The organism is Streptomyces sp. NPDC051051 (genome assembly GCF_040682975.1).
In the GTDB taxonomy this organism is placed as follows: Bacteria; Actinomycetota; Actinomycetes; order Streptomycetales; family Streptomycetaceae; genus Streptomyces.
On the sequence record NZ_JBFBCB010000052.1, the window covers coordinates 1 to 53,372 of the forward strand.

Below are 53,372 nucleotides of genomic sequence, written 5' to 3' on the forward strand. Positions count from 1 at the left end.
AAGGGACAGATCTTCGTCAAGGGCGAGGTCATCAAGACCGTCCCCGAGTCCAAGATCGTGGAGACCCTCATCGAAGAGGCCATGAAACTGGCCGAGCAGATGGAATCCGACGGCGTGACGTCCGGCGAACCCCAGGTGTCGGTAGCGGGCTGACCCACCCGACCCCACGGCCACCACGCCCTGAGGCGCCTTGCCCCGCGGCGGCAAGGCGCCGGTGGACCGCCGCAGGCGTCCAGGGGCGCGGGAAACCGCGCGACCAGCCCCCACCCGCCCGCCCTCGGCAACCCCGCCCCCGGCAGAGCCCCTGCCGACCCCGCGTCAGCGGTGCCGCATCCACACGTTGGGCTCCTGGTACACCCCTTCGTCCGCCTCAAGGTCGACCCGCAGCACGCTCAGGCCGTCGGGGATGACGTAGTCGCCCGACTCGGGCAGCGCCAGGCCCGTCCAGCCCTCCCACTCGGCGACCGTCCCGGTCATCGTCTGGGAGGCCGGCGCCGCCGCGAGGATCTCCGCGCCGAGACGTTCGTGCGTGCGGATCCACGGGTCCAGCGCCGTACCGTCGGCGCGCCGCCACCGTATGAAGGAGTCGATCGGCGTCAGCGGATACCGCGCCTTCGTCGTCGGCCGCACCGGTGCGACGACCCGGCTCAGACCGGCCTCCCGTCCCGTTTCCCGCAGAGCGCCCAGCGCCCGCCCCGCCAGCCCCCGGCCCTTGAACGAGGGGCTGACGATCGCCCCGCAGATCACCAGGGTGTCCGGCGCGACACCCTGCTCCCGTCCCTCGACGGCCCTGGCCAGACTCCGGCTGTACCCGGAGGGGAGGTCGTCGACCCGCCCGTCCCAGCGGATCGGCACGCCCCATCCGCCGGCGACCGGCACCCCGTCCTCGTCGACGAGCAGGAGATCGAGGTCGGCGAACCACTCCCGGACCCGGCCGACGTACTCCCTGCTCACGGGGTCGGCGGTGATGAACGCCGGAAAGCCCTCGCTGAAAAGCTCCGCGAGTTGTTCCGGGGACCACGCGCGGGCGTCGCTTCGCTCGGTTCGCAAGATCATGGACCCGTTGGTGGCACAGGGCCCCCGCACGACGGGCGGCGCCGCCCAATCCCGACGGGTACAGTGCGGAGATCAGGCAGACCCCAGTGTGAGGCCCCGCACGTGTTGACGCAGACCACCTCCCGGGTCCTCGAACCGAGTGACCTGGACGCAGCCCTCGCCGTCCTCGACCGTGAACCGGTCACCAACGCCTTCGTGACCTCCCGGGTGCAGGTCGCGGGCCTGGACCCGTGGCGCCTCGGCGGCGAGATGTGGGGCTGGTACGAGGACGGCATGCTGACGTCCCTCTGCTACGCCGGCGCGAACCTGGTCCCCATCTGCGCCACCCCCCGCGCCATACGCGCCTTCGCCGACCGCGCCCGCCGGGCCGGCCGCCGCTGCTCCTCCATCGTGGGTCCCGCCGACGCCACCGCCCTGCTGTGGCGGCTCCTCGAACCGCACTGGGGCCCCGCCCGCGAGGTCCGCGCCCGCCAGCCCCTCATGGTCACCGACCGGATGCCGGGCGACATCGCCCCGGACCCGTACGTACGCCGCATCCGCAAGGACGAGATGGACACGATCATGCCGGCGTGCGTGGCGATGTTCACCGAGGAGGTCGGCGTCTCCCCGATGGCCGGCGACGGCGGCCTGCTCTACCAGGCGCGGGTCGCCGAACTCGTCGGCTCCGGCCGCTCGTTCGCCCGCCTCGACGACCGGGGCAAGGTCGTCTTCAAGGCGGAGATCGGCGCGGCCACGCCCCGGGCCTGCCAGGTCCAGGGCGTCTGGGTGGCCCCCGAGTACCGGGGGAGGGGCCTGGCCGCCCCCGGCATGGCGGCCGTACTGCGCTACGCGCTCGCGGACGTCGCCCCGGTGGTCAGTCTCTACGTCAACGACTTCAACACGACGGCGAGGCGGACGTACCGCAGGGTGGGCTTCGAGGAGGTCGGCGCGTTCATGAGCGTCCTGTTCTGAGGATCCAGGGACCGCTTCCCCCGCGCCGCCTCCGGCTCCGCCACAGGGCACGACCTGCCACATCCGCCCGGCACCCGCCGACCGGCACCCCCTGTAGGCTCCCGCCATGGACCTCGTCATCGGCCCCTTGGACCTTCCCGCCCACGTGGACGAGGCTCTCGCAGTGCAGGCCGTGGCCTTCGGGCTGGGCCCGGACGAGGTGGCCGTCCGCCGGCAGATCGTCCTGCGCCACATGACCAGCCCCGGCGCGCGGGCGTACGGGGCGACCGCGGGGGACAGACTCGTCGGCTTCGTCTACGGCATGCCCAACGACCGCGCCCACTGGTGGTCCACCGTCGTCGAGCCCTACCTGCGCGCCAACGGCACCGACTTCTGGCTCGACGACTCCTTCGTCATCACCGAACTCCACGTCCACCCCCACTACCAGAACCGCGGCGCGGGCCGCTCCCTGATCACCACGATCACCGACACCGCGACCGAGCCGCGCTCGATCCTCTCCGCGATCGACGTCGACAGTCCGGCCCGGGCGCTGTACCGCTCCCTGGGCTACCAGGACCTGGCCCGCCGCGTCCTCTTCCCCAGCGCCCCCCGCCCGTACGCCGTGATGGGCGCCCCCCTCCCGCTGCGCCGGGCGTAAACGGATTTCCGGCCGCACGGGGCTCCCGGCTAACCTCCTAGCCAGCACCCTCCCCACCCTCGGCCCGTTCCGAGCGGGGCGATTATCCCGATCGGCAGGAGTTCGTACACCATGGCCAACGCACCGGTCCAGCGCATGTCCCAGTTGATGGCGAAGACGCTGCGCGACGACCCGGCGGACGCCGAGGTCCTCAGCCACAAGCTCCTCGTCCGCGCCGGCTACGTCCGCCGCACCGCCGCCGGCGTCTGGAGCTGGCTGCCGCTGGGCAAGAAGGTCCTCGCCAACGTGGAGCGCATCGTCCGCGAGGAGATGGACGCGATCGGCGCCCAGGAGGTGCTGCTCCCCGCCCTGCTGCCGAAGGAGCCGTACGAGGCGACCGGCCGCTGGGAGGAGTACGGCCCCGAACTCTTCCGCCTGAACGACCGCAAGGGCGGCGACTACCTCCTCGGCCCCACTCACGAGGAGATCTTCACCCTGCTGGTCAAGGACCAGTGCACGTCCTACAAGGACCTGCCGGTCATCCTGTACCAGATCCAGACGAAGTTCCGTGACGAGGCCCGCCCCCGCGCCGGCATCCTGCGCGGCCGCGAGTTCCTGATGAAGGACTCCTACTCCTTCGACACCGAGGACGAGGGCCTGGCCGCGTCCTACGCCCTGCACCGCCAGGCGTACCAGAAGGTGTTCGAGCGTCTCGGTCTGGACTACCGCATCTGCGCGGCGACCGCGGGCGCCATGGGCGGCTCGAAGTCGGAGGAGTTCCTGGCCCCGGCCGAGGCCGGCGAGGACACCTTCGCGGACTGCCCGAACTGCGACTTCGCGGCCAACACCGAGGCGATCACCTACGCGTCGCAGCCGGTCGACTCCTCGGCCGTGCCCGCGGCCGAGGAGATCCCCACCCCGGACACCCCGACCATCGAGACCCTCGCCGCCTCCCTCGGCGTGCCGGCCTCCGCCACGCTGAAGAACCTCCTGGTCAAGGTGGACGGCGAGATCGTCGCCGTCGGCGTGCCCGGTGACCGCGAGGTCGACATGGACAAGGTCGAGGCGCACTTCGCGCCGGCCGCCGTCGAGCTGGTCACCGCCGAGGACTTCACCGGCCGCCCCGACCTGGTCCGCGGCTACGTCGGCCCGCAGGGCCTGGGGAAGGTGACCTACATTGCCGACCCGCGCGTGGCGCCGGGCACCGCGTGGATCACGGGCGCCAACAAGGAGCACACGCACGCGAAGAACGTCGTCGCGGGGCGTGACTTCGAGGTCGACGCCTACGTCGACGTCGTGGTCGTCCGGGAGGGCGACCCCTGCCCGAAGTGCGGCACCGGCCTCAAGCTGGACCGCGCCATCGAGATCGGCCACATCTTCCAGCTGGGCCGCAAGTACGCCGACGCCCTCAAGCTCGACGTCCTCGGCCAGAACGGCAAGCCGGTCCGCGTCACCATGGGCTCCTACGGCATCGGCGTCTCCCGCGCGGTCGCGGCCCTGGCCGAGCAGAGCGCCGACGACAAGGGCCTGTGCTGGCCCGCCGAGGTCGCCCCGGCCGATGTGCACGTGGTCGCGGCCGGCAAGGCCCTCCAGACCGAACTGGCCCTCGACGTCTCCGAGAAGCTGCGGGCGGCCGGTCTGCGCGTCCTGGTCGACGACCGGGCCGGGGTCTCGCCGGGCGTGAAGTTCACCGACTCCGAGCTGATCGGCGTACCGAAGATCCTGGTCGCGGGCCGCCGTTCCGCCGAGGGCGTCCTGGAGCTGAAGGACCGCAGGACCGGCGAGCGCGAGGAGCTGACGGTGGACGAGGCCGTCGCCCGCCTGACGACCGCGTAAGCGCGTCCCGGACCACTCGCGGACCGTTCCCCGGCCGCAGGACGTGACGGACGTCCGGCGGCGGGGGAACGGTCGTGACCACGGGGAGACGCACGCTCTCGAACGGACGGCCGTACGACGCGCCCCGAGGGGCGCGGGGAACCGCGCGGCCGGCCACCGCGCATCCGCGACGACGGACGACCCCGCCGTTCCCCCGGGGGTCCTAGACCCACCCGGCGAACTCCAGCAACAACTCCGCGTCCTTGGGCCGCCCCACGCGCAGTGCCCGCACGCCCGACTCCACCGCCCGGAACAGCGTCCACCCCCGCAACCGCTCCTGGTCCACCTCCAGCGACTCCGCGAGCCGCTTCACCCGCCGCCGGGTCGTCGCCGCCCCCGACGGGGAGGCGATCAGGTCCTCCACCCGGTCCCGGACCAGCCGCGCCAGGTCGAAGGAGCACTCGCCGACCACCGGGTCCGGCCCCACCGCCAGCCACGGCATCCGCTCACCCGCGAGCACCTTGCTCTGCCGGAACGTCCCGTGCAGCAGCCGGTGCTCGGGCGGAGCCGACAGCAGCTCCTCGCGGGCCGCGAGCGCCGCGTCGACGAGCCCGGCCACGTCCGCGCCGGCACGCGCGCGCATCACCGCGGCCTGCCGCCCGGTCCGCTCGGCCACCGTCTCGAAGGAGTGCCCGGCGGGCGGTTCCACCCACAGCCGCCGCAGCGTCCCCGCCGCCTCCAGCAGCGCCTTCGCCTCCGGCAGCGACCGCACCGACACGTCGGGGTGCAGCCGCTCCAGCAGGAGAACCCCCTCACTCGCCGGGCCCGCCACCAGCTGTACGGCGCCCAGGCCGTCCCAGTGGGCGAGCGCGGCCCGCTCCGCCTCCGGCCGGAACCGGGGCGGGGACAGTTTCAGCACGGCCGGCGTCCCGTCGGCACGCCGCACCAGCACCACGAGGCTGCTGCGGCCGCCGGGCACCTGCACCCGCTCGACGGTCAACTCGCGTAGCGCGACGGCCCGGCGGATCGTCTCCGGCAGCTTCTCCAACCAGTCGTCACCGTCCGGCGCGCTCTCGCCGAGCGCCCTGACCAGACGCTGCGGCGGTTCGAAAGCCATACGCGAGTCGTCCTCTCCTGCTGCTCCTGCTGCGGGCTACGCCGTCGGTGTGGGGGCCGGGGGCGAGGTGGGTGCCGGTGTCGCCGGGCCCGCCTCCGTCGCCGCGGGGCCGGCCCCGGTGGCGGCCGGGCCCGTCTCCGCACCGGCCCGCTCGGCGAGACCAGGGAAGGCTACGCTCCCGCCGCGCCAGCGCACCGCACGGACGGCGGCCTCCCGCAGTGCCCCGGCCGCCTCGCGGCGCCGGGCGCCGGTGGCCGCCCGGACCAGGTCCGAGTAGACCCCGGCGACGCGTTCCTCCAGCTCGACGGCGAGCCGGACCGCCGCGGCGGAGTCCGGCACCGCGAACGGCAGCGCGTACGCGGCGCTCGCGGCGATGGGCTCGGCGCCCAGGCCGCGCACCTCGCGCGCCAGCGCGTCCCGCCGCGCCCGATGCGCGTCGTACGCCGCCCGAGCCTCCGTGCGCCGCCCCTCGTCGATCCGGCCGCCGACCACCCCGTAGCCGTACACCGCCGCGTGCTCGGCGGCCAGCGCGGCCTGGAGCGCCGTGACCTCGCCGGTCTTCCGCCCGCTCATCGGTCCCCCTCCGTCAGCAGGTACGCGTGCGCCGCCCCGGCCGCCGCCACCGAGGCCAGCAGCCGGGCCAGCTCGCCCGGCACGTCCGCCAGGGCCGCGATCCTGCGGTCCGCGAGGGTCCGCTCCGCGCCGGCCAGGTCGGCGAGCGCGCCCTTCGCCGTCGCGGGGACGACGGTGGACGACGCGGACGGGACCGCCCCGGAAGCCGAGGCCGACGCCGATGCCGGTGCCGACGACACCGGGGCCGGTACAGACGCCGGGACGGATGCCGAGGCCGGCGCCGACGCGGGGGCCGAAGCCGACGGTGACGCCTTGGCGCCCCCCTCCGCGCCGCCGAACGCCGTCACATGCCGCACGACCTCCGCCCGCAGCGGTGCCAGCCGCGCCGCCAGCGCCGGATGGACGGCGAGGACGGCGTCGTAGCGCTCCACCAGTCCCGCGCTGTCCGCGGCGGCACGCGCGCGTGCAGGCTCCTGTGCGGAGACCGACGGGTCGTCGGAGGTCTTCCTCCCGGCGTCCCCCTCGCCGGAGGAGCACCCGGCCAGCAGGGCGGCCCCGGCGGCCGAGGCGAGCAGGGTTCTTCGGCGCGGCCCGGAGAGGGTGCGCACAGGCGGCGGGAACGGCACGGCAGACGTCCTCGGGGGATCTCGTACGAAAGGAACCGATCACGGGCCGCTCACGCGCGTGCAGGCCCGTGATCACCGTACCCGCGCGTCGGCCCGGCACCACTCATCGGCACCGCCCGTGCCCCGTCGGGCGCCCGAGGGGTGTCGTCGGGCGCCGGTGGGCCACTCGGTGGACGGCAACACACCCTGCGACCGGATACCCTTTGACCAGACACGCGCACCGTCCCACAACAGCACACGCGGCCGAGGAGTCACCCGGATGAGCACCACCCAGAGCGAGAGGCTGCGAGAACTGCTCGAACCGCTCGTCACCTCCCAGGGGCTGGACCTCGAAGAGATCACCGTGGACTCCGTCGGTCGCAAGAGAGTGCTGAGCGTGGTCGTCGACTCCGACACCGGAGCGGACCTGGACCAGATCGCCGATGTGAGCCGCGCGCTCTCGGCGAAGCTCGACGAGACGGACGCGATGGGCGAGGGCGAGTACACCCTCGAGGTCGGCACCCCGGGCGCGGAGCGCGCCCTCACCGAGCACCGCCACTACGTCCGTGCCACGGACCGCCTGGTGAAGTTCCAGCTCCACGAGGGCGGCGAGGTCGTCGCCCGCATCCTCGGCGTGGACGACGACGGCCTCGACGTCGAGGTGCCGGGCGTGAAGGGCCGCAGGGCCACCACGCGCAGGCTCGCCTTCGGCGACATCGACAAGGCCCGCGTCCAGGTCGAGTTCAACCGCAAGGACAAACAGGACGAGCGGGACGAGAAGGACATGAAGGAAGAGGAGGAGGCGTAGCCGTGGACATCGACATGAGCGCCCTGCGGGGCTTGGTGCGGGAGAAGGAGATCTCTTTCGACCTGCTGGTCGAGGCGATCGAGTCGGCCCTCCTCATCGCCTACCGTCGCACCGAGGGAAGCCACCGCCACGCGCGCGTGCGGCTCGACCGGGAATCCGGTCATGTGACCGTGTGGGCGAAGGAGGACCCCGAGGACCTCGAGGAGGGCCAGGAGCCCCGCGAGTTCGACGACACCCCGTCCGACTTCGGCCGTATCGCCGCCACCACGGCGAAGCAGGTGATCCTCCAGCGTCTGCGTGACGCCGAGGACGACGCGACGCTCGGCGAGTACGCGGGCCGTGAGGGCGACATCGTCACCGGCGTGGTCCAGCAGGGCCGCGACCCGAAGAACGTGCTCGTCGACATCGGCAAGCTCGAGGCCATCCTGCCGGTGCAGGAGCAGGTCCCGGGCGAGACGTACCCGCACGGCATGCGCCTGCGGTCGTACGTCGTCCGGGTGGCGAAGGGCGTGCGCGGTCCGTCCGTGACGCTCTCGCGGACCCACCCCAACCTGGTGAAGAAGCTGTTCGCGCTCGAGGTGCCGGAGATCGCCGACGGATCCGTCGAGATCTCCGCCATCGCCCGCGAGGCCGGCCACCGCACCAAGGTCGCCGTACGGTCCACCCGTTCGGGCCTGAACGCCAAGGGCGCCTGCATCGGCCCGATGGGCGGCCGGGTGCGCAACGTCATGGGCGAGCTGAACGGTGAGAAGATCGACATCGTCGACTGGTCGGACGACCCGGCCGAGATGGTGGCGAACGCCCTGTCGCCCGCCCGGGTGTCCAAGGTGGAGGTCGTCGACATGGCGGCCCGCTCCGCGCGCGTGACGGTGCCGGACTACCAGCTCTCGCTGGCGATCGGCAAGGAGGGCCAGAACGCCCGCCTCGCCGCCCGTCTGACCGGCTGGCGGATCGACATCCGGCCGGACACCGAGCAGCCCGGCGAGTGAGCCGGGGGATCACCCTCGCGGACGAACCGGGAGACCGGTCCGATGACGCGCTCGGGGAATAGATCCAAGCCGTAGCACGCTCAGATCACGTCAGTTATACGCGCGGCAACCGTTCGACCGCTGCCCCGAAGGGGTGAGGTCGCCGCGGGGAGGTAGACTTAACTGTGTCTGGCCGGACGCACACCCGAGCACGCCCCGAGCGCACCTGTCTGGGGTGCCGGGAGCGGGCGGCCAAGACCGAACTGCTGCGCATCGTGGCGATCGAGGACGCATGCGTCCCCGATCCTCGCGGTACGCTGCCCGGCCGGGGTGCGTATCTGCATCCCGCCCAGGTCTGTCTCGACCAGGCGGTACGCCGCCGGGCGTTCACGAGGGCCTTGCGAGCCCCGGGAGCGCTCGACACAAAGGTGTTGCGCCAGTACGTCGAGCAGACGACCGTTGCCGAGCAGGCAACACCGTAAGAAGGCGTCGCGCGGAACCCCCGTGCGGCTCTGGTACCCCGCGAGTTGGAAGTAGGTCGAGATTGCGATGAGCACTCGATGAGCACGCGATGAGTACGCCCATGAAGTAGCGACGGTCCGGACACACCCGGACCTAAAAGGAGCGAAGTGGCTAAGGTCCGGGTATACGAACTCGCCAAGGAGTTCGGGGTGGAGAGCAAGGCCGTCATGGCCAAGCTCCAGGAACTCGGTGAATTCGTCCGTTCGGCGTCTTCGACCATCGAAGCGCCCGTTGTCCGCAAACTGACTGACGCCTTCCAGGGCGGTGGCAGCGGCAAGTCCGCCAAGCCCGCCCCGCGCAAGGCGGCCCCCAGGCCCGCGGCGCCCTCGCCGGCGCAGGCGGCCCGTCCGGGCCCGGCCGCACCGCGGCCGGCCGCCCCCAAGCCGCCGACGGCGGCGCAGCCCGCGGCGCCCGCCGCGCCCGCGGCTCCGGCCGCCCCGTCGACCCCCTCACCGGCGGCCTCCGGCCCGCGTCCGGGCCCGCGGCCCGCGCCGCGTCCGGCCCCGGCCGCCCCGGAGTTCACCGCTCCGCCGGCGCCTCCGGCGGCTCCGGCCGCCCAGAAGCCGGCCTCCCAGGGCCCGCGTCCCGGCGCACCCCGTCCCGCCGGCCGTCCGGCCGCCGGTCAGGGTCAGCAGGGCGGTCAGGGCCAGCGCCCGGCCGCCGCGCAGGGTCAGCGCCCCGGTGGCGGCGCTCCGCGTCCGGGCGGTGCCCGTCCGGCCGGTCCGCGTCCCGGCAACAACCCCTTCACCTCCGGCGGCAACGCCGGTATGGCCCGTCCGCAGGCCCCGCGCCCGCAGGGCGGCCCCGGCGGTCCGCGTCCCGGCGGTCCCGGTGCCCCCGGCGCCGGTCCCCGTCCCCAGGCGCCCGGCGCCCAGGGCGGCGGTCCGCGTCCGCAGGCTCCGGGCGGCGCGCGTCCGTCCCCGTCCGGCATGCCCCGCCCGCAGGGCGGCGCTCCGCGTCCGGGCGGCCCGCGTCCCAACCCGGGCATGATGCCGCAGCGTCCGGCTGCCGGCCCCCGTCCCGGTGGCGGTCCCGGCGGTCGCGGTCCGGGCGGCGGCGGTCGTCCCGGCGGCGGCGGCGGTCGTCCCGGTGGTGGCGGCGGCTTCGCCGGTCGTCCCGGTGGCGGCGGCGGCTTCGCCGGTCGTCCCGGTGCTCCCGGTGCCGGTGGCGGCGGCTTCGCCGGTCGTCCCGGCGGTCCGGGCGGTGGCGGCGGTGGCCGTCCCGGCTTCGGTGGCCGTCCCGGCGGTCCCGGTGGCCGCGGTGGCACGCAGGGCGCCTTCGGCCGTCCCGGCGGTCCCGCGCGTCGCGGTCGCAAGTCGAAGCGGCAGAGGCGCCAGGAGTACGAGGCCATGCAGGCCCCGTCGGTCGGCGGCGTGATGCTGCCTCGCGGCAACGGCGAAGCCATTCGCCTGTCGCGCGGTGCGTCGCTCACCGACTTCGCGGAGAAGATCAACGCCAACCCGGCGTCGCTCGTCGCGGTCATGATGAACCTCGGCGAGATGGTCACGGCCACGCAGTCCGTCTCCGACGAGACGCTCCAGCTCCTCGCCGACGAGATGAACTACACGGTTCAGATCGTCAGCCCCGAGGAGGAGGACCGCGAGCTGCTCGAGTCCTTCGACATCGAGTTCGGCGAGGACGAGGGCGACGAGGACGACCTGGTGGTCCGTCCCCCGGTCGTCACCGTCATGGGTCACGTCGACCACGGCAAGACCCGACTGCTCGACGCCATCCGCAAGACGAACGTCATCGCGGGCGAGGCCGGCGGCATCACGCAGCACATCGGTGCCTACCAGGTGTCGACCGAGGTCAACGACGAAGAGCGCAAGATCACCTTCATCGACACCCCGGGTCACGAGGCGTTCACCGCCATGCGTGCCCGTGGTGCCCGGTCGACCGACATCGCGATCCTGGTCGTCGCGGCCAACGACGGCGTCATGCCGCAGACGATCGAGGCGCTCAACCACGCGAAGGCGGCCGAGGTCCCGATCGTCGTCGCGGTCAACAAGATCGACGTCGAGGGCGCCGACCCGACCAAGGTGCGCGGTCAGCTCACCGAGTTCGGTCTGGTGGCCGAGGAGTACGGCGGCGACACGATGTTCGTCGACATCTCCGCCAAGCAGGGTCTGCACATCGACTCGCTGCTGGAGGCCGTGATCCTCACGGCCGACGCCTCGCTCGACCTGCGGGCCAACCCGAGCCAGGACGCGCAGGGCATCTCGATCGAGTCCCGTCTCGACCGCGGCCGCGGTGCCGTGTCGACGGTCCTCGTCCAGCGAGGCACCCTGCGGGTCGGCGACACGATGGTCGTGGGCGACGCCTACGGCCGCGTGCGCGCCATGCTCGACGACAACGGCAACAACGTCGCCGAGGCGGGTCCGTCGACTCCGGTCCAGGTGTTGGGTCTCACCAACGTCCCGGGCGCCGGCGACAACTTCCTGGTGGTCGACGAGGACCGTACGGCCCGTCAGATCGCCGAGAAGCGTGCGGCCCGCGAGCGCAACGCCGCCTTCGCCAAGCGCACGCGCAGGTTCTCCCTGGAGAACCTGGACGCGGCCCTGAAGGCCGGCGAGGTCCAGCAGCTGAACCTGATCATCAAGGGTGACGCGTCCGGATCGGTCGAGGCCCTCGAGTCCTCGCTGGTCCAGCTGGACGTCGGCGAAGAGGTCGACATCCGCGTCCTGCACCGCGGCGTCGGTGCGGTCACGGAGTCCGACGTGGACCTCGCGATGGGCTCGGACGCCATCGTCATCGGCTTCAACGTCCGTGCGGCCGGCCGCGCGGCGCAGATGGCCGAGCGCGAGGGCGTGGATGTCCGGTACTACTCGGTCATCTACCAGGCGATCGAGGAGATCGAGGCGGCCCTGAAGGGCATGCTGAAGCCGGAGTACGAGGAGTTCGAGCTGGGCACGGCGGAGATCCGCGAGGTCTTCAAGTCGTCCAAGCTCGGCAACATCGCCGGTGTCCTGGTCCGCTCGGGCGAGGTCAAGCGCAACACCAAGGCGCGCCTCATCCGCGACGGCAAGGTCATCGCGGAGAACCTCAACATCGAGGGCCTGCGTCGCTTCAAGGACGACGTCACCGAGATCCGCGAAGGCTACGAGGGCGGTATCAACCTCGGAAACTTCAACGACATCAAGATCGACGACGTCATCGCGACGTACGAGATGCGGGAGAAGCCGCGGGTGTGACACCCCCGGTTCGTGCCGGCCGGCGGGGCGTCGTCCCCGCCGGCCGGTGCGGCGTTGCGGCGGCGGTGAGCGGGGAAAACCCCGTCGAGCCGCGGCCGCGATCGTTGTACCGTTCTTGATGCCCCTGTCCGTTCAGGGCAGGGTCGTCGATCCCGTACCGGCGGGTGAACCGGTTGCACATGTACGTGGGGACTCTGTCCTTCGACCTCCTCCTCGGCGACATACGTTCGCTGAAGGAGAAGCGCTCCGTCGTCCGCCCGATCGTCGCCGAGCTCCAGCGCAAGTACGCGGTGAGCGCGGCCGAGGTGGACCACCAGGACCTGCACCGCCGGGCGGTCATCGGCCTGGCCATGGTGTCCGGGGACACGGAGCACCTGACCGATGTACTGGACCGGTGCGAACGGCTCGTCGCCGCCCGCCCCGAGGTGGAGCTGCTGTCGGTCCGACGCCGTCTCCACGGCGAAGACGACGACTGACCGCACCAGAGAACGCAAGAGAAGAAAGAACGGGAGACGGACCAGTGGCCGACAACGCGCGCGCCAAGAGGCTGGCGGACCTCATCCGAGAGGTGGTGGCGCAGAAGCTGCAGCGCGGGATCAAGGACCCGCGGCTCGGCTCCCACGTCACCATCACGGACACCCGCGTCACGGGTGACCTCAGGGAGGCGACCGTCTTCTACACCGTGTACGGGGACGACGAGGAGCGGGCGGCCGCGGCCGCGGGCCTGGAGAGCGCCAAGGGCGTCCTGCGTTCCGAGGTCGGCCGTGCGGCGGGCGTGAAGTTCACGCCCACGCTGAGCTTCATCGCCGACGCCCTCCCGGACAACGCCCGCACCATCGAGGACCTCCTCGACCGGGCGCGGCAGGCCGACGAGAAGGTGCGCGAGGCGTCCGCGGGCGCCGGGTACGCCGCCGGCGCCGACCCCTACAAGAAGCCCGGTGACGACGAGACGGACGACGCCGCCGAATGAACCGGAAGCAGACCCCGCCCGACGGCCTTGTCATCGTCGACAAGCCGTCGGGCTTCACTTCGCACGACGTCGTGGCCAAGATGCGCGGGATCGCCAGGACCCGCCGCGTCGGCCACGCCGGCACCCTCGACCCGATGGCGACGGGCGTCCTCGTCCTCGGCGTCGAGAAGGCCACCAAGCTCCTCGGGCACCTCGCGCTCACCGAGAAGGAGTACCTGGGGACGATCCGGCTGGGCCAGAACACCCTGACGGACGACGCCGAGGGCGAGATCACCTCCGCCACCGACGCCTCCGGGGTCGGCCGGGACGCCATCGACGCCGGGATCGCCAAGCTGACCGGCCGGATCATGCAGGTCCCGTCCAAGGTCAGCGCCATCAAGATCGACGGAGTGCGCTCCTACAAGCGGGCCCGCGACGGCGAGGACTTCGAGATCCCCGCCCGACCGGTGACCATCTCCTCGTTCACCGTGTATGACGTCCGGGACGCCGTCGCCGAGGACGGCACCCCCGTCCTGGACCTGATCGTCTCGGTGGTCTGCTCCTCCGGCACCTACATCCGCGCCCTCGCCCGCGACCTGGGCGCCGACCTGGGCGTCGGCGGTCACCTCACGGTCCTGCGCCGCACCCGCGTCGGCCCGTACAAGCTGGACTCCGCCCGCACCCTCGACCAGCTCCAGGAGGAGCTGACGGTGATGCCGATCGCGGAGGCCGCCGCGGCCGCGTTCCCCCGCTGGGACGTGGACGAAAGGCGGGCCCGGCTGCTCCTCAACGGTGTGCGGCTGGAGATGCCCGAGGAGTACGCGGGCGCCGGCGCGGTCGGCGTCTTCGACCCCGAAGGCCGCTTCCTGGCGCTGGTGGAGGAGCAGAAGGGCAAGGCCAAGAGCCTGGCCGTCTTCGGCTGAGGCCCCCGGGGCCGGTCCGGCGGATCACACCGCGGACGCCGCGCTCTGCCCGTGGAGCGGCGGACACGGGGTCCCGCTCCGCCGCCGCTCCACGGTCCCCCCTCGGTTCCCCCACCTTCAGGATGTGCCGGACGAGCCCCGTTCATTCACCCGTCCGGGCGGGCGCTCGGAGTGAACCGAGGGAGTGCACGGGGGCGCGTTCGTGTCGCGGCCTGTCCTGCCGATCACCGCGCGCCTACCGTCGACCAGAGGGCACGCGGGCGGGGCGGGGAGGTACGGCGATGGCGGGACGGGGCCCGCGCACCGGCGACGGCCGCGACACACCGCGGTACGGCTTTCGGGCGGCGCACGAGGACGCCCCGCGCGCCTTCCCCGAACCCTCGCCGGTCCGCGTCCAGGACCTCGCCGGCCGCCTCCGCGGCACCGGCTTCCTGGCCGACCACCACGGCACCGTCGTCACCAGCCACGAGGCCGTCGACGGCCTGACCCGTCTCGTCCTGTTCGGCGCCGGCGACCGCGGCTGCGTCGTCACCGCCGACGAGGTCACCCCGCTGCCGGAACTGGACCTGGCCCTCGTCCGCACCCGGGGCCTCGACGCGGCCCCCCTGCCGGTCACCGTGCGCGAGGGTGTCGACAGCGGCACCTACGTCCGGCTGGCCGCCGGCTGCTGGCGCGAGGCGCGGGTGCTGACGGCGACCTCCGTGACGTACACGGCCACGGACCGCTTCCACCGCCTCGCGCACTGCCTGGAGCTGGCCATCGGCACGGCGGGGCGGGACGCGCTGCGGCTCGGCGGGGGCGCGGCCGGCGGGCCCGTGCTCGACGCGGCGACCGGCGCCGTCGTCGCCGTCCTGGGCACCGCCCTGCGCTCCGACCACCACGACACCGGTTTCGCCGTCCCCCTGCGCCCCGGCCCGCCGGACGGCCCCCTCGCCGACCTCCTCGCCCGCAACGCCGCCACCGTCCCCGCCTACGGCGCCGACCTCAACCTGGCGGGCGTCCTCGAGCTCGCGGCCACCTCCGTCGGCTCCGACGGACCGCCCGCCCGCCCCCACGCCGCCGTCGAACGCGCCCTGCCCGCCCAGGAGTTCGCCGCCTTCGACGAGAGCGGGGCCGCCGTCCTCGCCCTCGTCGGCGCCCCCGGCAGCGGCCGTACTACCGAACTCGCGGCCCTCGTCGGCCGGCGCGCCCGGGGCCCGGAACCGGCGCCCACGCTGTGGCTGCGCGGCGCCGACCTGCGGGAGACGGACCGCTCCGTCGCCGACGCGGCCCGTCGCGCGCTGACCCGCGCCGCCCGGATCCTCGCCGCGTCCCGCCCGGTCCCCGCCCTCGACGACCTGACCCCGGAGCGGCTCGCCCACCTCGCCCGCGCCGCCGGCCGCCCGATGCTGCTCCTCCTCGACGGCCCCGAGGAGATGCCGCCCCTCCTCGCCCACCGCCTCTCCGAGTGGACCGGGGGCACCGTCGGCTGGCTGCGGGAGACCGGAGCCCGGCTGGTGATGGCGTGCCGGGCGGAGTACTGGGAGCAGGCGGGCCCGCACTTCCCGGCGGGCGTGCTGCACGGCCGCGCGGACCGGGACCTGCCGCCGCGCGTCCCGCTCGAAGACCTCACCGGGGCCGAGGCCGAGGAGGCCCGTGCCCTGCTCGGCGTCCCGGACACCGCCCTCGCGGGCCTCGACGCCCGGCATCCCCTCACCCTCCGCCTGTACGCGGAGGTCCGCGCCGCCCTCCCCGACACCGGCCCCACCACGCCCGTCGGACGCGACGACGTCTTCGCCGCCCACCTCGACCTGCTGTGCCTGCGGATCGCGGTCCGGCTGGCCGCGGAGAACGGCGTGCGCGGTACCGCCGTACGCCTGCTCGCCGCGAAGGTGGCCGGACAGGTCCACGAGGCGGCCCGGCGCAGTCTCGGGCCGGGCCAGGGCGAACTGGACCGGGCCTCGTTCGAGGCGGTGTTCCCGTGGGGGCCCGCGCCCGCCCGGCTCGGCGGCGGAACCGGCTGGGCGTCCGCCGTTCTCGCCGAAGGGCTCCTGGTGCCCGCCGGCGGCGGCTACCGCTTCGCCCACGAGGAACTCGCCGACTGGCTCCAGGGCCTCCACCTCGACCTGGACGAGGCCCTGCGCGTCCTCGTCCACCGCCCGCGCACTGCCGACGGCACCCACCCGCTGCCCGTCCCGCACCACCGCATCGGCCCCGTCGTCCAGGCGCTGCTGCACCTCGGCCGGCAACAGGGCGCCCGGCAACTCGGCTTCCGCCTGACGGAGTTGACCCACGTGCTGGAGGCCGACCCGGAGTCCTGGTGGGCCGCCCGGCTGCTCGCCGAGACCCTGCCGCGCGTCCCGGACGCGACCCCGTACGCCGGCGTCCTGCGGCTCCTGGCCGACCTCGTCGTCAGCCGGTGCGACCGGCCGGACCGGCCGGCCAGGTTCGACCCGGCCTTCTGGGCAGCCCTGCCGCTCCCGGCCGGCCTCCGCCTCGACCTCCTGCGCCGGCTGGTCCTCACGGACCCGGCCCCGGACGCCGAGGACGTACCCCGCCACCTCGACGTCGTCGCCCGGCTGCTCGCCGACGACGCCACCGCCGTACAGCCGCTGCTCGCGCTCTGGTTCGACGACGAGCGGCCGCTTCCCGCGACACCGCACGCCACCGTGGCGACGGCCGCGCAGGCCCTGCTGCACACCCACCGGCACCGCGGCCTGGACGGCCTCACCGAGGTCCTCGTGGACCGCGCGCACCCGCGCGCCGACGAACTCCTCGCCGTGCTCGCCGAGGAGGAACCCTCCGCGCTGTGCCGGGCCGTGGACCGGTGGGCGCACGACGAGCGACCGCAGCGGAGGGCCGCGGCGATGGCGCACGGGCAGCGCGCGGCGGCACGCGCGCGTACCCGCCCCGACCGCGACCTGCTGCGGTACGCCGCCCTCGCCGTCCTCTCCCGCCCCACCGACCGGGACCTCCACGGCGCCGCGCTCGCCCTCCTCGTACGCGACCCCGAGGCCCGCGGCCGGCATCTGCCGCGCGCCCTGGAGCGGTTCGCGCGGGACGATCCGACACTGCCCCCGAGCGCCCTGCTCACCGCCCTCGCCACCCATCCGGAACCGGTCCTCGACGCCTGCCGCGCCCGGCTGGACGGGCCCGGCACGGACACCGGGCCCCTGTTGCGTGCCCTGGTCGACGCCACCACGCCCGCCCTGGCCCGCCGGGTGGCCCCGCTCCTGCGCGAGGTGCTGAAGCGGCGCCCGGAGGCCGTCGGCCACCTCGCCGCGTGTCTCGACGAGCGCCTCGACCTCGGACAGCCCGCCCCGGCCGTGCTGTTTCCCCTGGTCACCGGGTTGCTGGACGGCGGCTCCGAGACCGTGCGGGCCGCCTTGGGCGGTGTCCTGGCCGGACCCGGCGCCCTCCGCCGGGAACTGCTGGACCTCCTGCTCGCCCACGAACACGACATCACCGTCCTGGACGCCGTACTGCACGCGGCAGGCCGGCTCAGCGGTCCGGACCTGCGCGTCCTCGTCCACCGCACCGGCCTCCTGCTCGGCCGCACTCCGGAGGGCGCCGCCCGCTTCGACCGCGGCCTGGTCGACCTGGCCCGCCACACCCCCGGCTTCGCCGCACAGCTCGCGGGCTGGCTCGCCGGACAGCCGGCGCAGTGGGCGACGCTGGTCGGCCCGGCCGCCCGCCGCACGATCGAGCACCTGGCGGGTGGGCGGGTCCCCGTCTGATCAGGGGCCGCGCCGGACGGTCCGAGGCAGTGGGGCGAGTCACAGCGCCCAAGCCCGATGCGGGCCGGAGACGCCCGGCATGGCACCCTTAGAGCTGCGTACGCGGTCAACGGAACACACGAACACACCACCACACGACAAACACGGACACAGGTTCGAGGAGCGGTCACAGTGCAGCGCTGGCGTGGCTTGGAGGACATCCCCCAGGACTGGGGGCGCAGCGTCGTCACCATCGGCTCTTACGACGGCGTCCACCGCGGACACCAGCTGATCATCCGGCACGCGGTGGACCGTGCCCGCGAGCTGGACGTGCCCTGCGTCGTCGTCACCTTCGACCCGCACCCCAGCGAGGTCGTGCGCCCCGGCAGCCACCCGCCGCTGCTCGCCCCGCACCACCGCCGCGCCGAGCTGATGGCGGACCTGGGCGTGGACGCGGTCCTCGTCCTCCCCTTCACCACGGAGTTCTCGAAGCTGTCCCCCGCCGACTTCGTCGTCAAGGTCCTGGTCGACAAGCTGCACGCCAAGGCGGTCGTCGAGGGTCCCAACTTCCGCTTCGGCCACAAGGCCGCGGGTGACGTCGAGTTCCTCACCGAGCAGGGCAAGGTCTACGACTTCGAGGTCGAGGTCGTCGACCTGTTCGTCTGCGGCGACGCGGGCGGCGGCGAGCCGTTCTCCTCGACGCTGACCCGGCGCCTGGTCGCCGAGGGCGACGTGGAGGGCGCCGCGGAGATCCTGGGCCGGCCGCACCGCGTCGAGGGCGTGGTCGTGCGGGGCGCGCAGCGCGGCCGGGAACTCGGCTTCCCCACGGCGAACGTCGAGACCCTCCCGCACACCGCGATCCCGGCCGACGGCGTCTACGCCGGCTGGCTGCACGTGGGCGACGAGGCGATGCCGGCCGCCATCTCCGTCGGGACCAACCCGCAGTTCGACGGCACCGAGCGCACGGTGGAGGCGTACGCCATCGACCGCGTCGGCCTCGACCTGTACGGCCTTCACGTGGCCGTCGACTTCCTGGCCTTCGTCCGCGGCCAGGCGAAGTTCGAGTCCCTGGAAGGGCTGCTCGAGCAGATGGCGGTGGACGTGAAGCGCTGCCGGGAGCTGGTGGCGGAGGCGGGCCGGTAGCAGCCCGCCTGCTCCTACGACGGCGAAGGGCGGCCGGTGTCATCGGACACCGGCCGCCCTTCTTCCGTCGCCGCTACCGCTGCGGGGGCGGCGGGGGCGGGGGAGGGGTCTGGCCGTCCGGGCCCTGGGGGTGGGGCGGGTAGGCAGGCTGCTGGTGCTGCTGGTCGTGGTGCGGATAGGACTGACCGGGCTGCGGCGGCTGCTGCTGGTACGGCTGTTGCGGCTGGCCGTACGGCGGCGGGCTCTGCGGCGGCTGGCTCTGCGGGGGATGGGGCGCGGCGGGATACGGCTGGCCGGGCTGCGGCTGCGGCTGCGGCTGCTGCTGGGCCTGGTACTGGTACTGGTAGGGCTGGGGCTGACCCGGCAGGGGCGGGGCGGCGACCGGCGGCGGGTTGCCGTCGTTGGTCCACAGGCCGTGCATCTGCTGGTGCCGGACGAAGTCCTCCGCGACCAGCGCCGCGAGGTTGAAGTACGACTCCCGCACCTTCGGCCGCATCATGTCGAGGTCGACCTCGGCACCGGCGGCGAGGTGCTCGTCGAACGGCACCACGACGACACCCCGGCACCGCGTCTCGAAGTGACTGACGATGTCCTCCACCTTGATCATCTTGCCGGTCTCGCGGACGCCGGAGATGACGGTGAGGGACCGCGAGACCAGCTCGGCGTACCCGTGCGCGGACAGCCAGTCCAGCGTCGTGCTGGCGCTGCTCGCGCCGTCCACCGACGGCGTCGAGATGATGATGAGCTGGTCCGCGAGGTCGAGCACCCCGCGCATGGCGCTGTAGAGCAGACCGGTGCCCGAGTCGGTGAGGATGATCGGGTACTGCTTGCCCAGGACGTCGATCGCGCGCCGGTAGTCCTCGTCGTTGAACGTCGTGGAGACGGCCGGGTCGACGTCGTTGGCGATGATCTCCAGACCGGAGGCGGCCTGCGAGGTGAACCGCCGGATGTCCATGTAGGAGTTGAGGTACGGGATCGCCTGGACGAGGTCACGGATCGTGGCCCCGGTCTCGCGCCGCACCCGGCGGCCGAGCGTGCCGGCGTCGGGGTTGGCGTCGATCGCGAGGATCTTGTCCTGCCGCTCGGTGGCGAGGGTCGATCCGAGCGCGGTGGTCGTCGTCGTCTTGCCGACGCCGCCCTTGAGGCTGATGACCGCGATGCGGTAGCAGGACAGCACCGGGGTCCGGATCAGCTCCAGCTTCCGCTGCCGCTCGGCCTCCTCCTTCTTGCCACCGATCCTGAAACGGCCGCCGCCGGCCGTCGGACGGCTGCTCTTCGCCTTCTGCTTCTTGTTGTTGAGCAGTCGGTCGGAGGACAGCTCGACGGCCGCGGTGTAACCCAGCGGCGCGGCACCGGGGTTGACCGGCTGCCGCTGATCGTGCTGGATCGGCTGCGGCCAGGCGGCCCCGGCACGGGGGTCCACGGGGGCCTGGGGAGGCTGGGGCGCGGGAGCCCCCTGCGGCGGCTGGGCCGCCTGTGCCGCGTGCGGCGGCTGCCCGGGGAAACCCTGGGGAGAGCCCGGCGGGAACCCCTGGGGCGGGGTGGCCTGGGGGTGGCCGTCCGCCTGGTGGGGGATACCGGACTGGGCCTGAGGGGGCTGGGGCGCCTGCGGCGCTTGCGGTGTCTGCGGTGCGGCGGGGGCTGGCGCAGCCGGAGCCGGGGCCGGGGGCTGTGGGAAGCCGTAGCCGACGGGGGCGGCCGGCGCCTGCGGGGCGGTCTGTGCCTGCGGGGCAGGAGGGGCCGGGACCTGGTGGGGGCCGGGCGCGGGCGGTTCCGTGGCGGCCTGGACCTGCTGGGGGAAGCCGTAACCACCGGGAGCGGCGGGGGGCGTGGGAGCCGGAGGCTGCGGGAAGCCGTAGCCCGGCTGTGAGCTGGGTGCCGGAGGCTGCGGGAAGCCGTACCCGGCCTGCGCGTCGGGTGCGGGCGGGGTGCCCGGCTGCTGCTGGGCGGCAGGGGCGGGCGGCTGGGGGAAGCCGTACCCGGCCGGGGGGTTGGGCGCGGGGGCCGGAGACTGCGGGAAGCCGTGACCGCCCTGCGCGTCGGGCATGGGCTGGGGGCTCGGCTGCTGCGCGGCGGTGGGCTGCGGGAAGCCGTACGCCGGCTGGGGCGCGGGCTCCGCCGTCGGTGCGGCGGGCGGCGCGGGCGGTCGAGCCTGAGGCTGGGCGGGCGGCTGCGGAGCCGCCGGGACCGGTGCGGGGGCGGGCGGCTGTGGTTGCGGCTGAGCCGGCCACTCGGCCGCCGGGGCGGGCGCGGCGGGCTGGTACGACGGCGGCAGCGGCGGCAGCCCGCTCTGCGGGGCCGGCGGGGGAGTCCAGGCGGGCGGAGCGACCGGCTGGGCGTCCTGCGGAGCGGCCGCGTCCGCGGCGGTCGGCGGCTCGGCCCCCGCCGGGGCGTCCGACTCGGCGGCGGGCACGTCGTCCGCCGACTCCGCGTCGGCGGAATCCCCGGTCACGGCGGACCCGTCCGCGGAGGCCGCATCGTCCCCGGCGGTCGGTCCGGCGTCCTGCCGGACCCCGTCCGCCGCGTCGGAGACAGCGCCCTCGGACGCCGCTTCGCCGGACCCGGCCTCGGCGTCCGTCCCCTCGGCCTCCGCCCCGGAGGGAGAAGTCTCGCGGACCTCGTCGCGCGCGGCCCCGGCGTCACCCGCGGCGTCCGCCCCGGCCGTGCTGCCGACCGTCGGGTGCGCCGTCTCGGCCCGCTCCGCGAGCTGCCGCTTCAGGGCGACCGCCGAGAAGCGCATGGTCGCGCCGCTCTCGAGATCGCCGTTCCCGGAACCGTCCTCTTCCCCGGCGGCGGGTGCCTCGGGCGGCGGCTGCTGCGGCTCGAACCCGGCCTCCGCCGGCAGTCGGGGCACGGCGACCGGCTCACCGACGGGAGCCGAGGAGGCCACGGGCGGCGCGTACGGCGCCCCGGCCCCGGCCGCCGGTTCGGACGCGGGCGCGGTCGCAGACGGTGTGACCGGTGCGGGCGCAGGCGGTGTGACCGGTGCGGGCGCAGGCGGCGCGTACGGCGCCCCGGACGTCACGTTCGGGTGGGCCGGCGGAGCCGACCCACCGGCACCCGCGGCCGATCCGGTGCCCGACTCGGTGTCCGACCCCGAGTCGCCCGCAGCGTTCTGCGTGTACCAAGCGGGCGGCGCGTAGTCGATGGTGAACTCGCCCGTCGTCTCGATGGCGGACTCCGCGTCGGTCTGGTCATCGCCGGGTGTGGCCCAGCCCCCGCGCATCCCGTCCCGATCGCTGCTCACAGTTCCTCCTGGTGTGGTCGAGCACCCTCAAGCCGTGCCGGGGCGACCGTTTCTCGTCGTACGCGGTGGTCCGAGGCCGTCTGGGGTCGTCCTGAGTGCCGGCTTCCCCCGGGACGCCGACGCCCACCCCACGATTTCCGGCATCGCGCCCGGCACCAGCCTAATCATCGGATGCCCCGCCCAGGCAGGCCCGCCCACCCTCGGCACCAGTCCATCACGTCACCGGCCTCCCGACGAGTGACCTCGCGTGCGTCATGCCCCAACAAAACGGCCATAACGCCGCAACTGCCGTACGTGACAGCCGGAAAGAGGGAAACCGGGGAAGCCGCGGACCGGCTCAGTCCATACGCCGGGGTGTGCCCAGCAGCCCGATCTCCGCGTCCGTGGGCTGCGTCATCACGTACTGCCGGTCGCGGTCGGCGCACCACAGGGTGAAGCCGTCGGCGAGCGTCGGCAGGGCCTCCACGTCCGCGCGCGGCAGCGCCAACGCGCGGCCCAGCTCCGCCGACTCGTCCGGCGAGATCCGCTGCACGCCGACGAGCCTGGCCTGCCGCAGCAGCCGGGGGGCGACCGGGGAGAGGTACGGCAGCAGGGTGAGCACGGCCTGCCAGGGCCCGGAGGCGACGCGTCCGCGCGGCGGGCGCATCCCGCAGTCCCGCACCACCAGCACCGGGGTGCCTGCCGACGCGCCCTGCGGGGGCACCCGGCCGACCTCGTACACCGCCAGGCCGTTCTGCCCGCCGCCCATGGCGTGCACCATCTGCGCCCACGCCTGCGGCCGGCCCGTCTCCACGGCCACCCGCGCTCCGGTGGCCGCCGCCCTGAGCGCGAGCACCTGCGCGGTCCACAGGCCTCCGATCAGGACGACGTCGTACGGCGTGGGCCGGTTGATGCCCAGGACGGCGGGCCGGCCCTCGGCGTCCACCCCGATGACGACGCCGTCGTCCCCGATCGGCAGCGCCAGCGCGCCCAGTTGATCCATGGACACCGAGTGCCGCCCGTGCCGCGGACCGATCAGCCCGAAGCCGGCGCGCGGCAACCGGTGTCCCGGGGCGCCGGGAGAAGGCTCGGGTGCGCCGCTGCGTGCCGTCGTCGCCGTCATCGAACACCTCCGAGGGGCAGCGTGGCCAGGATGCCGGGCACCTGTTCGCGGTCGAGGCGGGCGAGCCCCGCGCCGGTGTGCCGGGCCGCGCCCTCCACCGCACGCCTGGCCGCCACGAGTTCGTCGTCACTGCGTCCCGTCACCCGGACGTGCCCGCTCAGGGACACCTCCTGCCGCTCGCCGCGCGCGAGGGTGAGGCTGAAGGTCGTCGCCAGCGCCGGAACGGCGGTGACCAGGGCGACGAACTGGGGCAGCGACGGACCGCCGCCACCGCCCAGCGCGGGCCACCGGCGCACCCAGTACGTCGTGTGCCGCCGGTTGTCGCACCGCCAGCTCCGGCCGGACTCCTCGGTGCGCCGGTCCACCGCCCCGGTCCGCCCGGCCTCCGCCGTCACCAGCGGGTTGGCGCACACCGAGGTGGCGAGGGCGGCCGTCAGCCCCTCCTCGTCGAGCACGGTTGCCCGGAACCCGGCGCCGGTCAGCCGGCTCGCCAGATGGTCGGCCGCCCGTACGACACACTTCTGCGCGCCGACGAGACCGCCGCCGCGCGCGGCGACGGCCTCCGGGCACAGCTCCGGATCCAGCTTCAACGCGATCCACGTGATGCGCACCGCCGGTGCGCCGGTCTGCTCCTGCAGCGGCGCGTAGTTGGCGACGGCCACGGACTGGCGCGGCAGGTGCAGCGCGGGCGCGGGCTGGGTGTGCAGCACGATCTGCGCGGACTCCAGACGGATGCCGTCCACGTCGAGCGCGTCGTGCACCAGGGCGAGCGGCAGCGGCTGCCGGCTGCGCTCGGCCCGCAGCGCGGTCGCGTCCGCCTCGACCTGGAGCACGGCGGTGACGAACGTGCCGTCGCCGACGATCCCGACGGGCCGCCGGTCACGGCTGCCGTACTCGTAGGTGCGCAGGCTCGGGTCGCACTCCAGGGCCGGGGCGAACCCCGGCTCGGTCCCGGGCGGTATCTCCAGCTTGGCGGCCTGCCGGCGGCGCACCTTCAGCGCCCGCGCGGTGGCCAGCCACTCCGGGAGGGAACGGCCCCGCCGGCGCGCCACCGAGAGCACCACCAGCACCGCCGCGACGACACCGGCCACGCCCAGGGCCACCGGGCCGATCGCCCAGCCGACCAACAGGACGGCGGCCGCTGTCTCCCACAGAACGAGGCGTTGCAGCCGGAATGCCCCGGCGGCCCCCGAACGCACCTTGAGATGGAGCGCTCCCGAGGCCCCCGACGCCGCCGACCGCTGCGACGCCTGCGGCGGCTGCGGTCCGGACGCCGAGGAGCCCCGCGTCCGCGACCGGCCACCGGAGCGCACGCGCGTTCCCGAAGCCATCACTCCATCTCCCCGTTCTGCTCACGACTCGCCCGTAAATCAGCACCCCACAGGGCACTTGACGGCCCGGGAACCCTACCCGCTCCCCAAGTCCCCGCGGATACCAGGCATAGTAGGGGGCCGCTCCGACATCGGGGGCGGGGGACCGCGTCACCCGCGCGTGCGGCCCGGACGGAAAACGGGGAGAGACACAGACAGATGGCATCCCGGCGCGATCAGCTCAATGCCTACACCTTCGCGAAGCGCCGCATGCTCGCGGCCTTCCTGCAGTCTTCGCCCGACGGTTCGGAGGAGGGAGCGCCGCGACCCCTGCGGTCCGTCCTGCCGGGCATCGTCGTCGGAGTGATCGTCATGGCGGTCTTCGGGGCGTGGGGCATGTTCAAGCCGACCGCGCCCAAGGGCTGGGACGAACCCAACGCCAAGGTGATCGTCGCCAGCAAGTCCACGACGCGGTACGTCGTCCTGAAGACCGACGGCCAGGTCCAGCTCCACCCCGTCCTCAACATGGCCTCCGCCAAACTGCTCCTCGCCGACGGCCGGGGCGACGTCGTGACCGTCGCCGAGTCCGTCCTCGACAACGGCAAGATCCCGCACGGCGTCACCATCGGCATCCCGTACGCGCCCGACCGGCTGCCCCCGGCGTCCGAGGCGGGCACCGGCAAGCGCTGGGTGGTCTGCGAGCGTCCGGGCGCGGGCGGCGACGGCTCCGTCCAGAAGGCCGCGCTGGTGCTCTCCTCGCGCGACATGAAGCTCACCGACGGCAAGGGCCGCCTGCACGGTGGCCAACTGCTCTACGTGGCCGACCCGGACGGCAAGCGGTACGTCGTGGACGCGAGCGGCGCCGTCTACCCCGTCGACAAGAGCGACGAACTGCTGCTGCGCGCCGTGGTCGGCTCCGGCCGGGAGCCCCAGCGGGTCTCCGCGGAGTGGCTGGCCACCCTCCACCCGGGCGACGCGATCACCTTCCCGGCGGTCACCGGGCAGCCGGGCGCGGCGGCTGGGGCGCCGGGGCAGCTGGACGCGTCGGTCAACAAGGTCGGCATGGTCCTCAAGGCGTTCGACAACAACACGGAGCAGTACTACGTGGTGCTGCCCGGCCGGGTCGCCCCGGTCTCCGCCTTCATCGCCCAACTGCTGCTGTTCAGCGAGGAACTGGCCCCCCTCGGCCAGGCCGGGCAGGCTCACGAGGTCAGCCCCGGCGCGATCGTGCCGGGCCAGGCGTTCGGCACCGAGCACGACTGGCCCACCGGGGACCCGGTGCCCGTCAACGAGGCGTCGGCCGCCTCCGGCAGCCGCAGCACGATCTGCAACGTCCTGCGCGACGTGGACGCCGGCTCGGGCGCCACCACCCTCAGCACCTGGGTGGGCACGGACTACCCGGCCAAGCTGCCCACCGGAGCCTCCAGCGCCTACGTCACCCCCGGTTCCGGCCAGCTCTACCGCCAGTTCCAGGGCGAGCAGACCAAGACCGGCCCGGTGTTCCTCGTCACCGACACGGGCCTGCGCTACGTCCTCCAGTCCAACGCCGACAGCGCCACGGACGACGCCGGGATCGGCACCACGGCCAAGGAACGCGAGCAGCTCCAGCGCGAGGCGCAGCAGGCCCAGAACCGGCTCGGCTACAAGGACGTGGACCCGGCGCCGATCCCCGCCGCCTGGTCGGAGTTCCTGCCGACGGGCCCGCGCCTGTCGACGGCCGCGGCACGCCAGCCGCAGGGCTCGTGAGGAGGCGGACGACAGTGCTTCGTACGACGCTGGCGGCGGCCGCGACGCTGCTGACGACGGCCACGGTCCTCGCACCCCCCGCCGGGGCGGCCGGCGAACTGCCCTACTCCGACCAGTGCAGCTTCCCCAACGGCCTGTATCCGGGCCGCCCCTGGTCCCTCCAGCGCGTCCTCCTGGACGAACTGTGGAGCCAGTCCAAGGGCGAAGGCGTGCGGGTGGCGGTCGTCGACACCGGCGTGGACGTGAAGAACCCGCAGCTCACCGGCGCGGTCGACGCCAAGAGCGGCCGCAACCTCCTGCCGAAGAACCTCAAGGACGAGAACGGCGACCCGATCGAGCGGGGCGCCGAGAACGGCACGACCGACACCGTCGGGCACGGCACCAAGGTCGCCGGCATCATCGCGGCCCGCCCCGTCGGCGGCACCGGCTTCGTGGGCCTCGCACCCGAGGCCACGATCATCCCGATCCAGCAGAACGACGCGGAGGGCCACGGCGACACGGGCACCCTGGCCGACGCGATCCGCTACGCCGTCCAGGCCAAGGCCCAGGTCATCAACATCTCCCAGGACACCTCCCAGGCGGCCCGGCCCGACTCCGACCTCGAGAAGGCGATCGACGAGGCGCTGGCCCAGAAGATCGTGGTCGTGGCCTCGGCCGGCAACGACGGCGTCGGCGGCAACACCAAGAAGACCTACCCGGCGTCCTACGAGGGCGTCCTCGCGGTCGCCGCCTCGGACCGCAACAACGAACGCGCCTCGTTCTCGCAGTCCGGCGACTTCGTCGGCGTGGCGGCCCCCGGCGTCGACATGATCTCCACGGTCCCGCAGGGCGGCCACTGCTCCGACAACGGCACGAGCTTCTCGGCGCCGTACGTCGCGGGCGTGGCGGCCCTGATCAAGGCCAAGCACCCCGACTGGACCGCCGGCCAGGTCGTCGCCCAGATCGAGCAGACCGCCGAGCGCACGATCGCCGGCCACGACCGCCTGGTCGGCTGGGGCGTCGTCGACCCGGTCCGCGCCCTGACGGAGGACGACCACCCGATCGAGTCCCCCAGCCCCCAGGACGGCCTCACCCGGGCCAAGGCCCCGACGGCCGCGAAGTTCCAGGTGGGCGAGACCCCCGACGAACGCAACGCCCGCCTCGCCACGTACGTGGCCGTGGCCGCGGCGGTCCTCGTCGCGGGCCTCGGAGGCACGGCGGTGGCGATCCGCGACGCACGGCGCCGGGCACGGAGGGTCGCGGGGGCGGAGTAGAGGCAATGCCGGTCGCCGACTGCCTTGTGCGGACCGCCGGTTGCCGCCTGTGGAGGATCGGTGAAGCCCCGGCGGGTAGTAGCAGAGCTGTTTCATATGACAGTTGGGGCTGTCGGTGGAAGTCATTACAGTGGACATGTTGCGGTCATGAACACCTGGGGAGCGAGGGCTGCTCAGGGCAGCCGCTGACAACGGGGAACGGGGAGGGAAGGCTTCATGCTTCCTGCAGACATGGGCGGTGGTGCCGCCGACGTACGGCGTGGCCTGATGGCGCTTTCGACGTTCAAGAAGCGCGTGGACGACCTGCTGACCGCCTTCGAGGACTCGGCGGGCGGCTCGTCCAAGGTCGCGGCGCACAGCCTGTCGGAGACCGCTTTCGGGACGGGCAACTTCCCGGAAGCGAAGACACTTCACCTGGAGTACGAGCGCGTCCACGAGCGCATCACGACGCTCTCCAAGTCGCTCGGCCTCCAGCTCGAGGCGATGCAGATCGCCGTCCACGGCGTGGACGTCACCTTCGACAACCTCGAGGACGACCTGCGCTACCGGTTCCACCAGATCCGGACCGAGGTCAACCGGGACCGCACCGAGATGCTCGACGAGCACCTCAAGCGCGACAACAAGGCCGACCACACGGACGCGGGGTACTGATGAGCGGCGGCGACAAGAAGCCCGACCACTACCAGGCCGAACGCCAGGACGCGGCCCAGCAGAACTCCACCGTGGACACCGTCCGGAACGTGGCCGCCGCGGTCAGCCCGTTCTACAGCGGCGGCCACGTGAACTTCGGCAAGACCAGCTTCGAGGGCTACGACCTCAACGAGATGATCGACATCGTGGAGTCGGCGAGCCCGGAGACGCTGGAGAGCGCGGCCAAGGCCCTCGTCGACGCCCGGGACGCCATCAACGAGGCCGCCGACGAACTCAGCCGCAACCTCGGCGCCGTCGACTGGGAGGGCGAGGCCCACACCGCGTTCTACACCTGGGGCACCGACCTGACCACTACGGCTCAGGCACTCGCCGATTACGCCGACCAGGTGGGCACCCAGATCCTGGCGGCAGGTTCCGGCCTCGCCTCCGTACGCAAGTCCATGCCACCGCGCGACACCCGCACCGACCGCAAGACGGTCGACGACTTCCCGACGCCCGCGCAGGTCGACTCCAACAAGGACTACGCGGCAGCGGTCAAGGCCGAGAAGGACCGCCAAGAGGCGATCAACCAGATGTACCGACTGGCGTCGTTCTACACGGTGTCGAGCGGGATGATGCAGCTGGCGGAGGAGCCGGTGTTTCCTAAGATGCCGGATGTGGGGGTGCCTCCTCCGCCGCCGGGTTATGAGAAGCCGGACGACCCGAAGAAGCGTCCCTATTCCCTTTCCACTGCAATTGACCCTGGAGCTACCAAGAGTCATCACTCGGAGACCATTGGGGTAGAGCGACCGCGTACAGAGGAATTGCCGTCGTCCCACAAGAGCGTAGAGCGCTCTGTCGAGTCTCCCGAACGGCACGTGGGTACGGAGATTGACAGTGTCGGTACGTTGTTGCCTCAGGACACGACAAAGCCAACAGTTGTCACGCCGCCCTCGACGGCAGGTCCTAACGGAACTCCGACTGGAACGCATCCTTCCTTTGTCCCTGCTGGCATTCCTCCAACCCTCCGCGGGCAAGCCGGGCGTACGTCGGGTTTTGGAGGCGTGCCAGTAAGCAAGCTTCCCAACTCGGCCCAAGGGCGTGTCGGTGGTGTGCCGGGTGCTATCGGTGCAGGGCGTACAGGAACCGGCCCGATGGGACCGGCCGGACGTGCGTCCGGCCCAGGCCAGGCAGGCGGTCGTGGCGGGGTTCCTATGGGACGCGGCGTTGTCGGCGGGGTACCGAAAGCCGTGGGGCAGGAAGCCGGACGTACCGGGGGCGTTCCCCGGGGCCCGGTCAACGGCATGGGGGCCATGAACCCCGGGCGCCCCAGCTCCGGACGCTCCGGTGCCGGACGTACCGGTGACGGGGTCGTCGGCGGAAGGCCTGTCACGGGCGGTGCCTTCGGCACCAACCGTTCCAGATTGCCGCGTGGCACTGTCGTCGGTGGTGAGGGTGCGCCGGCCTCGCGCGCCACGGGCGAGAGGCCCGGTCAGCGTGGGGTGATCGGTAAGCCAGGCCCGACGGGTGCGGGCTCGGGGCAGGCCGCGCGCCGCCCTGCCGCCAGCACTGAGGGTGTAGTCGGAACACCCAAGGGCCGAACTCCCGCAAACAGGAACAGTGGAAACGAGTCCGGTGGTCCGGGCGTGGCACGTGGTGCTGTGCGCAACCAGAGTTCCAGTAAGAAACGTTCGCGCCGAGACGAGCGACGCGATGACGCGTCGTCGACCGACTGACCGACAAGAGCGAGGACAGGCAGAGGCATGATGGCAGGGATCAGCTGGCGCGGCGGCCGGAGCGCGTCTTTCGCGGGGCGGAACAGGAGACGGGTGTCCACCGTCTGTTCCGCACTCGGGGCTTTGGCAGTCCTCTCGGCTGGTCTGGCTCCGAGTGCATTGGCCGCTGACGTTCAGTCACAGCAGTGGTACCTGTCGGCGATGAAGACCGAGGAAATGTGGAAGGTGAGTACCGGCAAGGGCGTCAAGGTTGCCGTTGTTGATTCGGGGGTCAACCCGAACACGCCTTCACTGAAGGGACAGGTACTTACTGACGAGGTGCCGAAAGCTGTCGGCTACAAGGCGACTGAAGACTACCTGGGCCACGGGACGAGCATGGCGGAACTGATCGCCGGAACAGGTGCTCGTGGTGGCCTGAAGGGCCTTGCTCCAGGAGCGAAGATTGTTCCTTACCGAATTGCGCTCAGAGGTCTAAATGATGAAGAAGAGAAGAAGAAATCGCCTGATCCTGCGGTAGTGGTCCGGGCTATTGCCGACAGTGACGCCAAGATTATCAGTATGTCCTTCGGTATTGACGTCGATAACCCTGTTATGAAAGCGGCGATCGGGTACGCTCACTCCAAAGGGAAGTTGATGATCGCCAGCACGGGAAATGATGCGGAAGGGAAAAATTTCATTGGGTACCCGGCTGCCTACCCCTATGTAGTCGGCGTCGCCGCTTCGGATGAGTCTGGAAAAGTCGGGAAGTTCTCGGAACACGGCAACTACGTCGACCTGGCGGCCCCAGGTCTCGACGTACCCACCTGGTGCGACGAGACCTTCCGCTCCTACTGCGACGACAGCATCGGAACGAGTTTGGCCACCGCCATCACCTCCGCCTCCGCCGCCCTCATCTGGTCCGCCCATCCCGACTGGACGGCCAACCAGGTCCTCGCCAGCCTGATCGACACCGCCGGCCGTGACTGGGCGAAGGACGATCCGAGTACGTACCTCGGATACGGACTGATCCGTCCCCGCAAGGTGCTGGAGAACAAGAACTTCGATCCCGGCGCGGCCGACACCGATCCGCTGGCCAAGGAGAACGCTGCGGGCGTAACCGGAGACGCACCGGCCCCCCCCTCCGCATCAACCTCGTCACAGCCCTCGAAAAACCCTTCAGGCGGCCGGACTTCGGCGGCAGGATCAAGCGCGGACTCCTCCGACGACAACACCACGATGTGGGTCACCCTCGGAGCCGCGGCGGCCGTGCTGGTGATCGGCGGTGGCGCCTTCGCGGTGGTGCGTTCACGGCGCGGCGCATGACGAGCGACGTACCACGACCAGCCACACACAACCGTTCTGGTGCGGAAACGCACGCAGAAACGAACCACAACTCATACGAAAAGGGGTGCCGAAATGGTCGACCGCAAGCTTAATGACGGCGACGTACAGAAGCTCCAGACGGAAGTCATCGACCGGTACGACAACATCCGGGCCTCGCTGGCGAAGCTGCAGGGCACGATCGACATGATCGAGAAGGCCTGGACGGGTCAGGGCGCCAACGCGTTCAACACCAAGCAGACGGAGATCAACGGCCACATGGTCGCGATCGGCAAGATGCTCGACGACTTCCTCGAGGGCATCCACATGAACAAGACCGACAAGCGCAACCTCGAGGACCAGATCGAGGCCGACCTCAAGCAGATCTCGGTCGAGGACCTGGGCGGGAAGACGTCGGCGCTGAACAGCTACTGACGGGTCGATGGCGGTACTGAGCCACACCGTTGTCCGGGCTGAGCAGTCCGGCGGGAACCTTCAAGGAGACGAGGAAACATGACCGGAGCCCACTACGACGACCTTGCCGTCACGTACGGCACCATGGACGCGCTCGCCACCGAACTCGGCGACCAGGCCAAGAAGCTCGAGGAGGACCTCGAAGCCCTGCGGCAGGCCGTGCTCAACGTGTCCGCGGGCTGGGGCGGCGAGGCGTTCCAGACGTTCCAGGGCAAGAGCGAGGAGTGGAACAAGCACGCGCGTGGCATTCACACCGCGCTGGTCCAGATCTCGCAGAAGGTTCACACCGCCGGCGGCGACTACCGCGGCGGCGACCTGAAGGGCGCGAGCTACTTCCAGTAGGCGAGCGCGTAGACACGGCACCAGGGTGGGCACGCACGGGAGGTGCCCACCCTTTCGTGTGTCAGAGGTAGGAGCTTCAGCGCGTGGCACCTGTTCTGCACTCGTCCGACTCCTCGACCTCCTTGGTGAAGGAGACGATGAGGTGCTTCATCGCCTCCGGGTCGCGGTGCTTGGAGCCCGAAGCTTGGATCACCGCGTAAAGTTCCTGCTTGTACTTCGTGTCGAGGCAACCGCGGGTCTTACCGAATGCTTCATGTCCCGAGTATTGAAAGCGCCCCGAGTCCGCCGATCGGTCGGGAGTGTCGAACGACTGACGGGCTGCAACGAAGGCCGTTGTCTTGCCCTCTTCGACCCACATCTGCACCGTGGTCACGATCAGCACGCCGTCAACGATGACCTGGCAACCCTTGGTGCCCGGGTAGGATCGGTCTTTGACGGTGATTTTTTGCCCTGCTGGAAGAAAGGGAGCGAGGGCCTCACTGTCGACAGCCGTGCCGCACAGGGTATGCGGGATCGCATAGTCGCGATTCTTTTCTTCGCCACCACACCCCGTGAGCAGAAGGGTGAGCGCTGTCAGGACGGCTGCGGAGAAAGAGATCGGTCTTCCCGGAGTCACTCGGCGACAATTCATCAGCTTCATTCTCTCGATGCTCTACGGGATCAGAAATCCGTCATGCTGCCCGGAGCTGCTCCTTCGACAATGCTCCGGGAATTAATATAACCTTGCTCCGCGGCCTTGCGTGCAATCATTCCTGCGTCGCCGACGTCTGCCGATTTGTACTTCTCTGCTGCTGCGCGTGCTCCGTCCTCCGCAATTGCTCCATTTCTCACCTGGCCCTCCTGCCAGAACTGTCCACCGTCCTTTCGCGCGTTCTCCAGGGCGTGGCCCTCGGCGTCCTGGAATACCGATTCAAGGACGACGCTGGTGACCGTTCCCGCTGTTCCGCCGGCCAACGCTCCGACCCACGGCGTCGCGACGAATGATGTGCCTACACCGACAGCGGTTCCGATCCCGCCAGAGATCCAGTTCTTTCGCTGGGCCACCGATTGTTCATAGGATTTGTCCTTGTCCGAGGCCTCTGAACCGATAGCCTCTCGAACGCCCAAATTGAGAGTGCCGGACACCTCGCCCGAGTTCGATGCGATCTGTTCGATGACGAGCTCGTTGTTGTCGGAGACTCGCTGACTTTCGTTGAGGTTGGGATCCAAGTGGTAGTCCATCAGTTTCCCCATGTACGCCTTCTGGCCAACCTCGACGGCAGCGTACCCCTCTTCGTTCTGGCCGACCGCGAAAAGGAGCTTGGTCACGTCTGTGTGCTGGAGTTTTGCTTCCGAACCAGCGACAGGGAACAGTTTTTCAATGTTGTGCCACTTGCCCTCCGGGTCGGAGTCCCTGGGCACGTTGCTCATGGCCCGGTTCATATCCGGCAAATATTCGGAGGTGATCTGACCGATGCTGTCGGACATGTATCCATACTTGGTCAGCCGCTCGGGATCGTCACCGATTGACGCTACGAGGCTCTCCATGAGTTTCGCCTGCCCCGCATTGTGCGCAGGCGTATCCACGGTAGGCGCTTCCCCGGCCGGATGCCCCGTAGTGGCCGCCTCCAGCGCCGCGGCCAGGTAGTTCCGCCCGGCGATGCTCTCCTCGCCCTTGTCGTCCTGGTCCTGGGGCCAGTCCCGCTCCTCGAAGAGGTAGTCGAAATTGCTCAGGGTCCGCCGGCCCTGCTTGCCGTCGCCGTCGGTGTCGTGGGTGAAGTCGTGGTCCTCGTCCTTGGTGACGAAAGTGCCGTTGAAGAACTCCGTGGCCGCGTCGGGGCTGTTGGAGAGAGCCTTGAGGTAGCCCGTCATCGGGTCCCAGCCGGAGTCGGTGCCCGTGCGGTTGAGTATGGGATCACCGCCGGTGCGGCCCCAGGCGCCGTGACGGCCGTTGCCCGTGAACTTCTTCTCCGTCTCGATCAGCTTGTCGCCGTAGTCGACGAGGAACCGGTCGTCGTAGTCACCCCACCGCATGAGGTTGGACATGACCTGGCCGCCGAGCGGGAAACCGCCGCTGCGGCCGACCGGCTTGTCGACGAGGTCGATCATGTTCGACTTCCACGTCGTCATGGCGGCGTTGTCGCTCTGCGTGGCCGTGGCGAGCGTGAGGCTCAGGTTCTTCTGAAGGTCGTCGTACTGGTCGAGCCGCGCCTGCCCGACCTTCCAGGCACTGTGCGGGTCGCTGAGGCCGGTCCAGAGGTCCAGGGTCCCCCGCGCACCCAGGCGGTCGGCGAAGCGTTCCGCGAACAGCTCGTCGCCGGCGTGGTTCTTCAGGCCCTTGTTGAGCCGGTCGAACTCCTCGGGCGACAGGTCCTCGGGTTTCTGCTTCGCCAGGGCCGCCAGTTCCTCGGCGTCCTTGAGCGCCTTGGCCGCGGAGTCCCGGTCGGAGTAGTCGACGTCCGAGAAACCCAGCTTGCTCCGGTCGGCGATGGCCGTCAGGACGCTGCCGGCCGTGGTGTCGCTCTCGGTGGCCTTGTCCAGGATTCCCTGGATCTCGTCGCGCAGCGCGGTGATGTCGCCCTTGTTGTCCTGGTCCTCCTGGGAGCGGCCCTCCGGCGGGACGTTCGTGGTGACCGTGAAGCCGCCCTCGTAGCCGATCACCGTGAGGTTCTTCCGCCGGCCACGTTCGATGGCGTCGGTCAGCTGCCCCTTGTAGAGCTTCAGCTCGTCCCGGGTGTCCGCGAGGATCTTGTGGATGGACGAGGCCTGGCTGTGCGCGTCGGTGAACTCACCGGCGGTCTTGCCGATGAACTCCCTGGACACGGTGGCGTTGTACCCCGCCCAGTCGGCCTTGTTCGCGGCGGCGTGGAGGCCCTTCTCGGCGGAGTCCATCAGCGTTTCCAGGTCACCGACCATCGTCGACCAGTCGTCGACGGCGTCGTCGAGCAGGGTGAAGTCGGCCGTGCGCAGGGCGTCGAGGTCCATCAGTCCTTCTTGCCCTTCTTGTCGTCCTTCTCGCCGTACACCGGGTTCGGTTCGCCCGGGGCACCGACGCGTTCGTCGAACCCCGCGTCCAACAGGTCGATGCTGCTCATCTGACGGCGGATGTAGTGGTCGTCCTCGGCGTGCAGTTTCTTCGTGAAGGTCATGTGGTTCGAGATGTGCGCGCACGCGTCCCGGAGGGACCCCAGCTGCTCGTCCCAGCGGAGCGCGACGTGCTGGAGCGCACTGCCCAGGGCGAACCCGTCACCGGTGAGCCTGGCGGCGGCGCTCTCACTGGTGGGAACCGCTCGACGCCCCTTGTCCCAGAGGTCGTTGTACAGATCGAACGCATGGCTGCCGATGTTCGCCAGGTCGGTCTGGCCCGCCCTCAGCTCGCCGTACTGACCGGGATCCGGCGCGGGACGCACCGGGCCGCTGCCCGGGTCCAGCTGGTTCAGCTGCATGTGGGGCGTGCCACCCGCGGCAGCCTCCGCCTTCAGCTGTTCCCATTCCTCCCACGCCATGCGTGAACACCTTTCGTCACGGTGGTTCCTGAGGGGACACGTGCGGCCCGTGGTCGTACCGGCCTCGTCTCACATCTCGGCGGCCAGTGAGAACGTCCAGATGGCCATGCCCATCATGAGCGCCGCACACAGGAAGGCCACGACCCGCTGCGACCGGTAGGCCGAGTCCGACGGCTCGTTCGCCGCCGGGTCCCGGAACCGCTTGGCCTGGAGGCGCCACCACAGCGCCCGCTGGTCGGCCGAGCCGAGCCCGGCCAGCACCACAGCCGGCAGGAGCAGGAAAATCCCCACACCGACCATCAGATACGTCCCTCCCGATGCTCAACACGACACCCCGGTCGTGTCCGGCACGTCAACCCGGCTCTCCGGCAGGGCACTTCATTCGGTCCCGTCCGGCATCAACCCCACCTGAACCAACGGCTTCCCCCGCCGCCGGGACACGAAGATCCCCCGCCCCGCGGGCATCGGACGCGGCCGTACCCCGCCGAGGAGGTCGCCCTCTCCGGGGTCGCCGGCCAGCACCACGCCCTGGGCGCCGAGTTCCTTGATGCGCTGCATGAACGCCTCGTACGAGGCACGGCCGGCGCCGGCCGTCGAGCGGGCCACGATGAAGCGGACGCCGACGTCCCGGGCGAAGGGGAGCAGCTCCGTCAGCCCCGCCAGCGGGTTGCCGCTGGACGTGGCGACGAGGTCGTAGTCGTCGATGACGACGAACACGGTCGGTCCGCGCCACCAGCTGCGGTCCCGGAGCTGCTGTGCCGTCACGTCCGCGGTCGGGGAGCGGCGCTTCATCAGGTCGGCCAGCGCGGACATGTGGTGGTCCATGGCGTTGGACATGGGGATGTACTCGGCCAGGTGCGAGGACGGCGTCGCGTCCAGCAGGGAGCGCCGGTTGTCGACCACGAAGAACTTGCACTCGTCGCCCGCGTACCGCTGCGAGAGCTGCTTGATCAGCAGGCGCAGCAGGTTCGACTTGCCCGACTCGCTCTCGCCGAAGACGAGGAAGAAGGGGTCCTGCTCGAAGTCGAGGTACACCGGTTCGAGGTTGTCCTCGTCGAGGGCGAAGGCGACCCCGCGCCGCGGGAACCGGTCGCCCGCGGGCAGCTGCCCGGCCGGGAACTCGCGCGGCAGCAGCCGTACCTCGGGAGCGCCGGGCGCCTCCCAGTGGCGGGAGACCTCGGCGGACAGCGCCTGGGTCGCGTCGGCGAGGTCGGTGTCGGAGGCGAGGCCGTCGATGCGCGGCACCGCCGCCATGAAGTGCAGCTTCTGCGGGGACAGACCCCGGCCGGGAACGCCCGTCGGGACGTTCGCGGCGGCCTTGCGGTCCAGTTCGGAGTCCATCGTGTCGCCGAGCCGCAGCTCCAGGCGGTTCATCAGGTGGTCCTTGAGGGCGGCCCTGACCTCCATCGAGCGGGAGGCGGTCAGCACCAGGTGGATGCCGTAGCCGAGACCGCGCGCGGCGATCTCGTGGATCACCTGGTCGAGCGCCTCGTAGTCGGAGCGGAAGTTGCCCCAGCCGTCGATGACGAGGAAGACGTCGCCCCACGGCTGGTCGGTGACCGAGATCTCGCCCCGGGCCCGACGGTTGCGGAAGTCGGCGATCGAGGGGATGCCCGCGGAGCGGAAGTACTCCTCACGGCGGATCAGCACGCCGTACACCTCGGCCACCGTGCGCCGCACCCGCTCCGGGTCCAGCCGCGAGGCCACCCCGCCGACGTGCGGCAGTCCGGCCAGCGAGGCCATGCCACCGCCGCCGAAGTCGAGGCCGTAGAACTGGACCTCGTGCGGTGTGTGGGTGAGGGCGAAGGAACAGATCAGCGAGCGCAGCAGCGTCGACTTGCCGGACTGCGGGCCGCCGAGGATCTGCATGTGTCCCGCGGCACCGGAGAAGTCCACCCAGAGGGCGTCACGGCGCTGCTCGAACGGCTTGTCCACCAGACCGACCGGGACGACCAGGCGGCCCGCGCCCTCGTAGCCGGGCTGGGTGAGCCCGCGGCCCGGCACGGCCGTGAGGCCCGGCAGCAGCGCGTCGAGCGAGGGCGGGCTGTCCAGCGGCGGCAGCCACACCTGGTGGGCCGCCGGGCCCTGTGCCTCCAGCCGGCGCACGATGACGTCCAGGACGGTGTCGGCGAGGGCCTCGTCCACCTCGGGACCGTCCCCGGAGGGGCGCTGCTGGGGCACGGACGCGTACCGCACCGGCACCTCGGCCGCGGTGAACAGCACCGGCTGCCGGTCCACCGGCAGCTGACCACCGCCCAGCGCCGCCCGCTGCGGGCCGGAGCGGTAGACGCCGGAGACGTACGCCGCCTTGAACCGCAGCATCTCGTCCGTGCCGAACTTCAGGAAGCCGGAACCCGGCACGTTGGGCAGCGAGTACGCGTCGGGCACGCCCAGCGCCGCCCTCGACTCGGCCGCCGAGAAGGTGCGCAGACCGATGCGGTACGACAGATACGTCTCCAGGCCGCGCAGCCGGCCCTCCTCCAGGCGCTGCGAGGCCAGCAGCAGGTGCACGCCGAGCGATCGGCCGATGCGGCCGATCTGCACGAACATCTCGATGAAGTCCGGCTTGGCGGTGAGCAGTTCGCTGAACTCGTCGATCACCAGGACGAGGGAGGGGATCGGCTGGAGCGGGGCGCCGGCCGCGCGCGCCTTCTCGTAGTCGTGGATGTTGGCGTAGTTGCCCGCGTCGCGCAGCATCTCCTGGCGGCGGTTCAGCTCGCCGCGGATGGAGTCGCCCATGCGGTCGACCAGCGTCAGGTCGTCCGCCAGGTTGGTGATCACGGCCGCGACGTGCGGCATCTGCGCCATGCCCGCGAAGGTCGCGCCGCCCTTGAAGTCGGCGAGGACGAAGTTCAGGGTCTCCGAGGAGTGGGTGACGGCGAGGCCCAGCACCAGGGTGCGCAGCAGTTCGGACTTGCCGGAGCCGGTGGCGCCGACGCACAGACCGTGCGGGCCCATGCCCTCCTGCGCCGCCTCCTTGAGGTCCAGCATCACCGGACGCCCGTCCTCGCCGACGCCGATCGGCACCCGCAGCCGCTCGGCCAGCGAACGCGGCCGCCAGGTGCGCTTCGGGTCCACGGACGCCGCGTCACCGAGGTTCAGCAGGTCGGTGAACTCCAGGTTGGCCAGCAGCGGTTCGTCGTCGTCGCCGCCGGAGGCCATCCGCAGCGGCGCCAACTGCCGGGCGAGCACCTCGGCGGACTCGTACGACAGGGCGTCGGGCGTTCCCTCGTAGACGGTCCCGTGCCCCGACTCCAGGTGCAGCACTCCGGGCTCCACCACGATGGACAACTCGCCGCCGGGGCCCGTCAGTTCACCGGGGACGACCTCGAGGACCGTCACGCCCTGGAGCCCCTCGGGGTTGGCCAGGAACGAGTCGGGCGGCAGCGAGACGCCGTCGAGGACGACGACGATGTGCGGCTCCTCCGGCAGCGGGGCCGCGTCCGGGTGGAACCGCGGCCGGCCGCTGAGCCGGGAGGCGATCAGGTTCTCCAGTTCGCGCGTGTCACCGCCGATCAGCCTGCGGCTGCCCGCGCCGTCCACCGTGCCCGGCGCCTGCACGTGCGGCAGCCACTTGGCCCACTCCCAGTGCGCGAGTTCGTCCCGGCCCGCCGCGACCACGAGGACGAGGTCCTCGGGCGAGTGCAGCGCGGCCAGCGAACCGGCCATGGCGCGGGTGGAGGACCGTACCGACTGCGGATCGCCGCTGACCGTGACGTGGTAGAAGGCGCGCAGCGACACCGCCATCGGCAGGGCGTCCAGGGTGCCGTGGACGGCGAGGAAGCGCTGGAACGCGCCCGCGGTCAGCGGCTCCAACTGCTCCACGGGGCCGGTCTCGGGACTGACCAGCGGGGTGGCCAGCGACTGGGCGCCGAGACCGACGCGGACCTGGGCGAAGTCCTCGTCGCCGGGCCGCCGTTCCCACACCCGGCTGCCCTCGGCGACCAGGGCCCACAGCTGCTCGGGGGAGGGGTGCAGGTAGTACTGGGCGTCGCGCTGCGCCTTCGCGGTGGCGATCGTCGTCAGCCGGGTCTGCGCCAGGTAGCTCAGGTAGTCGCGGCGCAGGTCCGCCAACTGCCCCTGCGTGCCGCGGCGGAAGCGGACCACCATCGCGATGGACATCGCCACCGTCGAGGCGATCATGACCATGCCCATGATGCGCATGAACGGCTGGCCGCTCGTGAAGAAGAAGACGACCGAACCGCCCATGCCCAGCGTGGGCAGCAGTTGCATCAGCACGCTCTCCTGATGCCCCCGCGGCAGCTCGGGCGGGGGCTGCACGGCGATCTCGCCCGTGGGCACCTCGGACGGCAGTGCCCGGGGAGGGCGCTTCACGACGATGTGGCTCACTGCTCACCAATTCCCTTGCCGGCCCCGGGTAAGTACCGTCCGCCACCCCGTGTCAGGCGGACGCAGGCCGCCGCGTGATCCTACTGACTTCTCGTGCGACGAGGGGGCGGTAGGGTGCCGGATGTTCGCGTGAGCACATGCGAGTTGGTCCGGGTGAGCCGGGACATTCCGTGAGAACGGGAACGCTTCGGCGCTCTCCGGCCGCCCGACGGCGTCCGTTTCGCCGCCCGGTCGGACCCACCGGTCCCACGCGGCACGGCACGGTCCAGAAATTTTCACACCGCCGACGCGGAACCATCACTGAGGGGGAGCAGCAGGTGAGCATCACGGCCTCCGCGGCAGCCACTGGAGGAGGGCAGGGATCGGGCGCCGCCTCCGGGACGGGCCTCGGCTTCTGCCGGGTCACGATCGTCGCGCCCGACAGCCGGATCGACGTGGCGCTGCCCGACGACATCCCGGTCGTCGACCTCTACCCGGAGATCCTCCGGCTCTCCCGGCAGAGCCCCGCCGAGGGCGCCCCCGTCGGCTACCACCTCGTACGCCGGGACGGCACCGTCCTCGACGGCTCCCGCTCGTTCGCCGCGCAGCACATCCTCGACGGCGAACTCCTCACGCTGCGCCCCTTCTCGGAGTCGCTGCCGCCCGCCGTCTTCGACGACGTCTCCGAGGCGGTCGCCGCGGCCGTGACCCGCGAGCACGCCCTGTGGGGCGGCGACCTGACCCGGGCCGCGGGCCTGGTCGGGGGAGGCGTCCTGCCGGTCCTGCTCGCCTTCGTGGCCTGGACGGGCGACCCGCGCCACGACATGCACTCCCTGCCCGGCGTCCTCGCCGCGGTCGTCGGCGTCCTGCTGGTCGCCCTCGCCTGCGTCCGCGCCCGCGTCTACGACGACCGGCCCTCGGCCGTCGCCCTCGGACTCGGCGCGCTGCCCAACGTCGGCGTGGCCGGCTCGGGTCTCCTCCCGCTCGCCGACGGCCAGGGCATCGGCAAGCTCCAGTTCCTCCTGGCCTGCGCGGCGGTCCTGCTGGCCGCGGTGCTCCTCACCCTGTGCTCGCCGGGCGGGGACGGCCCGTTCGTCGCCTTCGTCGTGGCGTCCGGCGCCGGCCTCGCGGCGGTGTTCGCGGCGATCCTCGCGCACTGGACGCCGTCCGAGACCGCAGCCCTGTGCGCGCCCGTCGCCGTGGGCGCCCTCGCCTTCCTGCCCGGCCTCTCCATGCGCTTCGCCCGGCTGCCGATCGGCTTCGACACCCCCGACACCACCCGTCGCAGCGCGTACGGCGCCGGTCCCGCCCCCCAGGAGCCGGTCGACGTCGAGCGGATCACCGCCCAGGCCCGCCGCGGCCACGAACTGCTCGTCGGACTGGTCGGCGGCTGCGCCCTGATCGCGGTCGGCGCCTGCTCGGTCCTCGGCTTCTCCGACGGCCTCTGGGCCCAGCTGCTCGCCCTGGCCGTGGGCATCGCCCTGCTGATGCGCGCCCACCTCTTCCGCTACACCGCGCAGGTCGCCCCCGTTCTCGCCGCCGGCCTCGCCTCCCTCGTGCTGCTCGGCCTCGGGCTGGCGCTCAACCCGCCCGTGTCGGTGTTCCGCGACGCCCTCACGGGCGACCGCACCGACCTGGACGTGCGGACCATCTGGCTGGTCGCCGCGATCGCGGCGGCGTCCGCGCTCGTCACCGCGGTCGGCCTGATCGGCTCGCGCGGCGGTCTCACGCCGTTCTGGGGACGGTTCACGGAGATCGCCGAAGGCTTCGTCCTGCTCACCCTGGTGCCCCTGGCGCTGGCCGTCTTCGACGTCTACGCGGCCGCCCGGGCGATGACGAGCTGACCGGCCGGCAGCCGACCGGTCGCCGCCCCGGCGCCCCACCGCCCCGGCGGGGCGCCGGAGGACGTCACAGCCGTCAGGCCGTGACAGCGATCAGGCCGTGACAGCGATCAGACCGTCACGGGCAAGGACCGCCGGGGGCGGCCGGCTGCTCGCCGTACGTGCGAGCGACGACCGCGTCACGCCCGACGCACGGGTCGCCCCGGCCCCGGAGACCGGCGACGAGACGCCGTACTGCTGCTTCGACCTGCCGGTCGAGGCCGGGCCGATGACGACGACCGACCACAACGACGTCGTCCGGAACGCCCGCCTCGTCTTCGACGTCAGGAAGGCCGAGGGCCCCGCCGCCGGCCGGCCGAAGCGGACCCACCCGGCCCTCGGCCTGCAGAGCACGGCGGCGGGAAGGTGACGGCGCGGCCGTGAGCCGCCTAACCCGCCGCCGGCCCGCCGTTGTGCGGCGCCGGCTCCAGGTCGAACTCGCCGTCCCGCGCGCCCAGGACGAAGGCCCGCCACTCCGCCTCCGTGTAGCGCAGCACGGTGCCGGGGTCGAGCGACGACCGCATGGCCACCGCGCCGGCGGGGAGGTAGGCGATCTCCACCCGCTCCTCGTGCTCCTCCGTGCCCGGCGCGCTGTGCCACTCGACGCCGGAGATGTCGAGGGCGTACAGCTCGTCCCTCTCCCGCTCCTTGCGCGCCTTGGTCTCCTCTGCCGTCTCCGCCATGTCGCAGCGACCCCTTCCCGACGTACGGACGAACAACGTTGCTTCCATGAAAGAACGATCCGGGCGCCACCCTAGTGGCCGCCCCCAGGCCTCCTCAGGGGTTCGCGGACCGCGGCGAAGGCGCCCCCCACCTCCTGGTACCCTGATGGACGGACGTTTGTGTACGCACCCCCGGATCGCCCTCAGCAGACCTTGCCGGTCCCTGAAGGTCCTGGAGGCCGCGCCCAGCGGATCCCCGCCTCCCGAGTAACGGAAGCTCCCCCGAGACACAGACCGGGGGCACTCGGTGGCCCACCACGGACTACGAGGAGTACGCGTGTCGCTCGACGCCGCTACGAAGAAGCAGATCATCGCCGAGTTCGGCCAGAAGGAGGGCGACACCGGCTCCCCCGAGGTCCAGGTCGCCATGCTCTCCCGTCGGATCTCCGACCTGACCGAGCACCTCAAGACCCACAAGCACGACCACCACTCCCGCCGGGGTCTGCTCATCCTGGTCGGTCAGCGCCGCCGGCTGCTGCAGTACCTGGCCAAGAAGGACATCCAGCGCTTCCGCGCCCTGGTCGACCGCCTCGGCATCCGCCGCGGTGCGGCCGGCGCCAAGTAAGACGCCGTGAAGGGAGCGGTTCCCGTCGTCATCGGGGACCGCTCCCTTTGCCGTACGTACGCAAACGTGCGGAGTGTCACCCACGCTTTGTAGTGTGGTAGCAGAACGCAAGAGGCACGAGACAGACGAGGAGGGGCGCACGTAGCCGCCGCCGGTCCTCGGTAGTGGCCCCCGGGGGAAAGCGAGCCCCGGGTGCTTCGATCGAAGACCGGCCCGCACCGCACGGAGCGCCTCTCCACCACCGTCCCCCTGCCACACGGGCAGCCCAGGGGACGAAGACGAGGAGAAAACGCTAGTGGAGAACGAGACCCACTACGCCGAAGCCGTCATCGACAACGGCACTTTCGGCACCCGCACCATCCGCTTCGAGACGGGCCGCCTGGCCCGCCAGGCCGCCGGCTCGGCCGTGGCCTACCTGGACGACGACACCATGGTGCTGTCGGCCACCACCGCCTCCAAGAACCCCAAGGACCAGCTCGACTTCTTCCCCCTCACGGTGGACGTCGAGGAGCGGATGTACGCCGCCGGCAAGATCCCCGGCAGCTTCTTCCGCCGTGAGGGCCGCCCCTCCGAGGACGCCGTCCTCACCTGCCGCCTGATCGACCGCCCGCTGCGCCCGTCCTTCAAGAAGGGCCTTCGCAACGAGATCCAGGTCGTCGCCACGATCATGGCCCTCAACCCCGACCACCTGTACGACGTCGTGGCGATCAACGCCGCGTCCGCGTCCACGCAGCTGGCCGGCCTGCCCTTCTCCGGCCCGATCGGCGGCGTCCGCGTCGCGCTGATCCGCGGCCAGTGGGTCGCCTTCCCGACGCACACCGAGCTGGAGGACGCCGTCTTCGACATGGTCGTCGCCGGTCGCGTCCTGGAGGACGGCGACGTCGCGATCATGATGGTCGAGGCCGAGGCCACCGAGAAGACCATCAAGCTCGTCGAGGACGGCGCCGAGGCGCCGACCGAGGAGGTCGTCGCCGCCGGTCTGGACGCCGCGAAGCCCTTCATCAAGGTGCTCTGCAGGGCGCAGGCCGACCTCGCCGCCAAGGCCGCCAAGCCGACCGGCGAGTTCCCGATCTTCCTCGACTACCAGGACGACGTCCTGGAGGCGCTGTCCGCCGCCGTCCGCCCGGAGCTCTCCGCCGCGCTGACCATCGCGGGCAAGCAGGAGCGCGAGGCCGAGCTGGACCGCGTCAAGGCACTCGCCGCCGAGAAGCTCCTGCCGGAGTTCGAGGGGCGCGAGAAGGAGATCTCCGCCGCGTACCGCTCGCTCACCAAGCAGCTGGTCCGCGAGCGCGTGATCAAGGAGAAGAAGCGCATCGACGGCCGCGGCGTCACGGACATCCGTACGCTCGCCGCCGAGGTCGAGGCCATCCCGCGCGTGCACGGCTCCGCGCTGTTCGAGCGTGGCGAGACCCAGATCCTGGGCGTCACCACCCTCAACATGCTCCGCATGGAGCAGCAGCTGGACACCCTCTCCCCGGTGACCCGCAAGCGCTACATGCACAACTACAACTTCCCGCCGTACTCCGTCGGCGAGACCGGCCGCGTCGGCTCCCCGAAGCGCCGCGAGATCGGCCACGGCGCCCTCGCCGAGCGCGCCATCGTGCCGGTGCTGCCGACGCGCGAGGAGTTCCCCTACGCGATCCGCCAGGTGTCCGAGGCCCTCGGCTCCAACGGCTCGACGTCCATGGGCTCCGTCTGCGCCTCCACCATGTCGCTGCTGAACGCCGGTGTGCCCCTGAAGGCCCCCGTCGCCGGTATCGCCATGGGCCTGATCTCCCAGGAGATCAACGGCGAGACGCACTACGTCGCCCTCACCGACATCCTCGGTGCGGAGGACGCCTTCGGCGACATGGACTTCAAGGTCGCCGGCACCAAGGAGTTCGTCACCGCCCTCCAGCTCGACACCAAGCTGGACGGCATCCCCGCCTCCGTCCTGGCCGCCGCCCTCAAGCAGGCCCGTGACGCCCGCCTCCACATCCTCGACGTGATGATGGAAGCGATCGACACGCCGGACGAGATGTCCCCCAACGCCCCGCGGATCATCACCGTCAAGATCCCCGTGGACAAGATCGGCGAGGTCATCGGCCCCAAGGGCAAGATGATCAACCAGATCCAGGAGGACACCGGCGCCGACATCACGATCGAGGACGACGGCACGATCTACATCGGCGCCGTCGACGGCCCGTCCGCCGAGGCCGCCCGTGCCACGATCAACGGCATCGCCAACCCGACGATGCCCGAGGTCGGCGAGCGCTACCTGGGCACGGTCGTGAAGACGACCACCTTCGGTGCGTTCGTGTCGCTGATGCCGGGCAAGGACGGTCTGCTGCACATCTCGCAGATCCGCAAGCTCGCCGGCGGCAAGCGCGTGGAGAACGTCGAGGACGTCCTCGGCGTGGGCGCCAAGGTCCAGGTCGAGATCGCCGAGATCGACTCCCGCGGCAAGCTCTCCCTCATCCCCGTGATCGAGGGCGAATCGTCCGACGACGACAAGAAGGACGACGCCGAGCAGTGACGTCCCGTAGCTCCAAGGTGACGGCCCGCCCCTCTTCGGAGGCGCGGGCCGTCGCCCGTACCCAAACCCTCATCAAGGGCGAGAACGGCATCGGCACGGTCCGCAAGACCACCCTCCCGGGCGGCCTGCGCATCGTCACCGAGACCCTCCCCTCGGTCCGCTCCGCGACCTTCGGCATCTGGGCACACGTCGGCTCCCGCGACGAGACCCCGGCGCTGAACGGTGCCACCCACTACCTCGAGCACCTGCTCTTCAAGGGCACCCGGCGCAGGTCCGCGCTGGACATCTCCTCCGCCCTCGACGCGGTCGGCGGCGAGATGAACGCCTTCACGGCGAAGGAGTACACGTGCTACTACGCGCGCGTGCTCGACGCCGACCTGCCGCTCGCCATCGACGTCGTCAGCGACATGTTGACCGGCTCCCTGATCCGGGAGGAGGACGTCAACGTCGAGCGCGGCGCGATCCTCGAGGAGATCGCGATGACGGAGGACGACCCGGGCGACTGCGTGCACGACCTGTTCGCGCACACGATGTTCGGCGACAACGCCCTCGGCCGCCCCGTCCTCGGCACGGTCGACACCGTCAACGCCCTCACCGCGGACCGCATCCGCCGCTTCTACAAGAAGCACTACGACCCCACCCACCTGGTGGTCGCCGCCGCGGGCAACATCGACCACAACAAGGTCGTACGGCAGGTCCGCGCCGCCTTCGAGAAGGCCGGCGCGCTCGGGGAGACCGACGCCACCCCCATCGCCCCGCGCGACGGCCGGCGCACCATCCGCACCGCGGGCCGCGTCGAACTCCTCGGCCGCAAGACCGAACAGGCGCACGTCGTCCTCGGCATGCCCGGCCTGCCCCGCACCGACGAGCGCCGCTGGGCCCTCGGCGTGCTCAACACCGCCCTCGGTGGCGGCATGTCCTCCCGGCTGTTCCAGGAGGTCCGCGAGAAGCGCGGCCTGGCCTACAGCGTCTACTCCTACACCTCCGGCTTCGCCGACTGCGGACTGTTCGGCGTGTACGCCGGCTGCCGGCCCAGCCAGGTGCACGACGTGCTGAAGATCTGCCGCGACGAACTCGACACCGTCGCCGAACACGGCCTCTCCGACGAGGAGATCGGCCGCGCCATCGGCCAGCTGCGCGGCTCCACGGTCCTCGGCCTGGAGGACACCGGCGCGCTCATGAACCGCATCGGCAAGAGCGAGCTGTGCTGGGGCGAGCAGATGTCCGTCGACGACATGCTGACCCGGATCGAGGCCGTGACCCCGGACGAGGTCCGCGAGGTGGCCCGCGACATCCTGGGACAGCGCCCGTCGCTGTCGGTCATCGGCCCGCTCAAGGACAAGCAGGCGTCCCGGCTGCACGAGGCCGTCGCCTAGGGTCTGTCCGGCGGGTCAGGTCGGACCCCGCGTCTCCGACCGCACCCGCCGGGCAGGCCCCAACCCCCTCCCGTAAGGAAGCAACAGATGAGCAAGCTGCGCGTGGCGGTCCTCGGCGCCAAGGGCCGCATCGGCGCCGAAGCGGTCCGGGCGGTCGAGGCCGCCGAGGACATGGAGCTGGTGGCCGCCCTCGGCCGGGGCGACGAGCTGGAGACGCTGGCCGGGACCGGCGCCCAGGTCGCGGTGGAACTGACCACCCCGGCCTCGGTCATGGACAACCTCGACTACTGCGTACGGCACGGCATCCACGCCGTCGTCGGCACCACCGGCTGGACCGAGGAACGCCTCGCGCAGCTGACCGGCTGGCTGGAGCGGTCCCCGGAGACGGGCGTGCTCATCGCGCCGAACTTCTCCATCGGGGCCGTGTTGACCATGAAGTTCGCGCAGATCGCGGCGCCGTACTTCGAGTCGGTCGAGGTCGTCGAGCTGCACCACCCGAACAAGGTGGACGCCCCCTCCGGCACCGCCACGCGCACCGCCCAGCTCATCGCCGAGGCCCGCCGCGCCGCCGGCTGCGCCCCCGCCCCGGACGCCACGGCGACGGCCCTGGACGGGGCCCGCGGCGCGGACGTCGACGGCGTCCCCGTCCACGCCGTCCGCCTGCGCGGCCTGCTGGCCCACCAGGAGGTCCTGCTGGGCGGCGAGGGGGAGACCCTGACCATCCGCCACGACTCCCTGCACCACAGCAGCTTCATGCCGGGCATCCTGCTGGGCGCCCGCCGCGTGGTGACGACTCCGGGCCTGACCTTCGGCCTGGAACACTTCCTGGACCTGAACTGAGCCCCTGACTGCCATGCGCGCGAAGCTCTCCTACGCCCTCACGGCCGCCGTCCTGGTCTTCTACTTCGTCCTGGTCGGCAGCCGCGGCGTCATGCTCATCCAGTCCGGCACGCTCCTCACCGTCACCTTCGGCGTGGCGGTGCTGATCCTGCCGGTCATCGGCGTCTGGTTCCTGTGGAAGAACACCCAGTTCGTCCGCCGGGCCAACCAGCTCGCCGCCGAACTCGACGCCGAGGGCGGCCTGCCCGTCGACGAGCTGAAGCGCACCCCCAGCGGCCGCGTCGACCGCGACTCGGCCGACGCCGTGTTCGCCCGGCGCAAGGCCGAGACGGAAGCGGCTCCCGACGACTGGCGCACCTGGTTCCGCCTCGCCGTCGCCTACCACGACGCCCGGGACACCCCGCGCGCCCGCAAGGCCATGCAGCGCGCCATCAGCCTGCACGGCACCACACGGCACCCGGCCTCCTCCTGATGAGGCCGCGCACTCGTCCTGAGGCCGCGCACGAGGAGGCCCGGTCCACACATCCGGACCGGGCCGCCTCAGGCGTGTCCCCTCAGGCGTGTCCTCAGGGCCGCCGGTACTCGTCGGCCCACGCCTCCACGGAGTCCGCGGCCCGGTCGAACGCCTCCGGCCGCGCCAGGAAGTCGGCCCCGTGCGAGGTGAGCAGCGGCACCGCGCCCTCCGCGGCCCGGTCCCGCCGCACGAGGGTCAGCGCCTGGCCCTGCACGGTGCGCGGCAGACCCATCCAGCGCACGGGCTGCTGCACGGTCCGCACGGCCACGACGCGGTTCCAGGTCACCGTCCGCGTGACGAGGAAGTCCACCTGGCGCACCCCGCGCGCACTCACCCACACCCCCATCCGCAGCAGCCGCAGCGCGCCGCCGATCACCAGCAGTGACACACCGAAGACGATCCCGGCCTCGGACACCGAGCCGGTCAACGCGATGATCACCGCCGCGAACAACACGTACGACGCGAGCAGCAGGCACAGCGCGGCCGCCGCGACCCGCCACGGGCCGGGCCGGTAGGGCCGCCGCCAGTGCTCGCGGTCGTCGAAGGGCAGCGCGACCTCGTCCGCCGCCTCGAATGCGCGGTCGGCCGTCAGGAAGGGCAGGGGCACGGCTGGTCCTCACTCGTCCATACGTGGGCTGTGCCGGTGAGGCTATCCGCCTGTGTCCTCGCTCACCACCTTCGGGGGTCCGGATGGGGTCAGCGGCCCCGGGAGGCCTGTGACTGCTGGTCGGGGACGGAGTGATCCGCGGACAGCGCCGGCATCCCGATGACCAGCGAGCCCACCAGGGCGGCCACGATGGTCAGCCCCAGCAGCCAGCGCCCGGCCAGCTGCCCGAAGGAGGACCGCTCCGGGGGCGGGGGAGTGACATTGCTACGGAACCTGTCGGCCTCGGCGAGGAAGGCGAAGGGTACGGGCTCGCGCCGGCGGAACATGGCGGGTACGTCCTCCTGGGAGATGACGAGTGGACTCGGCGACTGACGGCCGCCATCGGTGCGGCCGCCACCGACACAGCCGTCACCGATACAGACGAGCGAGTGTCCGAAAACGTGCCCCATATCGGCAGACGTCCTACGCGGAGCCCGCGGCGCCCGTGAACTCCCGGCCCGACGGCCGTCGTAAAGTTGGCGCCGCTCCGCAGACGCGATGGAAGGACCCCCGAACCGTGACCCCCACCCCCGACGACGAGGCCAAGATCGAACTCCGGAGCGACGTCACCGTCGAACTGGTCAAGCACACCGCGTCCGACGCGGACGTGCTGTTCGCCGCCCGCGTCTCGACCGCCGGCGAGCAGTCCCTGGACGAGCTGAAGAAGGACCCCGAGCGCTCCAAGGGGCTCATCAACTACCTGATGCGGGACCGCCACGGCAGCCCCTTCGAGCACAACTCGATGACCTTCTTCATCAGCGCCCCGATCTTCGTCTTCCGCGAGTTCATGCGGCACCGCGCGGGCTGGTCGTACAACGAGGAGTCCGGCCGCTACCGGGAGCTCCAGCCGGTGTTCTACGTCCCGGACGCCTCCCGCAAGCTCGTGCAGCAGGGCCGCCCCGGCAAGTACGTCTTCGTGGAGGGCAGCGAGGACCAGCAGGAACTGGTCGACCGCACGATGGAGGACTCCTACCGCCAGGCCTATTCCGCCTACCAGGAGATGCTGGCCGCGGGCGTCGCCCGCGAGGTCGCCCGCGCGGTCCTCCCGGTCGGCCTGTTCTCCTCGATGTACGCCACCTGCAACGCCCGCTCCCTGATGCACTTCCTCGGCCTGCGCACCCAGCACGAACTGGCCAAGGTCCCGTCCTTCCCGCAGCGGGAGATCGAGATGGTCGGCGAGAAGATGGAGTCCGAGTGGGCGAAGCTCATGCCCCTCACCTACGCGGCCTTCAACGCCAACGGCAGGGTCGCCCCGTAAGCCGCTCCGTAACGGAGACGTATGTACGGATCATCCGCGCGAAGTGTCCGTATTGCGGCATTTGGAGAAGTTCATCTAGCCTGATCAAACGGACCCGGCACTGCTTGAACCCCCGAGCAGGCAGTGCCGGGCTCCGCATTTGTCACCACTTGTCGTCCGCCCCGAGGGCAGACCCCGCCCCGAGCAACGAGTAGCGTGTTCCCCATGGCTCCGACCTCCACTCCGCAGACCCCCTTCGGGCGGGTCCTCACCGCCATGGTCACGCCCTTCACGGCGGACGGCGCACTCGACCTCGACGGCGCACAGCGGCTCGCCACCCACCTGGTGGACGCAGGCAACGACGGCCTGATCGTCAACGGCACCACCGGTGAGTCGCCCACCACCAGCGACGCGGAGAAATCGGACCTGGTACGAGCCGTCCTGGAGGCCGTCGGAGACCGGGCCCACGTCGTGGCCGGGGTCGGCACCAACGACACCCACCACAGCATCGAGCTGGCGCGCGCGGCGCAGCGGACCGGCGCACACGGCCTGCTCGTCGTGACGCCGTACTACAACAAGCCCCCGCAGGAGGGCCTCCTCCGGCACTTCACGGCCGTCGCCGACGCCACCGAGCTGCCGGTCATGCTCTACGACATTCCCGGTCGCAGCGGCGTCCCGATCAGCACCGAGACGCTGGTCCGCCTGGCCGAGCACCCGCGGATCGTCGCCAACAAGGACGCCAAGGGCGACCTCGGCCGCGCGAGCTGGGCCATCGCCCGCTCGCGCCTGGCCTGGTACTCCGGCGACGACATGCTGAACCTGCCGCTGCTCTCCGTGGGCGCGGTCGGCTTCGTCTCCGTCGTCGGTCACGTCGTCACCCCGGACCTGCGCGCCCTCGTGGACGCGTTCATCTCGGGTGACGTCCAGAAGGCCACGGAGATCCACCAGAAGCTGCTCCCGGTCTACACGGGCATGTTCCGCACCCAGGGCGTCATGACCACGAAGGCCGCGCTCACCCTCCAGGGCCTGCCCGCGGGCCCGCTGCGGCCGCCCATGGTGGAACTCACCGCGGAAGAGACCGCCCAGCTCAAGATCGATCTTGCCGCCGGCGGGGTACAGCTCTGACACCAGACTTCACAACTGAATACGGCAGGCCACCGGTGCCTGCGCACATCGACAACTGCTTCTGCACGAACGTCACGCGCGCCACGTGCCCGACCGGTACGTGGCGCGCGTGTTTGAGGAGAGTCTTTTGAGTCATCCGCACCCCGAACTGGGCCCGCCCCCGCCGCTCCCCGAAGGAGGCCTGCGGGTCACCCCGCTCGGCGGCCTCGGCGAGATCGGCCGCAACATGACGGTCTTCGAGTACGGCGGTCGCCTGCTGATCGTCGACTGCGGAGTGCTCTTCCCCGAGGAGGAGCAGCCGGGAATCGACCTGATCCTGCCGGACTTCACGTCCATCCGGGACCGTCTCGACGACATCGAGGGCATCGTCCTCACCCATGGCCACGAGGACCACATCGGCGGCGTCCCCTACCTCCTCCGGGAGAAGCCGGACATCCCGCTGATCGGCTCCAAGCTGACCCTCGCCCTGATCGAGGCGAAGCTCCAGGAGCACCGCATCCGCCCGTACACCCTCGAGGTGGCGGAGGGGAACCGCGAGCGCATCGGTCCGTTCGACTGCGAGTTCGTCGCGGTCAACCACTCCATCCCGGACGCTCTCGCGGTCGCCATCCGCACCCCGGCCGGCATGGCGGTCCACACGGGCGACTTCAAGATGGACCAGCTCCCGCTGGACAACCGCCTCACGGACCTCCACGCGTTCGCCCGGCTCAGCGAGGAAGGCATCGACCTCCTCCTCTCCGACTCGACGAACGCGGAGGTCCCCGGTTTCGTCCCGCCCGAGCGCGACATCTCCAACGTCCTGCGCACGGTCTTCGCGAACGCCCGCAAGCGGATCATCGTGGCGAGCTTCGCCAGCCACGTCCACCGCATCCAGCAGATCCTGGACGCGGCCCACGAGTACGGCCGCAGGGTCGCCTTCGTCGGTCGCTCGATGGTCCGCAACATGGGCATCGCCCGCGACCTGGGCTACCTGAAGGTCCCGCCGGGCCTGGTGGTGGACGTCCGCAGCCTGGACGACCTTCCGGACCACGAGGTGGTCCTGGTCTGCACGGGTTCCCAGGGCGAACCGATGGCCGCCCTGTCCCGCATGGCCAACCGTGACCACCAGATCCGCATCGTCGACGGCGACACCGTGATCCTGGCGTCGTCGCTCATCCCCGGCAACGAGAACGCGGTCTACCGCGTGATCAACGGCCTGACCCGCTGGGGCGCCAACGTCGTCCACAAGGGCAACGCCAAGGTGCACGTCTCGGGCCACGCGTCCGCGGGCGAGCTGTTGTACTTCTACAACATCTGCCGGCCGAGGAACCTGATGCCGGTCCACGGCGAATGGCGTCACCTGCGTGCCAACGCCGAGCTGGGCGCCCTCACCGGCGTACCGCACGACCGCATCGTCATCGCCGAGGACGGCATCGTCGTCGACCTCGTCCAGGGCAAGGCCAGGATCTCCGGCAAGGTCCAGGCGGGTTACGTGTACGTCGACGGCCTCTCGGTCGGAGATGTGCGCGAGCCGGCGCTGAAGGACCGGAAGATCCTGGGGGACGAGGGCATCATCTCGGTCTTCCTGGTCGTGGACTCCTCGACCGGCAAGATCACCGCCGGTCCGCACATCCAGGCCCGCGGGTCCGGTATCGACGACTCCGCCTTCGGGGCCGTCGTGCCGAAGATCAACGAGGTCCTGGAACGGTCGGCCCAGGACGGGGTCGTCGAGCCCCACCAGTTGCAGCAACTCATCCGCCGCACCCTGGGCAAGTGGGTCTCCGACACCTACCGGCGCAGGCCGATGATCCTCCCGGTCGTCGTGGAGGTCTGACGGGCTGACGACTCCTCACAGGCGTCAACCTGGGGCGGGGCACCTCGATTTGCATCGGGGCGCCCCGCTCCAGTACGTTTACGGCTCCGCCTGAACGGGAAGCCCCCGACGCCTTGTGCGTCGGAGCGGTCACCGCGAGGGGCCGGGAAAACCGACTCAGAACTTCTGATAAAGTCGGAACCGCCGGAAAGGAAGCCGCGAAAGAAAAGCGGGGGCCTGGAAAGCGCCGAGGAAATCGGATCGGGAAACGGTCT

General features: G+C 71.6%; 44 protein-coding genes and 1 pseudogene. 30 read left to right on the top strand and 15 right to left on the bottom strand.

Annotated features, from left to right (window positions below):
- Window positions 1-153, top strand: a pseudogene (locus tag AB0N31_RS30005) (4-hydroxy-3-methylbut-2-en-1-yl diphosphate synthase); the annotation flags it as partial.
- 165 nt (window positions 154-318) lie between these two features.
- On the opposite strand, the gene AB0N31_RS30010 reads toward AB0N31_RS30005, so the two are convergent.
- Entirely contained in the window at window positions 319-1,056 is a 738-nt protein-coding gene (locus tag AB0N31_RS30010) for a GNAT family N-acetyltransferase (RefSeq protein WP_366061591.1), read from the bottom strand.
- A 102-nt stretch (window positions 1,057-1,158) separates the two neighbouring features.
- On the opposite strand from AB0N31_RS30010, the gene AB0N31_RS30015 reads away from it, so the two are divergent.
- From AB0N31_RS30015 to AB0N31_RS30025, 3 genes are all read left to right on the top strand, one after another.
- Complete coding sequence (locus tag AB0N31_RS30015) at window positions 1,159-2,007, top strand: GNAT family N-acetyltransferase (protein ID WP_366061592.1); 849 nt, start codon at window positions 1,159-1,161, stop codon at window positions 2,005-2,007.
- A 106-nt stretch (window positions 2,008-2,113) separates the two neighbouring features.
- Window positions 2,114-2,644, top strand: a complete 531-nt coding sequence (locus tag AB0N31_RS30020; RefSeq protein WP_366061593.1) for a GNAT family N-acetyltransferase — start codon at window positions 2,114-2,116, stop codon at window positions 2,642-2,644.
- 111 nt (window positions 2,645-2,755) lie between these two features.
- Window positions 2,756-4,459 carry a proline--tRNA ligase gene (locus AB0N31_RS30025; RefSeq protein WP_366061594.1) on the top strand — a complete coding sequence of 568 codons (1,704 nt, stop codon included), beginning with the start codon at window positions 2,756-2,758 and terminating at the stop codon, window positions 4,457-4,459.
- Window positions 4,460-4,661: 202 nt separating this feature from the next.
- Here AB0N31_RS30025 and AB0N31_RS30030 read toward each other — a convergent pair whose 3' ends face one another.
- From AB0N31_RS30030 to AB0N31_RS30040, 3 genes are read right to left on the bottom strand one after another with little or no spacing between them, the layout of a single operon-like run.
- Entirely contained in the window at window positions 4,662-5,555 is an 894-nt protein-coding gene (locus tag AB0N31_RS30030; RefSeq protein WP_366061595.1) for an aminoglycoside phosphotransferase family protein, read from the bottom strand.
- Window positions 5,556-5,591: 36 nt separating this feature from the next.
- Complete coding sequence (locus AB0N31_RS30035; protein WP_366061596.1) at window positions 5,592-6,128, bottom strand: ferritin-like domain-containing protein; 537 nt, start codon at window positions 6,126-6,128, stop codon at window positions 5,592-5,594.
- Window positions 6,125-6,754, bottom strand: a complete 630-nt coding sequence (locus tag AB0N31_RS30040) for a hypothetical protein (protein ID WP_366061597.1) — start codon at window positions 6,752-6,754, stop codon at window positions 6,125-6,127. Before AB0N31_RS30040 ends, AB0N31_RS30035 begins: the two co-directional genes overlap by 4 nt.
- A 259-nt stretch (window positions 6,755-7,013) precedes the next feature.
- Between AB0N31_RS30040 and rimP the strand changes: the two genes are divergently transcribed.
- From rimP to AB0N31_RS30085, 9 genes are all read left to right on the top strand, one after another.
- Window positions 7,014-7,541, top strand: a complete 528-nt coding sequence (rimP, locus tag AB0N31_RS30045) for a ribosome maturation factor RimP (protein ID WP_366061598.1) — start codon at window positions 7,014-7,016, stop codon at window positions 7,539-7,541.
- Window positions 7,542-7,543: 2 nt separating this feature from the next.
- Window positions 7,544-8,530, top strand: a complete 987-nt coding sequence (gene nusA, locus AB0N31_RS30050) for a transcription termination factor NusA (RefSeq protein ID WP_366061599.1) — start codon at window positions 7,544-7,546, stop codon at window positions 8,528-8,530.
- Between the two features lie 164 nt (window positions 8,531-8,694).
- The gene (locus AB0N31_RS30055; protein WP_366061600.1) at window positions 8,695-8,991 is read left to right on the top strand and encodes a YlxR family protein; all 297 of its coding nucleotides are present in this window, start codon (window positions 8,695-8,697) and stop codon (window positions 8,989-8,991) included.
- A 147-nt stretch (window positions 8,992-9,138) separates the two neighbouring features.
- Window positions 9,139-12,222: a translation initiation factor IF-2 gene (gene infB, locus AB0N31_RS30060; RefSeq protein WP_366061601.1), complete on the top strand. Its 3,084-nt coding sequence runs from the start codon at window positions 9,139-9,141 to the stop codon at window positions 12,220-12,222.
- Between the two features lie 179 nt (window positions 12,223-12,401).
- The gene (locus tag AB0N31_RS30065) at window positions 12,402-12,698 is read left to right on the top strand and encodes a DUF503 domain-containing protein (RefSeq protein ID WP_363092032.1); all 297 of its coding nucleotides are present in this window, start codon (window positions 12,402-12,404) and stop codon (window positions 12,696-12,698) included.
- Window positions 12,699-12,742: 44 nt separating this feature from the next.
- Entirely contained in the window at window positions 12,743-13,192 is a 450-nt protein-coding gene (gene rbfA, locus AB0N31_RS30070) for a 30S ribosome-binding factor RbfA (RefSeq protein WP_366061602.1), read from the top strand.
- Window positions 13,189-14,094, top strand: coding sequence for a tRNA pseudouridine(55) synthase TruB (gene truB, locus AB0N31_RS30075; RefSeq protein ID WP_366061603.1), 906 nt, complete (start codon window positions 13,189-13,191; stop codon window positions 14,092-14,094). Before rbfA ends, truB begins: the two co-directional genes overlap by 4 nt.
- A 281-nt stretch (window positions 14,095-14,375) precedes the next feature.
- Entirely contained in the window at window positions 14,376-17,810 is a 3,435-nt protein-coding gene (locus AB0N31_RS30080) for a trypsin-like peptidase domain-containing protein (protein WP_366061604.1), read from the top strand.
- A 171-nt stretch (window positions 17,811-17,981) separates the two neighbouring features.
- On the top strand, window positions 17,982-18,932 hold the full coding sequence (locus tag AB0N31_RS30085; RefSeq protein ID WP_366061605.1) for a bifunctional riboflavin kinase/FAD synthetase: 951 nt from the start codon (window positions 17,982-17,984) through the stop codon (window positions 18,930-18,932).
- A gap of 73 nt (window positions 18,933-19,005) precedes the next feature.
- On the opposite strand, the gene AB0N31_RS30090 is transcribed toward AB0N31_RS30085, so the two are convergent.
- The 3 genes from AB0N31_RS30090 to eccE all read right to left on the bottom strand — a co-directional run bounded on the left by AB0N31_RS30090 (window position 19,006) and on the right by eccE (window position 24,612).
- Window positions 19,006-22,179, bottom strand: coding sequence for an SCO5717 family growth-regulating ATPase (locus tag AB0N31_RS30090; RefSeq protein ID WP_366061606.1), 3,174 nt, complete (start codon window positions 22,177-22,179; stop codon window positions 19,006-19,008).
- A 337-nt stretch (window positions 22,180-22,516) separates the two neighbouring features.
- Window positions 22,517-23,281 carry a hypothetical protein gene (locus tag AB0N31_RS30095; RefSeq protein ID WP_366061607.1) on the bottom strand — a complete coding sequence of 255 codons (765 nt, stop codon included), beginning with the start codon at window positions 23,279-23,281 and terminating at the stop codon, window positions 22,517-22,519.
- Window positions 23,278-24,612, bottom strand: a complete 1,335-nt coding sequence (gene eccE / locus AB0N31_RS30100) for a type VII secretion protein EccE (RefSeq protein WP_366061608.1) — start codon at window positions 24,610-24,612, stop codon at window positions 23,278-23,280. Before eccE ends, AB0N31_RS30095 begins: the two co-directional genes overlap by 4 nt.
- 198 nt (window positions 24,613-24,810) lie before the next feature.
- Here eccE and eccB point away from each other — a divergent pair, with 198 nt between their 5' ends.
- The 7 genes from eccB (at window position 24,811) to AB0N31_RS30135 (ending at window position 32,071) form a co-directional block, all read left to right on the top strand.
- The gene (gene eccB / locus AB0N31_RS30105; RefSeq protein WP_366061609.1) at window positions 24,811-26,337 is read left to right on the top strand and encodes a type VII secretion protein EccB; all 1,527 of its coding nucleotides are present in this window, start codon (window positions 24,811-24,813) and stop codon (window positions 26,335-26,337) included.
- Window positions 26,338-26,384: 47 nt separating this feature from the next.
- The gene (gene mycP / locus AB0N31_RS30110) at window positions 26,385-27,590 is read left to right on the top strand and encodes a type VII secretion-associated serine protease mycosin (RefSeq protein WP_366061632.1); all 1,206 of its coding nucleotides are present in this window, start codon (window positions 26,385-26,387) and stop codon (window positions 27,588-27,590) included.
- Window positions 27,591-27,806: 216 nt separating this feature from the next.
- A complete protein-coding gene (locus tag AB0N31_RS30115; protein ID WP_366061610.1) occupies window positions 27,807-28,241 on the top strand; it encodes a hypothetical protein in 435 nt (144 codons plus the stop codon).
- On the top strand, window positions 28,241-29,956 hold the full coding sequence (locus AB0N31_RS30120; protein ID WP_366061611.1) for a hypothetical protein: 1,716 nt from the start codon (window positions 28,241-28,243) through the stop codon (window positions 29,954-29,956). The genes AB0N31_RS30115 and AB0N31_RS30120 overlap by 1 nt, the downstream gene beginning before the upstream one ends.
- Window positions 29,957-30,157: 201 nt before the next feature.
- On the top strand, window positions 30,158-31,258 hold the full coding sequence (locus AB0N31_RS30125) for a S8 family serine peptidase (RefSeq protein WP_366061612.1): 1,101 nt from the start codon (window positions 30,158-30,160) through the stop codon (window positions 31,256-31,258).
- A 93-nt stretch (window positions 31,259-31,351) separates the two neighbouring features.
- On the top strand, window positions 31,352-31,690 hold the full coding sequence (locus AB0N31_RS30130; RefSeq protein ID WP_366061613.1) for a WXG100 family type VII secretion target: 339 nt from the start codon (window positions 31,352-31,354) through the stop codon (window positions 31,688-31,690).
- Between the two features lie 78 nt (window positions 31,691-31,768).
- On the top strand, window positions 31,769-32,071 hold the full coding sequence (locus tag AB0N31_RS30135) for a WXG100 family type VII secretion target (protein ID WP_366061614.1): 303 nt from the start codon (window positions 31,769-31,771) through the stop codon (window positions 32,069-32,071).
- 76 nt (window positions 32,072-32,147) lie between these two features.
- Here AB0N31_RS30135 and AB0N31_RS30140 read toward each other — a convergent pair whose 3' ends face one another.
- The 5 genes from AB0N31_RS30140 to eccCa form a co-directional block, all read right to left on the bottom strand.
- A complete protein-coding gene (locus AB0N31_RS30140) occupies window positions 32,148-32,711 on the bottom strand; it encodes a hypothetical protein (RefSeq protein WP_366061615.1) in 564 nt (187 codons plus the stop codon).
- A gap of 20 nt (window positions 32,712-32,731) precedes the next feature.
- The gene (locus AB0N31_RS30145) at window positions 32,732-35,035 is read right to left on the bottom strand and encodes a DUF6571 family protein (RefSeq protein WP_366061616.1); all 2,304 of its coding nucleotides are present in this window, start codon (window positions 35,033-35,035) and stop codon (window positions 32,732-32,734) included.
- Window positions 35,035-35,556, bottom strand: coding sequence for a hypothetical protein (locus AB0N31_RS30150; protein WP_366061617.1), 522 nt, complete (start codon window positions 35,554-35,556; stop codon window positions 35,035-35,037). The genes AB0N31_RS30145 and AB0N31_RS30150 overlap by 1 nt, the downstream gene beginning before the upstream one ends.
- A 69-nt stretch (window positions 35,557-35,625) precedes the next feature.
- Complete coding sequence (locus AB0N31_RS30155) at window positions 35,626-35,847, bottom strand: hypothetical protein (RefSeq protein ID WP_366061618.1); 222 nt, start codon at window positions 35,845-35,847, stop codon at window positions 35,626-35,628.
- Window positions 35,848-35,934: 87 nt separating this feature from the next.
- Window positions 35,935-39,906 (bottom strand): type VII secretion protein EccCa, encoded by a 3,972-nt coding sequence (gene eccCa / locus AB0N31_RS30160; protein ID WP_366061619.1) that lies wholly within the window; start codon window positions 39,904-39,906, stop codon window positions 35,935-35,937.
- 317 nt (window positions 39,907-40,223) lie between these two features.
- Between eccCa and eccD the strand changes: the two genes are divergently transcribed.
- On the top strand, window positions 40,224-41,729 hold the full coding sequence (eccD, locus tag AB0N31_RS30165) for a type VII secretion integral membrane protein EccD (protein WP_366061620.1): 1,506 nt from the start codon (window positions 40,224-40,226) through the stop codon (window positions 41,727-41,729).
- A gap of 97 nt (window positions 41,730-41,826) precedes the next feature.
- The gene (locus tag AB0N31_RS30170; RefSeq protein ID WP_366061621.1) at window positions 41,827-42,135 is read left to right on the top strand and encodes a hypothetical protein; all 309 of its coding nucleotides are present in this window, start codon (window positions 41,827-41,829) and stop codon (window positions 42,133-42,135) included.
- Between the two features lie 19 nt (window positions 42,136-42,154).
- On the opposite strand, the gene AB0N31_RS30175 is transcribed toward AB0N31_RS30170, so the two are convergent.
- Window positions 42,155-42,448: a DUF397 domain-containing protein gene (locus AB0N31_RS30175; RefSeq protein WP_366061622.1), complete on the bottom strand. Its 294-nt coding sequence runs from the start codon at window positions 42,446-42,448 to the stop codon at window positions 42,155-42,157.
- Between the two features lie 316 nt (window positions 42,449-42,764).
- Here AB0N31_RS30175 and rpsO point away from each other — a divergent pair, with 316 nt between their 5' ends.
- From rpsO to AB0N31_RS30200, 5 genes are all read left to right on the top strand, one after another.
- A complete protein-coding gene (rpsO, locus tag AB0N31_RS30180) occupies window positions 42,765-43,052 on the top strand; it encodes a 30S ribosomal protein S15 (protein WP_055632174.1) in 288 nt (95 codons plus the stop codon).
- A 295-nt stretch (window positions 43,053-43,347) separates the two neighbouring features.
- Window positions 43,348-45,567, top strand: a complete 2,220-nt coding sequence (locus tag AB0N31_RS30185; protein ID WP_366061623.1) for a polyribonucleotide nucleotidyltransferase — start codon at window positions 43,348-43,350, stop codon at window positions 45,565-45,567.
- On the top strand, window positions 45,564-46,943 hold the full coding sequence (locus AB0N31_RS30190) for a pitrilysin family protein (RefSeq protein WP_366061624.1): 1,380 nt from the start codon (window positions 45,564-45,566) through the stop codon (window positions 46,941-46,943). Before AB0N31_RS30185 ends, AB0N31_RS30190 begins: the two co-directional genes overlap by 4 nt.
- Window positions 46,944-47,030: 87 nt before the next feature.
- Window positions 47,031-47,783: a 4-hydroxy-tetrahydrodipicolinate reductase gene (dapB, locus tag AB0N31_RS30195; protein ID WP_366061625.1), complete on the top strand. Its 753-nt coding sequence runs from the start codon at window positions 47,031-47,033 to the stop codon at window positions 47,781-47,783.
- Window positions 47,784-47,796: 13 nt separating this feature from the next.
- Window positions 47,797-48,255: a hypothetical protein gene (locus tag AB0N31_RS30200; protein ID WP_366061626.1), complete on the top strand. Its 459-nt coding sequence runs from the start codon at window positions 47,797-47,799 to the stop codon at window positions 48,253-48,255.
- Between the two features lie 94 nt (window positions 48,256-48,349).
- On the opposite strand, the gene AB0N31_RS30205 is transcribed toward AB0N31_RS30200, so the two are convergent.
- Both AB0N31_RS30205 and AB0N31_RS30210 read right to left on the bottom strand, forming a co-directional pair.
- Window positions 48,350-48,904, bottom strand: a complete 555-nt coding sequence (locus AB0N31_RS30205) for a hypothetical protein (protein WP_366061627.1) — start codon at window positions 48,902-48,904, stop codon at window positions 48,350-48,352.
- A gap of 89 nt (window positions 48,905-48,993) precedes the next feature.
- Window positions 48,994-49,230, bottom strand: a complete 237-nt coding sequence (locus AB0N31_RS30210) for a hypothetical protein (protein ID WP_366061628.1) — start codon at window positions 49,228-49,230, stop codon at window positions 48,994-48,996.
- A gap of 230 nt (window positions 49,231-49,460) precedes the next feature.
- On the opposite strand from AB0N31_RS30210, the gene thyX reads away from it, so the two are divergent.
- The 3 genes from thyX (at window position 49,461) to AB0N31_RS30225 (ending at window position 53,118) form a co-directional block, all read left to right on the top strand.
- Window positions 49,461-50,201 (top strand): FAD-dependent thymidylate synthase, encoded by a 741-nt coding sequence (thyX, locus tag AB0N31_RS30215; RefSeq protein ID WP_366061629.1) that lies wholly within the window; start codon window positions 49,461-49,463, stop codon window positions 50,199-50,201.
- A gap of 204 nt (window positions 50,202-50,405) precedes the next feature.
- Window positions 50,406-51,305: a 4-hydroxy-tetrahydrodipicolinate synthase gene (gene dapA / locus AB0N31_RS30220; RefSeq protein WP_366061630.1), complete on the top strand. Its 900-nt coding sequence runs from the start codon at window positions 50,406-50,408 to the stop codon at window positions 51,303-51,305.
- A 127-nt stretch (window positions 51,306-51,432) separates the two neighbouring features.
- Complete coding sequence (locus tag AB0N31_RS30225) at window positions 51,433-53,118, top strand: ribonuclease J (RefSeq protein WP_366061631.1); 1,686 nt, start codon at window positions 51,433-51,435, stop codon at window positions 53,116-53,118.
- The last annotated feature ends 254 nt before the right edge of the window (window positions 53,119-53,372 follow it).

Bases quoted from the DNA above. Each gene is read 5' to 3' on its own strand.
- rimP (WP_366061598.1), top strand. From the start codon at position 7,014: ATGAGCACCACCCAGAGCGAGAGGCTGCGAGAACTGCTCGAACCGCTC.
- AB0N31_RS30035 (WP_366061596.1), bottom strand. From the start codon at position 6,128: ATGAGCGGGCGGAAGACCGGCGAGGTCACGGCGCTCCAGGCCGCGCTG.
- AB0N31_RS30175 (WP_366061622.1), bottom strand. From the start codon at position 42,448: ATGGCGGAGACGGCAGAGGAGACCAAGGCGCGCAAGGAGCGGGAGAGG.
- AB0N31_RS30120 (WP_366061611.1), top strand. From the start codon at position 28,241: ATGAGCGGCGGCGACAAGAAGCCCGACCACTACCAGGCCGAACGCCAG.
- AB0N31_RS30030 (WP_366061595.1), bottom strand. From the start codon at position 5,555: ATGGCTTTCGAACCGCCGCAGCGTCTGGTCAGGGCGCTCGGCGAGAGC.
- AB0N31_RS30150 (WP_366061617.1), bottom strand. From the start codon at position 35,556: ATGGCGTGGGAGGAATGGGAACAGCTGAAGGCGGAGGCTGCCGCGGGT.
- AB0N31_RS30065 (WP_363092032.1), top strand. From the start codon at position 12,402: ATGTACGTGGGGACTCTGTCCTTCGACCTCCTCCTCGGCGACATACGT.
- AB0N31_RS30145 (WP_366061616.1), bottom strand. From the start codon at position 35,035: ATGGACCTCGACGCCCTGCGCACGGCCGACTTCACCCTGCTCGACGAC.
- truB (WP_366061603.1), top strand. From the start codon at position 13,189: ATGAACCGGAAGCAGACCCCGCCCGACGGCCTTGTCATCGTCGACAAG.
- AB0N31_RS30135 (WP_366061614.1), top strand. From the start codon at position 31,769: ATGACCGGAGCCCACTACGACGACCTTGCCGTCACGTACGGCACCATG.
- AB0N31_RS30115 (WP_366061610.1), top strand. From the start codon at position 27,807: ATGCTTCCTGCAGACATGGGCGGTGGTGCCGCCGACGTACGGCGTGGC.
- AB0N31_RS30125 (WP_366061612.1), top strand. From the start codon at position 30,158: ATGAAGACCGAGGAAATGTGGAAGGTGAGTACCGGCAAGGGCGTCAAG.
- AB0N31_RS30010 (WP_366061591.1), bottom strand. From the start codon at position 1,056: ATGATCTTGCGAACCGAGCGAAGCGACGCCCGCGCGTGGTCCCCGGAA.
- AB0N31_RS30210 (WP_366061628.1), bottom strand. From the start codon at position 49,230: ATGTTCCGCCGGCGCGAGCCCGTACCCTTCGCCTTCCTCGCCGAGGCC.
- AB0N31_RS30080 (WP_366061604.1), top strand. From the start codon at position 14,376: ATGGCGGGACGGGGCCCGCGCACCGGCGACGGCCGCGACACACCGCGG.
- AB0N31_RS30200 (WP_366061626.1), top strand. From the start codon at position 47,797: ATGCGCGCGAAGCTCTCCTACGCCCTCACGGCCGCCGTCCTGGTCTTC.
- AB0N31_RS30020 (WP_366061593.1), top strand. From the start codon at position 2,114: ATGGACCTCGTCATCGGCCCCTTGGACCTTCCCGCCCACGTGGACGAG.
- AB0N31_RS30025 (WP_366061594.1), top strand. From the start codon at position 2,756: ATGGCCAACGCACCGGTCCAGCGCATGTCCCAGTTGATGGCGAAGACG.
- dapB (WP_366061625.1), top strand. From the start codon at position 47,031: ATGAGCAAGCTGCGCGTGGCGGTCCTCGGCGCCAAGGGCCGCATCGGC.
- dapA (WP_366061630.1), top strand. From the start codon at position 50,406: ATGGCTCCGACCTCCACTCCGCAGACCCCCTTCGGGCGGGTCCTCACC.
- AB0N31_RS30130 (WP_366061613.1), top strand. From the start codon at position 31,352: ATGGTCGACCGCAAGCTTAATGACGGCGACGTACAGAAGCTCCAGACG.
- eccE (WP_366061608.1), bottom strand. From the start codon at position 24,612: ATGGCTTCGGGAACGCGCGTGCGCTCCGGTGGCCGGTCGCGGACGCGG.
- AB0N31_RS30140 (WP_366061615.1), bottom strand. From the start codon at position 32,711: ATGAAGCTGATGAATTGTCGCCGAGTGACTCCGGGAAGACCGATCTCT.
- eccB (WP_366061609.1), top strand. From the start codon at position 24,811: ATGGCATCCCGGCGCGATCAGCTCAATGCCTACACCTTCGCGAAGCGC.
- AB0N31_RS30095 (WP_366061607.1), bottom strand. From the start codon at position 23,281: ATGACGGCGACGACGGCACGCAGCGGCGCACCCGAGCCTTCTCCCGGC.